Annotated in this window: 46 protein-coding genes and 1 tRNA gene (1 of these 47 running past the window's edge); 22 read left to right on the top strand and 25 right to left on the bottom strand. The window is 43.0% G+C overall.

All coding sequences use genetic code 11. The features are described from left to right. Positions 1–125: 125 nt before the first annotated feature. From C8D97_RS14455 to rnr, 10 genes are all read right to left on the bottom strand, one after another. Complete coding sequence (locus C8D97_RS14455) at positions 126–2,723, bottom strand: TonB-dependent receptor plug domain-containing protein (RefSeq protein WP_109764510.1); 2,598 nt, start codon at positions 2,721–2,723, stop codon at positions 126–128. Between the two features lie 251 nt (positions 2,724–2,974). After that, a complete protein-coding gene (locus tag C8D97_RS14460) occupies positions 2,975–3,382 on the bottom strand; it encodes a secondary thiamine-phosphate synthase enzyme YjbQ (RefSeq protein ID WP_109764511.1) in 408 nt (135 codons plus the stop codon). Positions 3,383–3,460: 78 nt separating this feature from the next. Beyond that, a complete protein-coding gene (alr, locus tag C8D97_RS14465) occupies positions 3,461–4,537 on the bottom strand; it encodes an alanine racemase (RefSeq protein WP_109764512.1) in 1,077 nt (358 codons plus the stop codon). Further along, positions 4,537–5,913, bottom strand: a complete 1,377-nt coding sequence (gene dnaB / locus C8D97_RS14470; RefSeq protein WP_109764513.1) for a replicative DNA helicase — start codon at positions 5,911–5,913, stop codon at positions 4,537–4,539. Before dnaB ends, alr begins: the two co-directional genes overlap by 1 nt. A gap of 237 nt (positions 5,914–6,150) precedes the next feature. Next, positions 6,151–6,603 (bottom strand): 50S ribosomal protein L9, encoded by a 453-nt coding sequence (gene rplI / locus C8D97_RS14475; protein WP_109764514.1) that lies wholly within the window; start codon positions 6,601–6,603, stop codon positions 6,151–6,153. A gap of 44 nt (positions 6,604–6,647) precedes the next feature. Then, on the bottom strand, positions 6,648–6,875 hold the full coding sequence (rpsR, locus tag C8D97_RS14480) for a 30S ribosomal protein S18 (RefSeq protein WP_109764515.1): 228 nt from the start codon (positions 6,873–6,875) through the stop codon (positions 6,648–6,650). 14 nt (positions 6,876–6,889) lie between these two features. Further along, positions 6,890–7,306 (bottom strand): 30S ribosomal protein S6, encoded by a 417-nt coding sequence (gene rpsF / locus C8D97_RS14485; RefSeq protein WP_109764516.1) that lies wholly within the window; start codon positions 7,304–7,306, stop codon positions 6,890–6,892. Positions 7,307–7,600: 294 nt separating this feature from the next. Then, on the bottom strand, positions 7,601–11,713 hold the full coding sequence (locus tag C8D97_RS14490) for a hypothetical protein (RefSeq protein ID WP_109764517.1): 4,113 nt from the start codon (positions 11,711–11,713) through the stop codon (positions 7,601–7,603). A 62-nt stretch (positions 11,714–11,775) separates the two neighbouring features. Continuing rightward, on the bottom strand, positions 11,776–12,519 hold the full coding sequence (rlmB, locus tag C8D97_RS14495; RefSeq protein ID WP_109764518.1) for a 23S rRNA (guanosine(2251)-2'-O)-methyltransferase RlmB: 744 nt from the start codon (positions 12,517–12,519) through the stop codon (positions 11,776–11,778). Positions 12,520–12,639: 120 nt separating this feature from the next. Then, the gene (rnr, locus tag C8D97_RS14500) at positions 12,640–15,114 is read right to left on the bottom strand and encodes a ribonuclease R (RefSeq protein ID WP_109764519.1); all 2,475 of its coding nucleotides are present in this window, start codon (positions 15,112–15,114) and stop codon (positions 12,640–12,642) included. Between the two features lie 101 nt (positions 15,115–15,215). Here rnr and C8D97_RS14505 point away from each other — a divergent pair. From C8D97_RS14505 to C8D97_RS14525, 4 genes are all read left to right on the top strand, one after another. After that, positions 15,216–15,302, top strand: a tRNA-Leu gene (locus C8D97_RS14505). 522 nt (positions 15,303–15,824) lie between these two features. Next, complete coding sequence (locus tag C8D97_RS14510) at positions 15,825–16,334, top strand: outer membrane beta-barrel protein (RefSeq protein WP_109764520.1); 510 nt, start codon at positions 15,825–15,827, stop codon at positions 16,332–16,334. Between the two features lie 742 nt (positions 16,335–17,076). Next, positions 17,077–17,598: a DUF3015 family protein gene (locus C8D97_RS14520; RefSeq protein WP_109764522.1), complete on the top strand. Its 522-nt coding sequence runs from the start codon at positions 17,077–17,079 to the stop codon at positions 17,596–17,598. A gap of 6 nt (positions 17,599–17,604) precedes the next feature. Continuing rightward, entirely contained in the window at positions 17,605–19,539 is a 1,935-nt protein-coding gene (locus C8D97_RS14525) for an Lnb N-terminal periplasmic domain-containing protein (protein ID WP_109764523.1), read from the top strand. Between the two features lie 24 nt (positions 19,540–19,563). Here the strand turns inward: C8D97_RS14525 and C8D97_RS14530 are convergent, their stop codons facing one another. Further along, positions 19,564–20,229: a DUF2799 domain-containing protein gene (locus C8D97_RS14530; protein ID WP_109764524.1), complete on the bottom strand. Its 666-nt coding sequence runs from the start codon at positions 20,227–20,229 to the stop codon at positions 19,564–19,566. A 248-nt stretch (positions 20,230–20,477) separates the two neighbouring features. Here C8D97_RS14530 and C8D97_RS14535 point away from each other — a divergent pair, with 248 nt between their 5' ends. The 3 genes from C8D97_RS14535 (at position 20,478) to C8D97_RS14545 (ending at position 22,461) form a co-directional block, all read left to right on the top strand. Further along, a complete protein-coding gene (locus C8D97_RS14535) occupies positions 20,478–21,419 on the top strand; it encodes a patatin-like phospholipase family protein (RefSeq protein ID WP_245411465.1) in 942 nt (313 codons plus the stop codon). A 261-nt stretch (positions 21,420–21,680) separates the two neighbouring features. Beyond that, a complete protein-coding gene (locus C8D97_RS14540; RefSeq protein WP_146196162.1) occupies positions 21,681–21,974 on the top strand; it encodes a hypothetical protein in 294 nt (97 codons plus the stop codon). A gap of 109 nt (positions 21,975–22,083) precedes the next feature. Continuing rightward, positions 22,084–22,461, top strand: a complete 378-nt coding sequence (locus C8D97_RS14545) for a DUF2750 domain-containing protein (RefSeq protein ID WP_109764527.1) — start codon at positions 22,084–22,086, stop codon at positions 22,459–22,461. A 16-nt stretch (positions 22,462–22,477) separates the two neighbouring features. On the opposite strand, the gene C8D97_RS14550 is transcribed toward C8D97_RS14545, so the two are convergent. From C8D97_RS14550 to C8D97_RS14560, 3 genes are all read right to left on the bottom strand, one after another. Beyond that, a complete protein-coding gene (locus C8D97_RS14550) occupies positions 22,478–23,500 on the bottom strand; it encodes a LacI family DNA-binding transcriptional regulator (RefSeq protein WP_109764528.1) in 1,023 nt (340 codons plus the stop codon). Between the two features lie 211 nt (positions 23,501–23,711). Next, positions 23,712–26,147 (bottom strand): S9 family peptidase, encoded by a 2,436-nt coding sequence (locus C8D97_RS14555; RefSeq protein ID WP_109764529.1) that lies wholly within the window; start codon positions 26,145–26,147, stop codon positions 23,712–23,714. Positions 26,148–26,257: 110 nt separating this feature from the next. Next, on the bottom strand, positions 26,258–27,550 hold the full coding sequence (locus C8D97_RS14560) for a diguanylate cyclase (RefSeq protein ID WP_170115267.1): 1,293 nt from the start codon (positions 27,548–27,550) through the stop codon (positions 26,258–26,260). Between the two features lie 129 nt (positions 27,551–27,679). On the opposite strand from C8D97_RS14560, the gene C8D97_RS14565 reads away from it, so the two are divergent. Next, a complete protein-coding gene (locus C8D97_RS14565; RefSeq protein ID WP_109764531.1) occupies positions 27,680–28,786 on the top strand; it encodes a BPSS1780 family membrane protein in 1,107 nt (368 codons plus the stop codon). Between the two features lie 112 nt (positions 28,787–28,898). Here the strand turns inward: C8D97_RS14565 and C8D97_RS14570 are convergent, their stop codons facing one another. Beyond that, on the bottom strand, positions 28,899–29,588 hold the full coding sequence (locus C8D97_RS14570) for an SDR family oxidoreductase (protein WP_109764532.1): 690 nt from the start codon (positions 29,586–29,588) through the stop codon (positions 28,899–28,901). Positions 29,589–29,914: 326 nt separating this feature from the next. On the opposite strand from C8D97_RS14570, the gene C8D97_RS14575 reads away from it, so the two are divergent. After that, positions 29,915–31,594, top strand: coding sequence for a GGDEF domain-containing protein (locus C8D97_RS14575; protein WP_170115268.1), 1,680 nt, complete (start codon positions 29,915–29,917; stop codon positions 31,592–31,594). Between the two features lie 22 nt (positions 31,595–31,616). Here the strand turns inward: C8D97_RS14575 and C8D97_RS14580 are convergent, their stop codons facing one another. The 4 genes from C8D97_RS14580 to C8D97_RS14595 form a co-directional block, all read right to left on the bottom strand. Then, entirely contained in the window at positions 31,617–32,354 is a 738-nt protein-coding gene (locus C8D97_RS14580) for a hypothetical protein (RefSeq protein ID WP_109764534.1), read from the bottom strand. Positions 32,355–32,567: 213 nt separating this feature from the next. Then, positions 32,568–34,256 (bottom strand): TIGR03545 family protein, encoded by a 1,689-nt coding sequence (locus C8D97_RS14585; protein ID WP_109764535.1) that lies wholly within the window; start codon positions 34,254–34,256, stop codon positions 32,568–32,570. Positions 34,257–34,263: 7 nt separating this feature from the next. Beyond that, positions 34,264–34,767: a TIGR03546 family protein gene (locus C8D97_RS14590; protein ID WP_109764536.1), complete on the bottom strand. Its 504-nt coding sequence runs from the start codon at positions 34,765–34,767 to the stop codon at positions 34,264–34,266. Positions 34,768–35,059: 292 nt separating this feature from the next. Beyond that, complete coding sequence (locus tag C8D97_RS14595) at positions 35,060–35,728, bottom strand: TorF family putative porin (protein ID WP_109764537.1); 669 nt, start codon at positions 35,726–35,728, stop codon at positions 35,060–35,062. A 288-nt stretch (positions 35,729–36,016) separates the two neighbouring features. Between C8D97_RS14595 and egtB the strand changes: the two genes are divergently transcribed. Both egtB and egtD read left to right on the top strand, forming a co-directional pair. Continuing rightward, positions 36,017–37,309 carry an ergothioneine biosynthesis protein EgtB gene (gene egtB, locus C8D97_RS14600; protein ID WP_109764538.1) on the top strand — a complete coding sequence of 431 codons (1,293 nt, stop codon included), beginning with the start codon at positions 36,017–36,019 and terminating at the stop codon, positions 37,307–37,309. Positions 37,310–37,320: 11 nt separating this feature from the next. After that, positions 37,321–38,295, top strand: coding sequence for an L-histidine N(alpha)-methyltransferase (egtD, locus tag C8D97_RS14605; RefSeq protein WP_210204961.1), 975 nt, complete (start codon positions 37,321–37,323; stop codon positions 38,293–38,295). 61 nt (positions 38,296–38,356) lie between these two features. Here the strand turns inward: egtD and C8D97_RS14610 are convergent, their stop codons facing one another. Continuing rightward, entirely contained in the window at positions 38,357–39,265 is a 909-nt protein-coding gene (locus C8D97_RS14610) for a transcriptional regulator GcvA (RefSeq protein WP_109764539.1), read from the bottom strand. 259 nt (positions 39,266–39,524) lie between these two features. On the opposite strand from C8D97_RS14610, the gene C8D97_RS14615 reads away from it, so the two are divergent. From C8D97_RS14615 to C8D97_RS14625, 3 genes are all read left to right on the top strand, one after another. Then, a complete protein-coding gene (locus C8D97_RS14615; RefSeq protein ID WP_109764540.1) occupies positions 39,525–39,806 on the top strand; it encodes a hypothetical protein in 282 nt (93 codons plus the stop codon). Between the two features lie 243 nt (positions 39,807–40,049). Further along, entirely contained in the window at positions 40,050–40,985 is a 936-nt protein-coding gene (locus tag C8D97_RS14620) for an arginine deiminase-related protein (protein WP_109764541.1), read from the top strand. Between the two features lie 105 nt (positions 40,986–41,090). Continuing rightward, on the top strand, positions 41,091–42,863 hold the full coding sequence (locus tag C8D97_RS14625; protein ID WP_109764542.1) for a protein kinase domain-containing protein: 1,773 nt from the start codon (positions 41,091–41,093) through the stop codon (positions 42,861–42,863). Positions 42,864–42,917: 54 nt separating this feature from the next. Here the strand turns inward: C8D97_RS14625 and C8D97_RS14630 are convergent, their stop codons facing one another. The 3 genes from C8D97_RS14630 to C8D97_RS14640 form a co-directional block, all read right to left on the bottom strand. Further along, complete coding sequence (locus C8D97_RS14630; RefSeq protein ID WP_109764543.1) at positions 42,918–44,102, bottom strand: FHA domain-containing protein; 1,185 nt, start codon at positions 44,100–44,102, stop codon at positions 42,918–42,920. 164 nt (positions 44,103–44,266) lie between these two features. Further along, positions 44,267–45,529, bottom strand: coding sequence for a DUF819 family protein (locus tag C8D97_RS14635; RefSeq protein ID WP_109764544.1), 1,263 nt, complete (start codon positions 45,527–45,529; stop codon positions 44,267–44,269). A gap of 151 nt (positions 45,530–45,680) precedes the next feature. Further along, positions 45,681–46,151 (bottom strand): Mpo1 family 2-hydroxy fatty acid dioxygenase, encoded by a 471-nt coding sequence (locus C8D97_RS14640; protein WP_109764545.1) that lies wholly within the window; start codon positions 46,149–46,151, stop codon positions 45,681–45,683. A gap of 78 nt (positions 46,152–46,229) precedes the next feature. On the opposite strand from C8D97_RS14640, the gene C8D97_RS14645 reads away from it, so the two are divergent. The 6 genes from C8D97_RS14645 to C8D97_RS14670 all read left to right on the top strand — a co-directional run bounded on the left by C8D97_RS14645 (position 46,230) and on the right by C8D97_RS14670 (position 50,956). Further along, positions 46,230–47,006, top strand: a complete 777-nt coding sequence (locus C8D97_RS14645) for an SAM hydrolase/SAM-dependent halogenase family protein (protein ID WP_109764546.1) — start codon at positions 46,230–46,232, stop codon at positions 47,004–47,006. Between the two features lie 114 nt (positions 47,007–47,120). Then, positions 47,121–47,678, top strand: coding sequence for an RNA polymerase sigma factor (locus C8D97_RS14650; protein WP_109764547.1), 558 nt, complete (start codon positions 47,121–47,123; stop codon positions 47,676–47,678). Next, positions 47,668–48,330 carry an anti-sigma factor gene (locus tag C8D97_RS14655; RefSeq protein ID WP_109764548.1) on the top strand — a complete coding sequence of 221 codons (663 nt, stop codon included), beginning with the start codon at positions 47,668–47,670 and terminating at the stop codon, positions 48,328–48,330. The genes C8D97_RS14650 and C8D97_RS14655 overlap by 11 nt, the downstream gene beginning before the upstream one ends. Positions 48,331–48,393: 63 nt before the next feature. Then, positions 48,394–49,275, top strand: a complete 882-nt coding sequence (locus tag C8D97_RS14660; protein WP_109764549.1) for a hypothetical protein — start codon at positions 48,394–48,396, stop codon at positions 49,273–49,275. A gap of 247 nt (positions 49,276–49,522) precedes the next feature. After that, entirely contained in the window at positions 49,523–49,996 is a 474-nt protein-coding gene (locus tag C8D97_RS14665) for a peroxiredoxin (RefSeq protein WP_109764550.1), read from the top strand. Between the two features lie 114 nt (positions 49,997–50,110). After that, a complete protein-coding gene (locus tag C8D97_RS14670; protein ID WP_109764551.1) occupies positions 50,111–50,956 on the top strand; it encodes an MBL fold metallo-hydrolase in 846 nt (281 codons plus the stop codon). A gap of 141 nt (positions 50,957–51,097) precedes the next feature. Here the strand turns inward: C8D97_RS14670 and C8D97_RS14675 are convergent, their stop codons facing one another. Beyond that, the gene (locus C8D97_RS14675; protein WP_245411466.1) at positions 51,098–52,390 is read right to left on the bottom strand and encodes a metal-dependent hydrolase family protein; all 1,293 of its coding nucleotides are present in this window, start codon (positions 52,388–52,390) and stop codon (positions 51,098–51,100) included. Between the two features lie 361 nt (positions 52,391–52,751). Between C8D97_RS14675 and thrA the strand changes: the two genes are divergently transcribed. Together thrA and thrB are read left to right on the top strand one after the other, a co-directional pair. After that, a complete protein-coding gene (thrA, locus tag C8D97_RS14680) occupies positions 52,752–55,223 on the top strand; it encodes a bifunctional aspartate kinase/homoserine dehydrogenase I (protein WP_109764552.1) in 2,472 nt (823 codons plus the stop codon). 218 nt (positions 55,224–55,441) lie between these two features. Then, positions 55,442–56,380, top strand: a complete 939-nt coding sequence (gene thrB / locus C8D97_RS14685; RefSeq protein ID WP_109764553.1) for a homoserine kinase — start codon at positions 55,442–55,444, stop codon at positions 56,378–56,380. A 427-nt stretch (positions 56,381–56,807) separates the two neighbouring features. Here the strand turns inward: thrB and C8D97_RS14690 are convergent, their stop codons facing one another. Further along, positions 56,808–57,671 carry the 3' portion of an alpha/beta hydrolase gene (locus C8D97_RS14690; RefSeq protein ID WP_109764554.1) on the bottom strand. It continues 123 nt past the right edge of the window, so only the last 864 of its 987 coding nucleotides appear in the window; its start codon lies off the right edge, out of view; it ends in the stop codon at positions 56,808–56,810.

Below are 57,671 nucleotides of genomic sequence, written 5' to 3' on the forward strand. Positions count from 1 at the left end.
GAAAGGAGCTATCCCAGACTCATTAAAGCTTCTAAAAACCGATATCCTGTTAAGAAAAAAAATGCCGCTCACTCGCTTAAGTGAACGGCATTACGCTTTCGCGGGTTTTTTATAAAGATCTTATCTTAGAAAGAATAAGACGCTTTTAAGTAGTAATAGCCACCGTTGAAACCATAAGGAGACGTTACTGGGTATTTGGCACCCGCCACATCTTCTGCATAGTTACAAGTTTCATTACCACATTGGAAGGTATAATCCGTTAATGGATCAGGGTATTCATCAAAGATGTTCTGAGCACCAAGGACAACGTTAAAGTCATCGGTGATGTCATAACCCACTTCCACATCAACCGTTGCATTACGAGGTGACTCAATTGGTAACGAGCCATCATCCAGATGCGCTTCATAGAAACCGGAATAGTGGTTATAGCGAACGGTAGTTCTCCAGTCACCACGTCGATGGTTCATTGAAAGCGTTGCTCGGACATCAGGTAAATTTTCTTCCAACTGACGGACACGAGTTTCGTTAATATTTGCTGGATTAAAACGATCCACCTGAGTATCGGTCCAGTTATAGACCAAACCAAAGTCAGTATCGCCACCCATAAGCTCCATGTTGTAGTTAGCGACTAAATCAACACCTTGAGTGGTGGTGTCAAAGTCATTGGTGAAGAAACGCAAACTGCTTAAGCTTGACGCACCGTCTACATCGGCATCTTCTAGTTGCTGACGTTCGGCATCGGACAGCGGCTGTGTTGAACTTAAGGTGATTCGGTCATCCATCTTTATATTGTAATAATCAATGGTTACAAATAACCTATCCAACTCTAACACAGCACCAACTGAGAAGTTTTTGGCTTCTTCAGGCTCGAGCGGTTGTGCACCTTTTAACACTGAACCAGGATGGGTTGGTGGTAATGTTGCCTGATCTTGCAGCTCACCATTTTCAAATGCAGTGGTTACATTTCGAACCCGAGATTGACCTACTGTAGGCGCCCGAAAACCTGTGCTGACAGCACTACGTAAAGCAAGAATATCGGTTACCTGCCATCGGCCTGACAGCTTATAGTTTGTAGTTGTGCCAAACGAATCATAATCTTCATGACGAAGAGCACCAGTTAACAGAAAATTATGGGCAATGTCCCATTCTACGTCAACATAGGCGGCCCAGTTACTGCGGTCCCAAGTCCCGGCATCGGATGGCTTAAAACCGGGAAAACCGTTTGAGCCGATACCAAAGCCTTGTTCGGCAAGATTATCTTCAAAATCGTAAGACTCAAGATTCCCTTCATAGATTGTGAATTCTGAAGTTCTGCGTTCAAAACCTGTTGCGACTACACCAGAAGAAAACGGAAATGTGAAGTCGGCATTGAGACCGGTCTCTTCTTGCGCATAACTTCCTGGCTCAAATGAAGTTGGAGAATCTTCTCCCCATGCTGCATTTATTGTATTTTTAATTAAAAAATCGGACTCGCTTTTACCGTAGGTATAACTGAAATCATAAGTCATCCCCATGTCAGTTTCGCCTTTAAAACCAACGGCTAAAGATTGATCACTAACGATTCCACCAAACCTAGGAGTAAAACCACCCGGAAATCTTGAGTAATGTGTAAAACACGTTGGATGAGCTTCAATAGCATCTAACTGTAATTGATTTGGCATACCTGTGTTAGGGTCAATATCTATCCCTTGAAAAGGGCACAATGAATTATCCGAATTGTTGGGGTCGCCTACAAGTAAAGTCCAAGGCGGATTAGGTTCATCTGAATCATTTGAAAATACACCCGGACGTGTAATTGGGTTACGGAAGAAAAATCCACCTTCAATTTCACGCTCAGCCCAGTTACCAAAAGCATAGAGCTGCTTATCATTTGAAATATCGATGCCACTGTTAAAGAAGAATTTAAAGTCTTCTTTAATCTCAGGCGCACCCCAAATTTGTGCAGGGTTGGCAACATTGGTATTACCATTATCAATTAGAAATTGTGCGTCACTGCGTTGAACCGAACGACTAGTAGGATCGGCTTCTTTGTATTCCATACTCAGGTTTAGGAAGCCACGCTCGGTAAATGGAAGCCCCAAGTTACCGGAGATTTGTTGTGACGTACCGTCACCTTCGTAAAACTGACCGGTTTTGTATTCAACAAATCCACCGGAAGCAGCGTCATTGAGCACAAAGTTCATTACACCGGCAACGGCGTCCGAACCATATTGTGCGGCAGCACCGTCACGTAACACTTCGATTTGTTTCAGTGCCACACTGGGTATTACGGAAATATCCGGTCCTTGTGAACCGTCAGAAATACCGCCACCTAGAAAAGCAATAACGGAAGCACGATGGCGTCGTTTGCCGTTGACTAGCACTAATGTACTATCAGGTGATAAGCCTCTTAAATTGGCCGGACGAACTAATGTAGCGGCATCACTGATAGGTTGCTGGTTAACATTGAAAGAAGGAACTGACACACTAAGCATCGAGTTCATGTCAGTTATGCCCTGACTTTCGAACTCATCGCCAGCAATAATGTCTACTGGTACGGCAGATTCCCCTACGGAACGTGGCGCGGCTCTGGAGCCAACAACAACGACTTTAACATCCTTACTTTTGGCATTTTCTTCATCATCATCTTCAGCAGAAAATACAGGAAAGGAGAGGGCTGTTGCTACCGCCAGTGCGGTCGATGTAATCCAGAACGAACGCTTTTCAGGTAGTTCTTTTTTCATACTTACGTACTCCCAAGGATTGAAATTATTATAGTTGGAAGCCGTACTGCTTGATCGGCTTGAACCTAATCTATCAGAATTGAAATGGGAAAACATCACTCGCAAGTAATATTTTTTTACATATTTACTATAAAAATTAGCGCGTTAGATCACTCAGGCCCAATAAAAGAAGTTGCATATCTCGAATACTTATAACAGCCTATTGTTTAATTGCTTAGATGACTCTGCAGTGAAACCGGAATTAGGACTACTTATTGACTTAAATGCAGTATGATTCGACGCATACCAGGTTGATGACGATGCTCCCACAAAAATACCCCTTGCCAGATGCCGAGCATTAACTGTTTGTTGCAAACGGGAATGGCAATAGAGGTCGCCGTAAGAGCGGCCTTGATATGCGCAGGCATATCGTCAGGCCCTTCGTAGGTATGGGTATAAAGCGGATCATTTTCCGGAACCAGACGGTTCATCCATTGTTCAAGATCCCGTTGCGCGGATGGATCCGCGTTTTCCTGTATTACCAGACTGCAGGAAGTGTGCTGAACAAATAAAGTGCATAACCCTTCTTCCTGAGATTGTTCTAACAACCAGTTTTGCACCTGTTGAGTAAACTCGGTCATTCCCTGGCCATCAGTTCTGATGGATAGTTCACCTATCATAATGCACTTCCAATCATAACTCCTAAAATCTTAGCTCCTAAAATCATAACTTCTAAAAGAATAACTCCTGTCATCATATCAGCTCTCCTGCCAGATCAACTTAACTCGCGAAGTCACACCGCACAGTAAAGTATAAGGAATCGTGTTTGCTGATTGTGCCACCACTTCAACCGGCAACTCTTCGCCCCATAAAACAACTCTATCTCCCACTTCATCTTGGCTGTCTAGGCCTATATCAACAGCGATCATATCCATGGACACCCGCCCTGCCAAAGGAACCTCTCGGCCATTAATCCAAACCGGAGTGCCATTTTCAGCGTGCCTTGGATAACCATCGCCATAACCAATGGCCACTACCGCCAAACGGGTATCTTGTGCAGCTACCCAATGGGCGCCATATCCGGCGGTTTCGCCCTTTTTTACCTGCTTGATGGCAATAACCTGTGATTCCAAGGTCATGGCGGGTTTTAACTGGTGCTGAGCACCATGTCTGGTGAGAAGAGGTGAACAACCATAGAGCATGATACCCGGTCTCACCCAGTCGTAGTGTGTTTCTGGCCAGGCTAAAATAGCGGCAGAATTGGCGGCAGTTTTTTCTACAGTCATGTCAGCGGTCAAATCGACAAACTGTTTGTTTTGCTGTTCTGTTTTATAGCTGGCAATATCGTCAGCGCAGGCAAAGTGAGTCATCAGTTTGATTTCGGATACCTGATCAGAGCTTTCAAGTTGCTTAAGTGCAGCAGTAAAGTTCTCTGGATTAAATCCCAGACGATTCATTTGAGAATCAAATTTGAGCCATACGGTTAATGATCCAGACAGTTTTGATGCGAGTAACCAGTCAATTTGATACTGGCTGTGGATCACGGTTTGCAAATCATAGCGATCGATTAACGCCAGCTCCTCGGCTTCAAAATAACCTTCCAGTAATACAATCGGCTGACTGATCCCACCTTCTCTTAACTGAATTGCTTCTTCGATACAGGCGACGGCAAAGCAATCGGCCTGACTTAAATGTTCGGCCACCTGCACAATACCATGACTGTAAGCATCCGCTTTCACGACGGCCATAATCTGGCTGTTCGGCGCCATTTGCCGAATCATAGCAAGATTATGCGTTATCGCATCCAGATGAATGATGGCTCGAGTTGGGCGCATTAAAAACCTTCGTCATACTCATGCGCTAAATTAGCAAAGCGGTTAAAGTGCCCCTGAAACGCCAGCGATACTGTTCCGATTGGGCCGTTACGTTGTTTGCCAATAATAACCTCTGCTTTGCCTTTATTATCTTCCGAGTCTTTGTTGTAAACCTCATCACGATAGACAAACATGATGATATCGGCATCCTGCTCGATGGCACCTGACTCACGTAAATCCGACATTACAGGGCGTCGATCCGATCGTTGTTCGAGCGATCGATTCAACTGCGATAAAGCAATCACGGGCACTTTTAATTCTTTCGCCAATGACTTTAATGAGCGCGAAATTTCGGATATTTCCAACGTTCGATTATCCGACATGCCAGGCACCTGCATCAGCTGTAAATAATCGATAACAATAAGGCCAATATCGCCGTGCTCACGAGCCACCCGGCGTGCTCGAGAGCGCACCTCTGAAGGCGACAAACCGGGAGAGTCATCAATAAACATTTTGCAGTTATTCTTAAGGATGTTGGTGGCCACCATCAGATTATCCCAATCTTTATCATCCAGATGTCCGGTTCTCAGACGGGTTGCATCAACCCCACCGATAGACGCAAATGAACGCATCAACAACTGATTGGCCGGCATCTCCATGCTAAACACCAGCACAGGCTTTCCACCGTGAATGGAAGCGTGCTCAGCCATATTCATGGCAAATGTGGTTTTACCCATGGCCGGACGTCCCGCAACAATCAGCAAGTCGGTCGGCTGAAGGCCATTGGTCTTGCGGTCGAGATCCTTAAAGCCACTGGATAGCCCGGTGATCCCGCCTTTTGAATCAACCGCCTGTTGAATGCGATCCAGAGTTTCATCCAGAAAGCTGGAGGCAATTTTAAGACCGGCGTCTTTATTTTCACGTTTTTCGGCAATTTTAAAAACTTTGGACTCAGCAGTATCCAGTAACTCATCGGATTTACGGCCTTTCGGGAAATAAGCCGTATCTGCAATTTCATTGGAAACCGAAATCAGTTCCCGTAATACCGCTCTTTCACGCACTATAGCCGCATAGGCTTCTATGTTAGCCGCACTGGGCGTATTTTTCGCCAACTCGCCAAGATAGGCAAGACCGCCGACATTATCCGACTCCCCTTCGCGCTCCAGAAACTCGTGCAGCGTAATCACATCCATCGGCTGTGTATTTTCCGCCAGATAATACATTGCACGAAAAATTGCGCGATGTTCACGGGTATAAAAGTCGTCAGCAACCAATTTGTCGCCAACTTTTTCCCAGGCGTCATTGTCGAGCATCAGACCACCAAGAACCGACTGCTCGGCCTCAATTGAATGGGGTGGCACTTTTATTTGTGATGTGACGGGATCTTTTTCAGCCATTGGTGTATTTCACTGTTATTCATTATCTCGGCCAAACGGATTTGTGTTCGGCATTGATTGATTATTGTATCGAAAAAAAGACTTGCCGTAATCGATAACTGACGAGTTTATAAGGGTCACTTTTAAAAGCAATAAAAAAAGGGACTGACCAAAGGCCAGTCCCTTTTTAGAATTGTCCATTAACCATCGACAACTCAATGGGTTAGCGCGTTATGCTAACCCATAGCCTAATCAGGCTTATGCTTCTTCGCCTTCAACAACCACTTTAATGGTTGCAGTAACGTCAGTGTGTAAAGCAATTTCCAGCTCATACTCACCGGTACGACGAATAGCGCCATGTGGCATCAGTACTTCGGCTTTCTCAAGCTCAACACCTTTCTCAGTAACAGCATCAGCAATATCTTTGGTACCAATGGAACCAAACAGTTTGCCTTCATCGCCTGCGTTAGCAGTGATAGTAACGTTTAAATCGTTTAACTTGGCAGCGCGAGCTTCGGCAGCGGCCAATACTTCAGCGGCCTGCTTTTCTAACTCGGCACGACGCGCTTCAAACTCTTCAACATTGGTTTTAGTGGCAGGAACAGCTTTGCCCTGTGGCACTAAAAAATTACGGCCGTAGCCATTCGCTACAGACACCTGATCACCCAGATCACCCAGGTTTCGGACTTTTTCCAACAGAATGACTTGCATCAGTCTTTCCTCTTCTTAATCTGACAAATGAAACTCAACAAGATTTACTTGTGTGAGTCGCTGTAAGGCAATAAAGCCAGGAAACGAGCACGCTTAACGGCACGAGCTAGCTGGCGTTGATATTTAGCGCTGGTTCCAGTGATACGACTTGGAACGATTTTACCGGTTTCGGTAATGTAGCTCTTCAGGGTTGCCAGATCTTTGTAATCAATTTCGGTTACGTTTTCTGCAGTGAAACGGCAGAACTTACGACGACGGAAAAAACGTGACATATTCTATCCTCCTATTATTCAGCCGCCGCTTCAGCGGTAGCTTCTTCTTTCTTGTCGTTAGATGACTCAGCATCGTCTGACTTGTCTTTTGCAGGAGCAGCGCGCTCATTGCTCTCTTCTTTCGCTAATGGCGATGCTTCGGTATCCGCAGATTTGCGACGGATAGTCATATGACGTAAAACCGCATCGTTGAAACGGAAAATGTTTTCAATTTCTTCAATAGCTGAGAATTCACATTCTACGTTCATCAGTACGTAGTGCGCTTTGTGGACGTTTTCGATGGCGTAAGCAAGCTGACGACGGCCCCAATCTTCTAACCGGTGCACAGTGCCTTCAGCGTCTTTAACGATGTTGGTGTATTTTTCGATCATGGCAGGAACTTGATCGCTTTGATCAGGATGCACCATGAATACGATTTCGTAATGATTCATTCATCTCTCCTTTTGGATTCCAGCCATTACGCAAATGCCGTTGCAGCTAAGGTAATGACAAGGAGTTAACCAAATTGTCAGTAAATCACCCGGAACTTCCGAGTAAATCGAGCGCGGGATTATACGCAGTATCCAACCATATAGCAATAAAATGACCGCCGTCGGTGTTGATAGGTAAAATCATTATATTTCACCGACGTCTACTGGTCTGTTTGGTCTGTTTTTCTAGCTTTTAGCTGGATTTTAAATTGCTGCGCCATCTCATCGACTACACAGCCTGCCACGTATCATCTCTCACTCTCGGCCTGCTCTGGTTATTGCTTTGGGCGAATTTCGCCAAAAGCCGTGTTCATTCAAGCATCCCCACCCCCATCGACTCCACTTGACCAGTGCAAATGACAGCCATAAAGCCCAGGCCAGCATAAGCAGCTTATAAACCCACATGGGGAGTGAATAAACCACCACCTCCGGCGTGGTGCTCAAAGCGGCATCTGCGTACCAGTTCAACAGATAATTGTTGGAGCGATTTCCGACAATCCTCATGTCAGGTTGACTCAATAGACTCATGGGTACACTGGCGATTAGACCAATCAACACCAAAACCGAAAACACCGCGAGCATAATTTGCAACACATTAAAGCCGGTATCCGACTGCTTGGTCGCAAGCCGTTTATGCCAATGCAATGCAACAAACCATAATGAGATCATCACCAGCAGGCCCCAGCTTTGTGTGCTCAGGCCGAGCCCCAGTAATAACCAGCTGACTGGCGATATGGGTAACAAATTAAAACGCCACACAGCGGCTGCAATCAACAGAAACGCCAGCAACTCTCCCCAGTAAATAATCGCAGGGCCAATAACCGGTCCCTGGGTCCAGATAAGCCAGCGATCTTGCGGGATCTGCCAGCTGATCAGCATATTACTGATGGGCGCGTGCAGATTAATTTGCGGCAAAACCGATCGAAAGCTCATGTCACTTGGATCTTTCCAGTCAAACACAAGCTGATGCTCACCGGGTAACGTAGTGTAGTTGATGGCGCCATCCTGTATTTGCAGATATTCCTGTTCACCATCTATCATCGCATTTAGCTGCTCTCCCTTGCCCACCTCCATTACGCTTTGGCCACCACGACTACTGCGATAACGGGTGTTCAGTTCAATTCGCCGCTGTTGCTGACCTGGCGTAACACTGAGTTTTAAATTATCAAAGGTTTGGCTGTAGCCTTCTATGGGCGCTGGTTTGCTAATACGAATCGAAAGCTTTTCTTCTGAACGCGGTAAATAACGGAATGTCCAATTGGCGCTCTGTTTATTGACCGGCCAGACTTCTGGTACACCAGAGATACTCACTCGCCACTGATGCGAAGCATTGATTGTCCACTCTTCCAGATAATGCTCAGCATTTGACGCAGCCAGGGTAAGTTCAGGTTGTTTATCGAGGCGCGAACGCCAACTGACTTGTGAGGCTTCAGCCGGCATATGAAATTTCACCGAATTTTCAGCGACGGAAATACCGCCGGTAGTGATGTGTTCAAACGGCAATTTTGGCAACGTCAGATTAATACTGCCTTTGGTTGGTGCGATCCGCTCAACCCGGGTCACCATTCGCCACTCAGTATCAAACCAGAACTGACGTACCAACCGCACCATAGGCGGGATCGATAATGCCTGATGGCCTGACAAAACATTCTCCGTGCTATCAGCCGTTAATGACCGGTTCGCCATGGCTTCGGCCTTTTTGGTTAAGCTGATTTCACCGGATAATAAACTGCCATTCTTTATGCCTTCGATAACCCAGCCATCGGTTAAATTCTGTACATTATGCGGCGGCTCCAGAAACGCCAGATTAATTGAGGTAGCGCCCGACAGCACGCCATTTAAAACAACCTTTGAACGTCCCTTGTTAACCTTTAACCATCGTTTATTCTGATGTTGAAGAAGCCAGTTATAGGGCCGCTCATTGACCTTAATACTGGTGATTGCCCAATTGTCGGACTGTGGCACCGCCACGGCTATATCAACAAAGGCATCCACCTGCATTTCAAGGGTGAGCTGTTCGCGCGAACCTGTTTGCTGATTCAATATACGCACGCCCGATACCGTCACACATTCGGGAGAACATTCTGCAGGAGGATTAACCCATTGTTTTAACTCGGCCAGTGTCGGTTTATCCGGTATCTCAGCAGCAACATCTTGACTGGTCATGGGCAAAACCATAAATGCCAGCAACATAAGACTGGCTGTTTTTAGCGACTGCCAACTAAAACGTTTGCTCAGAGATTGTAACGACTGAATAGCAATATTGATCACCACCATAAACAGGCCAGCTAATATAAGCATCCGCCACAAAATCATAAACCAGGGAGAAGCGATCCATAAATTCACCTGCTGATCGGCGGTCACAGGCGAGCCCCAGTTAATACGATACTCATTCCATTGCCACTCGGGCTTTCCAGATCCTGTCTGGATCACCGTGTCTTTGCTGTATCGATCAAGAGAAGGTTGTTGCAAACGCGAACCTGTCACGACTATCCGCTCAGCTTTCATTGGCGAGGCAACGGCGGCCATCTCTTCGGCCTGCACACTTGAACGGCGCTTAATAGACAGAGAATCACTGTAATGAGTACTGGCAACCGGCGAATAATGCTCAAGTTGTGGATGCACCATAATGCGAACCTGGGCAATAAAAAACAGCCCCAGAAAAATCACAAAGATAACCACTGACAAAATAAAATAACCACTGCGAATCCACTGCATAACTTTGTGTTGAACCGGCAACATTTTATGAATGGCGTAGGCAATAATTAAATTCGACAAGCTCGCTACAGGCGCTCCAGTTTCATGGAACATCAGCGCCAGAGTAATAAAGCTTATGATAGCGAGCAGCGGTGAACCAAATCGATAAGCTATGACCGTCAGTAACATCACCCAGAAAATATCCCACAAATTCCATTGTTCAATCCAGCCATTACTGCTTTCGGCGCCCTGCGCTTTAATCAGCCGGTAAGCGGGTGGCAAATTAAGTGTCCATGAGACCTGTTCAAAACTGTCTTGCCAACCTGCCACAGGCAATTGATAAACGGGGGCAATTTCACCGCCACCCTGAACATTAAGTTGCGGATTTCGCACTTCAACACCGGTTTGATCCGACTCGCTACGGGTGATCAACAGTGGCTCTTGATGTTCTTTGGCATGTTGCAACTGATAAGGCTCTGCCATTGACAGTCGCCACTGATCACGCATGCTACCTTTGATTTCATCTTCAAAGCGCCATTTTTCACCATCAAAATTGAGCCACAGTTTGCGCTGCAAAGTCATTCGGTTACTGGCGTCAGAAGGTATCCCGCGGATCTTTTCATTGATCACAGCGGTTGCCCCCTGCTCATACAAAAAGCTTGGAAATTGCCGCCATTGATGAGGCACACTGGATGTTTCTGGATCAATCACCGGCAGTTGTTCCAGCATGGCAATTCGAATTTCAGGATTGGCGTTAAAACTCCAGATTTCTTGAGTCGGCCAGTGCTCGGTCGTCTTATTAAAAGTTAATCTTGATAAGGCTGGTACAGCAAACGCATCTACATCAATGTCCCATTGACCTGGCCTTGCCTGAATAATTAACTCCTGTTTGGCATTAAAGTACGCCGGTATCTTGCTCTCGATGGCCACCGGTCGAAACTCGTTTACCAGCACCTGCCCTAAATTGATTTCCCGAACTGCACCGGAAACCACTAACTGCAATTTGGTTTGCATTAATATCGGGTGCTCATCCTGTACCAACCGAAAGACTTGCAGCTCAAGACTGTCTGCCTGAGTTTTTGAGGTTTGCCGCTCCGTGAGTAATAAAGAATCCCCTTGAAATTTTGGAAAGTGGACCCGGCTACCATTTAGGGTAAGCGCCACGGTCGCCACTATATTGGGTACAGCCAGTTGCTGTGGTTGCGAATCCCATTTCCAGTAACCGAACACTTTTGCACTGCCCTGCTTCAGGAAAATATAAGGACGCCCGTTGTTGTTTTGAATAATGGCATTGTCGCCATTGACAGTGACTTTTAACGGCCATGCCATATTTTCACCAGGCAATGGTACCCAGCTGTCTTGATACACCCGCCAGTTTTGCTCAAACTGACCGCGGGTTCGGCTTATATCCAGTGTTAATTGACCCGGCCATGCACAGAGGCGATCGTTTTTATTCAGATGTTGACCACCTTCAATGATTGGGCAGTCTAAGAAATCAAGATGACGATTTACCCAGGGGATCCAGGGCTTAAGTGGTTCGGGTACCGATTTAGCTATGGATTTAACTGTGGACTTATCCACTGAGTTTGCGGCAAATCCGCTTGTGGCTAAACCAAGAACCGTCGCTGTCATAAGACAGGCAATCAATACCCTGCTTACTTTCCCGTTCATCGTCAAACTCCTTTCATCAACACTAAAAGTTTCAGCTAGCTGGTTAGATGTATGTGTTAAAATTAACCTTCTCGCTGACGCACCATTTCAAATAAGCACACCCCGGTTGCCACCGAAACATTTAAACTGGATACCGCACCCTGCATGGGTATTTTAATTAGCTCATCACAATTTTCGCGGGTCAATCGACGCATGCCTTTATCTTCGGCGCCCATTACCAGCGCCAGAGAGCCTTTAAAAGTGGTTTGATGCAAGGTTTGTTCGGCTTCACCGGCGGTTCCAATAATCCAGACACCCAGGTCTTGTAACGTTTTAAGTGCGCGAACAAGGTTAGTTACGGCAAAAAAAGGCACCGTTTCGGCAGCACCACAGGCAACTTTACGTACCGTTGTATTGAGTCCCACCGATTTATCTTTTGGCACAATCACCGCATCGACCCCGGCTGCATCGGCAGTTCGAAAACAGGCGCCAAGATTATGCGGATCGGTAACGCCGTCCAGGATTAAAAGTAAAACATTGGATTGTTTGTCTTCAACCAGTTGATATAAATCGTTTTCGCCCTGCACCAGAGCACCCGTATTGGCAAGCTCGGCAATCATGCCCTGATGATTATCATCGGTCATGGCATCCAGCTTGGATTTATCCCAACGCACCACGGGAATTTTATGCTTTGCGGCCAGTGCCACCAACTTTTGTACTTTTCCATCTTGCCGGTTTGCCTGCAAATAAATCTTACTCACCTGATCAACGCTTTTCTTTAACAGCAGTTCAACAGCGTGGATGCCACAAACTATCTTATCGGACATTTTTTGTAGACTCTCATTTATTCTAAATGTTAATGGGTGATTTTTATGATTGGTTTAATCGCTGTTTCAGTGGCACTGTCAGCGTAAAACTATCAACCATCGATTATTTTTTTCGTTTCTTCACCGAGCCCTGTTTTTGCCGCCTTTCGGTGAAGAACTTTTACCTGACTTGTTTTTATTAGAATGTTTTTTACCGGACGGCTTTTTACCCGGCTTCTTCTTCTTACTCGCTTTATTGCTTGTATTTTTATCCGAACCGGAGCCTTTTCCGGATCCGCCCGATTTTGACTTTTTAGTGTTACTGCCTGATTTTTTATTTTTGTCGCCAGACTTTCCGCTCGCTTTACGACGCGCGTTAGCGTACAACTTTTCCCGTTCACTCATGGGTTTGGCTGAGGATTTTTGCTCGACCAGTTCAAAGTCTATTTTGCGATCTTCCAGATCCACTTTTGCCACTTCTATTTTGACTTGATCGCCCAACTTATAAACCACTCCGGAAGACTCTCCCACCAGCCGTTGCTTACCCGCTTCGTGATGAAAGTAATCTTGACCAAGAGCCGTAACATGCACCAATCCGTCTATATGAAACTCACCAATACGAACAAACATACCAAAGTTTGTGACCGCCACCACTTCACCGTCGTATTGATGACCAATACGGCCAGACATAAACTCACACTTTAACCAATCCATTACTTCACGGGTTGCCATATCGGCATTACGTTCAGTGGCCGAACAAATTTCACCAAATTGATTGAGTACTTCCTGACTGTAAGGCACTGCCCCTGAATAGCTCAATTTATTTTGTTTGTCACTAGCTTGTAGTTGCGCCTTAATTGAACGATGAACCAGCAAATCAGGATAGCGTCGAATGGGCGAGGTAAAGTGAGTATAGGCATCAAACGCCAGCCCAAAATGGCCAAGATTATCCGGTGTATAAACCGCCTGACTCATTGAACGCAATAACATGGTCTGGATTTGTTCCGCATCCGGTCTGTCGGATACGCTTTTTAAAAGTTCCGAGTAATCTTTTGGCGCCGGTGAATCGCCACCAAACATAAACACACCCATTTCACCCAGAAAAGCCCGAAGATCCTCCAGTTTCTTTTCAGAAGGCCCTTCGTGTACCCGAAACATGCCCGGAACTTTCTGTTTCTGGAAAAAGCGGGCCGCCGAAATATTCGCTAATATCATGCACTCTTCAATAATACGATGTGCGTCATTTCGAACCACAGGCACTACTTTTTCGATTTTGCGCTCTTCATTAAATACTATTCGCGTTTCAGTGGTTTCAAATTCAATGGCGCCGCGATTACGCCGTTCATTCGCCCGCGCCTGATACAAAGCGTACAGCTCTTCAAGGTGCGGCACCAAACTTTGGTATTCTGACTTAAGCGCCTGATCACCATTTAATATGTCCCAGACCTTATTGTAAGTAAGCCTCGCTTTTGAGTGCATGACCGCCGGATAAAATTTATAGCCACTTAATTTGCCTTTTGCGCTAACGGTAATTTCACAAACCATGCAAAGTCGATCGACATCCGGGTTTAGCGAGCAGAGACCATTAGAAATTTGCTCCGGCAACATGGGCACCACGTATTCCGGAAAATACACCGAGTTACCGCGCTGTTTCGCTTCATCGTCAAGCGCACTGTCTGGCCGCACATAATGAGACACATCCGCAATCGCAACCCACAAACGCCAACCGCCAGACTCTTTCCACTCGCAGTAAACCGCATCGTCAAAATCACGTGCGTCTTCACCGTCAATCGTCACCAGAGGCAAATGCCTAAGATCCACCCGGCCCTGTTTATCTTTTTCAGCCACTTCAGGCGACAAACGTTTCGTTTCATCAACCACACCATCAGGCCAATCGCGACGAATGCCGTAATTGTGAATGGCCACATCGATCTCCATCCCGGGAGCCAGATAATCGCCTAAAATCTGAATTACAGCGCCAACCGGTTGAGATTTTGCTGTCGGCCGGGTCGTAATACGAGCCACCACCACCTGACCTATTTCTGCACCAGACGACTGGCCGGGCGTAATTAATATATCTTGCGAAAACCGCTGATCATTCGGTTTTACAAAACAGATGCCCGCTTCTTCAAAATACCGGCCAACGATTTGCACCGGTTCATCCGACTCCAGCACATCGACAATTTTGGCATCCACACGACCGCGACTGTCGAAGCCTCTTGCCCGGCACACCACTTTCTCGCCATGAAACACTTTGCGCATCTCACGTGGAGAGACAAACCAGTCATCACCGCCCGACTCCGGCACAAAAAATCCAAAACCGTCTTTATGGGCCAGTATTTTGCCTTTGGTTAAATCCAGCTTATCAACCGGTCCGTAAGCACCTTTGCGATTGCGAACCAACTGGCCATCTCGCTCCATCGCTTTTAAACGTCGACTCAGTGCAATTAAGTCTTGCTCATCAGACAGCTTTAACCCGCGCATAATTTCGGGAAATTTAGCGGGGCCAGGGTGTTCAGTTAGAAAGGTCAATATAAATTCGCGACTGGGGATCGGGTTTTGGTATTTATTCGCTTCGCGATTAAAGTGAGGATCTTTGACAGATTTTTTGCTCATAAGGCTTCCATATTTCAAGGTTAGTGCCAGTGTAACGAAAAAGCCGACAAAACAGAATTGACAAGGCAACAATACAGCCGTATATTTCGCCCTCTTTCTGTGCCCAGGTGGTGAAATTGGTAGACACGCTAGCTTCAGGTGCTAGTGCTCTAACGGGCGTGGCGGTTCGAGTCCGCCTCTGGGCACCATTCAAATATCAGTCAGCTCCCTTTTATATTAAGCTTAAATAACACTATTTGCTGTTCAATTTTCAAACAATCTAAATATAAAGTCTTACAATTAATTTTCTATATAAAATCAATTCGTTTAGTAATTCACAATATAGGCGAACTCAAGAGCAGCACGTAAATCCTGTCTCTGACTTTAAACTACTTCGATGATTTGTATGAAACAACTCAAAATGCTGGCAAATCTCACATAATCTAATGTCAAATTTTTATATAGCTGATTGCCTTTATCTGTTATGAGATTAAATTTAACCCTTCTAACTTTATACTTTAAAACTCCAATTCAATAAAACTTAAAGCAAGTTACAACGACTGGTGTTAATTACCTTATCCAAATGAGTAATACTCTCAATAGATAGCTTAAACCCCAAAAGCTTCAGACAAAAAACGTTTTGAATAATTAATTTTTTCTTCCATGAAGCCTTCTAAAATATTAGTATATACAAGCTCAAGTATTGGAGTAACTTTATTTAGAGGATTTTTATGAAACTTAAAACAACAGCTTTATTATTAGCATTTGTACTTTCAACATCAGCCATTGCAAATGACACTTACTTTGGCATAAATTATCTTGCAACCGATGTAGATTTTGGCTTTGTTAGCGTCAACCCTAGTGCTATCGAAACAAAATATGGTGGATTTGTAGGTAATAATGTTGCCATTGAAGGTAGGGCAGGCTTTGGCTTGACTGATGATAGCGTAAACGGTGTTGATGTCGAAGTAGATAGCATTCTAGGAATATATGCAGTGTACAACTTTCAACCAAAAGGTAACTTTAATCCTTATGCTTTAATTGGCTATACCCGTGGCGAATTATCTACATCGAGTTCCTTTGGTAGTGAGTCAGAGTCAGAAAACGATGTATCTTTTGGATTTGGTGCTGATTTCAGCATTAGCGATTCTTCAGCCTTCAATATAGAGTGGATACAATATATTGACAAAAGTGGTGGAGAAGTAACAGGTTTTAGCGCCGGTATGGTTTGGAAGTTTTAATTTCATTCTAGGATCAAAGATAACAGCTTTTCTAACAAGAAGTTGTTATCTTTATTTTAAGTTTAAAATTCGCCTAAAGAAAAATGAACCAGACTTGTTAAACTCAGTAAGGTAAGTCAAATAATTGCTTAAGCTTCGCTCTAGGCTCCTTAAACATCTGTGTATATTTATTCAAAAGTTCTCTAGGTAATTTCTCCGAGGTAGAGTTTGATACGATTTCTGATTCCTTGCTGTTAAATTTCTCTTCTAATTTTTGAATAGCTTGATTTATTGCCTCTACGTCATTCTGAAGATCTTGTGACTTAAGTTCCAATTAATAAACTTGCTACCCCTCTTTACAATGCGCAGCCAAAGTATCAAACTCTACGCGAGAAGGACAAATCCTATTATATACCCTACTTTGCAGCCGAAATTAAAACCTTGTCCAGCAACACTATAACTTCCTTTCTGACGACCGCATCGATAAGCATCAAAATCAGGCAAAATGACTAACAAAACAGCCCTTACTTTGCTCAATGCTGACTTGGCAAATAGAATTACTACCACCTGCTTAACTGTACATTTTTCATACAACCAAACCTATAAAACATCACAAAATCTACTTAAGAAATTTATTTTAATAAAATACGTTATCTTATGAAAAAATAAGATTGATTCAAAAAACTCTATTGTAACTATGCAAGAAATATCATATATTCCCACCTCGTATTATAAGTTGAGATAAATCTAATAAGGAATAAATATGAAAAACTCTCTTAAAATAACTGCCTCTTCACTTTTACTTTCCGCATCAGTTTTCAGTTTTGCCGCTGACGAGCAAGCAAACTCTGAGCAAGCAAATTTAAATTTGTTTTCTGATTGTGGTATTGGTGCAGCTTTATTTCCAGACAGTCGCGTTGGGGCTGTTAGCTCAAATATTATTTGGGATGCAGGAACTACAGCAACATCAACTTTCATATCTACTCCAGAGTCATGTGTAAACCGATCTGCAAAAGTAGCTGTTTTAGTTAATGACACATATGACAATATTGTTGAAGAAACAGCTTATGGCTCAGGCAAACATTTGACTGCCATGATGGATATAATGGAGTGTGATAGTGATATTCGTGATAACTTAGTATCTAAAGTCCGGAATGACCTATCAATACAAATCACAAACTCCAATTATGATATAAAATCAAAGTCAGAGCAGGCAGAAGACTTATATAAGTCTATTATTGTAAACGTCAATAACAACTTTAGTAATCAGTGTAATCTTAGCTAATTCGTTATGGACAGTAGAAAGGAGCATGTCACTAAAAAGCTCCTTTCTATTTATATCTTACTTATTTTCCCAATGCGATCTCATACTCACTCTCTTATTATATCTATTTTAGTTATATTTTTAACAGCTGGTAATGTAACAGCCCAGCAAATACCAACAGATAATCAAGTTAAAACCATTTCATCATCGGAAAAATGGCTTAAACTTATACACTTCAACAAAGTAAAAAAAAATAGTGATATAAAAGATAAAAACTTTTTCCTAGCGACTTCAACTACCGAAGAAATCAACCCTTTAAAAGAGCTCAAAGCTACCATTGAAGCGTTAAGAGCTCCCGTTAAAATTCCAGACGAACATGCACAATGTAAATTTCCAGCTAGATATTTATTTATAAAAGAACAATTACCTTTAATGCTACATAATTCACCTAAGGTAACATGTAAAAAATTTAACTCTTGGTTTAAGAATAGTGATGTATCATCTTTAAGCCTGATATTTGCAACAGGCTACTTAGACAATCCGGCGTCATATTACGGCCATCTATTACTTAAATTTAACAACGAATCGTCCGCAAAAGAACTAAACTTATTAGATCAAAGCTTAAACTTTGGTGCCAATGTACCAGAAAACGAAAATCCGATTCGCTATATAATGTATGGCTTAACAGGGGGTTATGAAGCAGTTTTCTCAGATGAACACTTTTATCGTCACAATCATAGTTATGGTGAAGTCGACTTACGAGATATGTGGGAATATGAGTTGTCTCTAGATAAAAAAGATGTCGACTTAGTTATTGCCCATAGTTGGGAGTTAATTCAAACTCAATTTACTTACTATTTTTTAAAAGAAAACTGCGCTTATCGACTGGCCGAACTATTAGAGTTAGTATTAGAAGAACCATTATTCAGCAAGTCAAAATCTCTTATTTTTCCTTATACGATCATAAATAGCTTGAGTAACCATTCATATAAAAAAAAACCTATTGTTAATAGTATACGAAGAATTCCATCTAGACATAGTAAGTTTGTTGAAAAATTTTCTGCTCTAAAAGAAGAGCTGCAACAAGCGGTTTACAAAGTAGTTACTGGTAATTATACGTTTGATAATGATAGATATCGTTCACTAAGTAATACTGAAAAGTCTAAAGTACTTGAAGTACTTATTGACTATACAGAATTTCAATCAGCTACAGACAAACCCAATACCATCCATAAAAATAATAAAACAAAAATATTGATAGAAAGGATTTCTCTTCCACCTTCTAAATCAAATATCACCTATGATATAAGCTCTCCCCCTCACCTTGGTCAAAAACCATCAATGGTTCGGCTTGGACTTTCCAACAACAGTTCCAATACGATTATTTCTTATCGTCCCGCATACTATGATCTGCTCACCATAAATCATGGAAGAATAAATAATTCAAAACTAATAAATTTACAAGTCGATCTTTCTGTTGATGAAAATAGAGTTCAATTGAAAGAAGCGCGCTTACTCGATATTTTTACTTTAAACTTGTCAAAAACTGGGCTGCCATCAGATGGAGGTTTCGGCTGGCGAGTATTCTTAGGGTATAAATCACTGAGTAACAGCTGTAGTAACTGTAAAGTTACCCTGATAGAAACCGGGTTAGGGAAAGGAGTTCAATTTACTCCTAAAATTACTGGATATTTATTTGGCAACTTAATTGCTGTTTCAAATAACCATTTTACGGAAAGAACTACAATAAACGCTTCCTTAGGATTGTTGGTTGACATCAGTGAAAGCATAAAATCACATATTAATTATAAAAAATTCAATAGCGATTTTTCTCCAAATATAAAAGATGAATCGTTCTCTTTAGAGACAAGATTCGGAAGCAGTAAAAGTTGGGATATTCGGGTTAAAGCCACAAAACAAGACTCATGGCAAAACTCCATTTCTTATGGGTACTACTTTTAATACTTATTAACCATGAGTCCCTATTTACTGATGTTTAAGACGATGGCGTGTTTCCAGTCGATCCAGTTGACGCTTTAACCGTCGTAGCTGTCGATCATTTTGATGCAATCGATGCTCTTTTTCTTCCACTAATGTCGCCAGCCGTTTGTTTTGCTCAATTAATTCCCTGCGCAGTTTTTCTGATGTAGAGCTGGCAACAATCACCTGCTCATTACTTTCGATTTCACCGCTCAGCTCGTCGCGTTCCTGCCATAAAAGAGAGCGTTCATTCTCAAGATCCGTCACCTGTTTTGCCAGATGATACACTCGTTTGCCTTCCCGGTAGGCAACTAAAAACTCAGCTTCAAACTCTGATGGGCATACACCATTGTAGCTGGCGCCACGACGTCCAACCGAATACCCAACATTTGCATTACAGTAACGGGAAACCCCTTCCTGATGCCCCTGCCGATACGCGTCAAAATCAGGTGCAATGCCGTATTCCGCACAGGATTCCCGATGCTCCCCTATGCGTTGCAGTAGACGTCCTTTGGCCCCATCTTCAAATCCAATAGTACGCCAGTCGGCAGCCATGCACTCCTCTTTGGACAGGCTGGCACAGCCGGTCAAAAAAAGACCGGATACACACCAGACAATACTTTTAATCGCCATTGAACGCATACTCTCACTCATAGATTTATTTCCTGACATTACTTTCTCACCTGATACTAGCTCTTACCTGTTATTAGTTCTTAACTAATACGGGTTTTCACTCAATACTCGTCCAGGTATTACCCAACAATAGTTTTTATAACCCCTGATATTCATTTGGGGCTAAATAGCCTAAATTGAAGCTTAGCAGCTCAGCATGAACAACAGCTGAAAGCGGATACAAAGCCAACGGCCGTCACACCCATAACAATAGCAGCTTTTCCCCGTTTCAGCCGGATGATAAAGTATTGTCAGGTAGAAAAAATGAAAATAAACGCATGAAGAAAAAAATAGGATTGGCACTTGGCAGCGGTGCTGCCAGAGGAATTTGTCACTTTGGTGTGATTCGAGCCCTGGAAGAACAAAATATTCGCCCGGATGTTATTTGTGGTACATCGGTGGGAGCTTTAGTGGGTGCAGCCTATGTGACCGGGCATTTGTCGGCGCTTGAAGACTGGTTTTGCGAACAGACCTCTCGCAAAATGCTCAGTCATCTGGATATCAATTTATTTGCGACGGGTGGCATTGCCGATGGCGAAAAATTTATTCACTTTTTAAAAACAAAATACGGCGACTACAAAATTGAAGACTTACCCATTCCATTTGCGGCAATCACCTGTGACATGAGCTCTGGAAAAGAAGTTTGGCTTACCGAAGGCTCCATATGGGATGCCGTTCGTGCATCAGGCGCCTACCCAGGTTTGCTAAGCCCGGTGAGACGTGAAAACCAATGGCTGCTCGATGGCGGAATTGTCAATCCGGTACCGGTTTCTGTCTGCCGTGCGCTAGGGGCAACTCATGTGATCGGTGTAAACTTAAATCACGACATACTCTCGCCCAAAGAGCAGAAAGATAAAGAAAAGTCCGGATTGCTTAATCTGGATAATACGGTGCTGGGCAAAGTACGCGACAGATTAAAGCAGTCTTTAACGGATCGTTTTTCGTTTAATCCAAAACCAAAAGAATACGCCCCCGGAATTCTTGATGTTATTTCCTGCACCGTCAATATTATGCAAGATAGAATTACTCGCAGCCGACTGGCCGGCGACCCGGCGGATGTTATTTTTAATCCCAGACTATCCCACATTGGTTTTCTTGAAACAGAAAAAGCCATCGACATCATTGAAGAAGGCAAAAAGTGCGTTTTACGAAATGCCGAACAACTTGCCCACTTGCATGATGACGATTAACCGGAAGCTTACGCAATGATGTCAATTAATCCTTCTATAGATTCTCTAACATTAAAATCTAAAATGTTATCCCCCCAAGCTTCAAACACAAACTTCAAAAGCCGCCCCAATCTTTATTCCCAGCGGTATTTTTTTATAGTGTTCGTTCTAAGTTTGCTAACACTTGTGCCCAGTTATACTTTGGCAAGTACTTATGAAGTCAATGCTAACGAAGTAAAGCCAACCCAAAATAAAACTAATCAAAACAACAAAGATATCAGCATGATCGGAACATGGTGTGGTCAATGGGATGGGATTTATAAGACTTGTTTGACCATCGAAGCAACTAACCATGGATTTAAAGCGCACTATCAGTGGCAAGAACATAAAAATGGCGGCTTTCATAAAAAACAATTAAAAGGAAAACAGCTGAACATAAACACCATCAACTTTGAAGGAAAGTTATTCGCCATCAACTTACAAGATCACAATAAAGCCACCGCTTTTGGTATTTTTCAACAACACACCCGCGTGGCCCAGCTCAGTCGACAAATGGAAGACTCGCCTTCAAACTAGGTCTTGCGGTTATTTCATGTTTAGCAATCGTTGTGCATTCAATACATTGCTTTATAATTCCTGTAACGAACGGAAAATTAAGCAATATAATAAAGTGTGAGCCAATACTATGACCCAACTGACAAGTGACATTGACCATAACTATCAGGTGTTTCTACAACAGGCGATCGATCAAGGTGTGGTTTGGGCTTTGATCACCGGCGATCTGGATAAGGGAACGGCTGAATTTGCACTGACAGGCTCTGCAGACAATGACAATATCGATGTTATGCCGTTTTTTTCCCATGAAGATTTTGCTCAGGCTCTTTGCAGTGATGAATGGTCGATTTATCAACCTCACCCTATCGATCTGGATGACTTTATCGATAACTGGTTGCCCGGAATGCAAAAAGATAGCTTGCTGGTAGGCGTTAACTGGAACTCGGAACTGGAAGGTCTAGAATCGGAACCTTTGGAATTGTCACTAGAGCTTCTGGAAACCGATTAAAGTTTGTTAAGCAGTATTAATTCGTCGAAGACTGTCGAACAATCAACTTGGCCGGTAATAACTGACTTGAAACCGGCTTGTTATTAATCAGTGCCACCAACGCTTCTACCAGCATACTACCGGCAAGTTTGGTGTCCTGTTGCACGGTTGTTAATGCTGGCCGGGTAAATTCCGACAGTGGAATATTATCGTAACCCACCACGGCAACCTGCTCCGGTATTTTAACGCCTTTATCCCGCAATGCTTTCATGGCACCAACCGCAATTAAATCACTGGCACAGAAAATGGCATCAAAAGACTGCTGCATAGCCATTAATTGCAGCGCACCAGCATATCCTGATTGCTCGGTGGTTATCGCATCAACCTGTAATGATTGTTTTACCTCTATTCCGGCATCTTGCTGCGCCTGACAACAGCCTTTGTATCGGTCAAAAAACTCAGGACAACGATCAGAAGCGCCACCAATAAAAGCAATATTTTTGCGCCCTTGCTGAATCAAATGTTTGGCAACATCGTAACCACCGGTAAAGTTATCACAGGCAATGGTAATGCCTGGCTGTGCATCGCTGGATGCGCCCCACAGTACAAAACGGGTTTCATTTTCCTGCAGTTGGTCCAGCTTGCCTTTGTAGTCGGTATAGTCGCCATAACCCAGCAAAATAATGCCATCAGCTTTATGAGTGTCTTCGTACTCGGCGTGCCAGTCCTCTTCCAGTCTTTGAAACGACACCAGCAAATCGTAACCATTGTCTTTACAGGCTCGAGTAATGCTGCCAAGCATCGATAAAAAGAATGGGTTAATCTGAGATTCATCACTGGTGGGATCTTCAAACAATAACAAAGCCAGGGTATCGGAATGTTGCGAACGCAGATTGCTGGCGTTTTTATCGACCTTGTAATTCAGCTGCTTCGCTATTTGTTTGATGCGCTCACGGGTTTCCGGGTTAACCAGCGGGCTGTCTCTAAGCGCCCGAGACACGGTAGACTGAGAGACTCCGGCCTGATGGGCGATATCGAATGATGTGGCTTTACTTTTCATAACAACAGAAACCTGCGGGCAACCAGAAGCCATTAATGGCGATCAGAAGTATTAGAGCATGTTGTGCTTAATATACCGGAAGCTTGCAATTGAGAAAAGCCAGCATTCTGCTGTATAGAAATGATCACCTTTATGAACACACCAATAAAAAAGCCGGTAACTTTGGATGTTACCGGCTTTAAATGAATTTTAAACCAATTCGCTTAGGCTTCTATTTAAGATTGTCTTCAAACAACATTAAAATACGAGTGTATTCATCAAGCCAACTGCTGGGCTCACGAAAACCATGAGGCTCAACGGGATAAATCGCCGTTTCAAACAAAGGTGTCTTTTCGAGTTCTATCAAGCGCTGCACCAGCCGTACCGAATCTTTAAAGAACACATTGTCATCAACCATTCCGTGTGCAATTAATAAAGGATCGCTTAATCCTTCTGCATACTCGATAGGCGAACTGATATTATAGGCTTCCGGATCCACCTCAGGCGTGTTCAAAATATTGGAAGTGTAACCATGATTGTAACTGGACCAGTCGGTTACCGGTCTTAAAGATGCCCCAGCGGCAAATTCGCCCGGCGCATTAAACAGTGCCATAAAGGTCATAAAACCGCCGTAAGAACCGCCGTAGATCCCCACCTTATCGGCTTCGACGTTTGCATTTTTTAACAGCCACTGTTTACCATCAAGTAAATCTTCAAGTTCCGGCGTACCCATTTGACGATAAATAGCCGTTCGCCAGTCTCTGCCATAACCTTTGGAAGCTCGGTAATCCATATCCAGCACCACATAGCCCATGCGAGTCAGCAAACTGTGAAACATAAACTCTCTAAAATAACCCGACCATCCCTGATGCGCATTTTGTAAATAGCCAGCACCGTGCACAAACATGACTGCGGGGTATTTATCCGCTCGTTGCTTATCAAAATTTTCTGGCAGATAAAGCCTTGAGTAAATCGGCTCATCAGTATGGGAAGAAGGCACTTCAATAATATCAGGCTTTGTCCACTGAATGGACTTAAATGCATTACTCACTGTATTGGTCAATTGCCGTGCATCATCAACAGTTACAGATTTAACATACAGTTCTTGTGGCTTAGTGACTGTAGAATGAGTGATCAATAGCTGGGACTCATCGGGCGACAAAACGTAGTCATTATTACCACCCAAGTCCGTAACTGCCTCGTTTTTGCCTGATGCTAGCTCCACCCGATAAACTTCATGTATGCCAGGGTGTTTTTTATTCGCACGATAATAAATATAAGCATCGTCGTGTGTCAGGGTTAAATCACTGACTTCAAATTTGCCTTTTGTTAGGGCTTTAATGCGTTTGTTTTTCTTTTTCAGATAAAGATGAGAGTAGCCTGAATGTTCGGAAAGAAAATAAAAGTCATTATGATTATTGAGCCAACCCATCTGATTAAATGTCCAGTCGTTTACCCAGGCGTTATCGGTTAAACGATGCAGTGTTTCGAGTGTTTTATTGTTGAAGTTAACGCGGGCTAACCAACGATCTTTATTGTCATAGGCATAGAGTTTTAATGCTAGCTCTTTACCGTCCTGGCTCCACTCAACACCATTACCGCCCCAGCCGTGTATATAAATGGCTCTTGGTGATGAGTCTTTTTTGAAAGCTTCATTATTACGCTCGGCGGCTTTCTTTTTTAGTGCTGCCAGCGGATCGCGATCAATACCTTCAAACTTTTCTTTATTTAATTCAAATTTCTTTTCAGACTTTAAATCTAATAAGTAAAAGCGCTGGTTAACCGGTTTACGCTGACCGACCAACGTTCTGACTGTTTCATTTTCAACGTAACCATCGTCGGTGACAAAGCGGGGCATATTATCTTGCTCGCCTTCGCCCGACTGTTCATCACTCACGGCAGCAAAAATATATTCACCAGAAGGTGACAAAGATAAATTATCCAGATCGATTTTTTTACCCAGATAAAAGGTTTTTGCTTTGATAAACTGGTTGGCTTTTTCTTGCTGCTCACGTTGCTGCTTTTTGAACTGCCGTTCATCCTGCTGAGTTTTAATGTAATCAAACAAACGTCGTTGTTGAGCGCCTAAAAAATCACTCGGCTCTTTCCAGTCTTCGGGCTCTTCCGCCAGCTTTACCTCAGCCAGTTGAGCCAAACGGCCGGTCATCATATCGTAGGCAAAAAAACTATTGTCGCGACGGAAACTGATGCGTCCATCACTCATAAAGTTCACCTGTGATTCACGGGTTAAGGTTTGCGTAACGGGATAAATATCGCCGGTCTGCAAGTTTTTCACAAACACATCACCACGGAACAGATAGGCTTTTAATGTTCGATTGGCGTTTAAATCTCCATTATCACGATCTATCGTATCAAGTTCTTCATTAGCAACAACTTGAGGCTTACCACCCGATAAAGCAACACTCATTAACTGTTGCGATTGATGCCCTTTAATTTTCTGCTGAAACAGCACTGTTTTACCATCGTCCGACCAGTAAGGCGATTGCGGAGAACGCCCCATCCAGTCCGGATCCGACATTACCTGTTTGAGAGTCAATTCGGTTTTAGCTTCTGAAGCCTGCAGACCGGTTGCGGCAAAGGTAGCGGCTATAGCGCCAAGCAATAATCGACACACCCCGGATTGAAGCAAATGAGAGTTATGAATCATAATCGAACACCCTGTTTATTTTCACATTATTTTGCAAGCTATATTAACAGCCAACACATTAGGGTCAAAAGTGGAGTTTGTAACAAGAATTCAAATTATTGCGGTTTAACTCATTCAGGTGAGGCCACGGCACGAAAAATCACTTTATTTCGTCCGGTGTCTTTGGCTTCGTACACAGCTTCATCGGCAGCGGTAAATAAATCGGAAAAGTCTGCCTGGTTACCACCTTCAAGACAGGTAATCCCAAAACTACCAGTGACATCAAGTCGAGCAGGTCGGGTTTTTAATAACAGCAAACGTAATTCTTCAGCTTTTTTAATCACACCCTCGGCGCTGCAATGAGGCAAAATTAATAAGAATTCTTCACCACCCAGCCGAATCGCCATATCTTCCTTACGACAGACAGACTTAAGTATATCGGCCACTTCACGCAACACCTGATCCCCTCGATCATGGCCATGGGTATCATTGATCGCTTTAAAATGATCCAGATCAACCACCATCAAACTAAGATCCGTTTTGTGCCGCATCGCTTCGGCAAGACGCTTTGGTGCAAACTCAACCAAAAAATGACGGTTATACAAAGCAGTCAATTGATCGGTCATAGCCATATTGCGCAATTGCTCACGTTGCTCTTCCACTCTATCGAACAATTTTTTTTGCGTAATCAGGTTATTGGCTCGTACAACGAGCTCTTCTTCAACCACTGGCTTCGCCACATAATCATTGGCGCCTTTTTTTAAAATTTCGATACGGCGTTCAACATCAGTTTGTGCCGATATCACCATTACCGGCGTGCGCGCCCGTTTCCCCCCCATCTGACGAATCGCCAGTAACGTATCGAGGCCGGTTAATTTTCCGTCAAGAAAATAGTCCGCGATAACCAGATCAAAATGGTTATCTGCAATCAACGCCATAGCCTCTTCACCATTTGTACAAGAAATGCATTCTGAACCAGAAGCCTCAATCATGCTGCAAATTATCGCTGTCATTGTCCTGTCATCATCAATGAATAGAACCTTGCCAGACATTTGTTGATAATCCACATCAGAGTCTGCCAACTCACGGATAAAAGTTTCCAGCTCAACTGTATTTGCACGAGGAATAATTCGGGTGATACCTGCGGACAAGGCATCGTTTAGTATGGTGCGTCTGTCTTCTGTGGTCAGTAAAATAACACTGGTTTTGGTGTTATTCGTACGTTTAAGATGCCGGGCAATATCAACACCACTGCCTTCCTTTAAAGAATAACTGGTGAATACGCAGTCATATTCCGCTTTATCCACTTCAGACATGGCGCTGGCTAAGGAGGCTACAAACTCTGGATAAAGATCACAGGCTCGAAACATAGCATTTAAAATAATCTGCTGTACTCGGGATGGCTCTAATACCAAAATCTTCATGCAAACCCTACTAATAACAAAATACGATCTAGCTCTATTATAGACAGTGCAAAGCACAAGTAAATAAATGCCCATTGCACTTATTGATTGCATTTCATAGACTAACTGCAAACAACAAGGACACTTATTATGCCATCAACCAGCCCTTATCAGTCACCGCAATCAACTCTTAATCAAAATATCTCAATATCCGACTCGAATGTTGTGATCAAACGTTTACCGGCTATGCGAGGCATTCACTGGTTTTTTGATGGCTTCCGTCGGGTGTTTAAATCACCTTTTCGCTGGTCTGCCATTGGCTTTATTAATTTTCTAATGTTGGTTGTTTTTGCAATATTTTCATTGATTCCTTTGTTAGGCACATTCATCCCCTATTTATTTTATCCGGTTATTGTCGCAGGATTTATGTACGCCGCGTTTAAACAAGATAGCAACGAGCTTAGTGTCACCCAGTTATTTGCAGGCTTTTCCCAACAGACCGGTCAGCTATTTTTAAGTGGCGCACTTTACCTCGCTATGATGGTCGGCGTATTTATCGTCGTGTTTGGTTTAATGTTTGTGGTTGGCTTTACTCTGTTCTCTGGTGGCAACACTTCGGATTTTGGCTCTGCCATGCTAATGGCTCTATTGGCAGGGTTATTATTTCTGGGATTAATGTTGCCCGCTATTATGGCAATCTGGTTTGTCCCTGCTCTGATCATATTATTAAAAGTCGATGCCATCGAATCCATCAAACTCAGCTTTAAGGGCTGTTTAAGAAATTTTTTACCTTACTTACTGTACAGTCTTGTTGCGCTCGTTTTAATTATGATCTTTGTGGCGTTAATCGTCGGTCTGTTTACCAGCTTTAACTTACAAGGTACTCAACCACAAAACTATCCAATGGAGCTCTGGTTTATCATAGGTGGACTTTACTTTTTAATGGCGGTATACGGCGCGCCAATTGTATTTTGCAGCATCTACAGCTCGTTTGATGATATTTACCATCTACAACAAGATGCGATTGATAACGAAGCAGTAAATGAAAGAGGGGTTGCAACTGAAAGCGCTAAAACAGAGACGGATAGTTCAGAGGTTGTTAATTCAGAGGTTGTTAATTCAGAAGTTGTCAATCCAGAAACTGATAATCAAGAAACAGCAAATACGAAAAGCCATCAATCCGAAAGCTCGCAAAACGATAACGATAACGATAACGATAACGATAACAACGATGACTCACCGATTGAGCGTAAATAATTAAGAGTAAAAAAATACCGGAAAGCCGTAAGTGCAGCTTTCCGGTATTTCAATTACTTAGATTCAATAAATACACTGTTGTTTAGCATGCTGTTATTTACCAAACTGTTGTTTACCAAGCTATCGATTTGCCCTGATAATCCTTAAAGCTACCACTGCTATTACTGTCGAGTTCAGCAATAACACTTCTTAACCCCGTTATACTCTCTTCAGGCTCAATAAGACCATTTGGTCCGCCCATATCAGTCCGCACCCAACCAGGATGCAGGGCTATCACGGACAAGCCCTCATCTGCATAATCAATGGCTAAAGACTTTATAGCGGCATTCAGAGCAGCCTTGGATGAACGATAAATATAACTGCGTCCAGAACCATTATCACCAATGCTGCCCATTTTACTGGTAAAAAAAGCAACTTTTGCTGACGTCGCTTTTTTCAACGAGGGCAAAAACGCTCGAGTAAGTAATATTGGCGCAATGGCATTCACCTGTACTGTATTGAGCCAGTCCTGCTGCTCACAGTTTTCCAATGACTGAGGTGTTTGCCCATAATAACCAGCATTATTGATTAAACAATCCAATGCTAGGTCATGGTATTTTTCTGAAAGCTGTTGCACTTCACTCTCATTGACTATGTCGAGTTGCTCAATAACCAGCGCCGGAAACTGCTTTTGCAAAGCCAATAACTGTGTCGCCTGCCCGGGTGCCCGACAGCAGGCAATCACCCGATCCCCCTGCGTCAGATATTGACGGCAAAATTCCAGCCCTAATCCTCGGTTTGCACCGGTAATTAAAATATTCAACCTATTAGACTCCTGTTTATTCAACGACTAATGCATCCTGTTATTTTACGCATAACTCTCTACTTTGATGCATTTCCAGAAAACGAACAGCGCCGGACAACTTGATTTAAACCTGATACTATAATTGAAGTAACACTAATTAAAGTAACACTGTTTGATTGACATTATAAAAGTGCGCAAAATTTAATTCAGAGCGCCATGGAACAAGACTTTTTTCGGGTATTTTTACTATGCTACGCACCCCATTACTAAAACAAGATAGACCAATTGAGTCAAGCCTTGGGCCGGCTCGAGTAATACTTATAAGTCTTTTCGTATGGCTTTGCATGATTGTTAGCAGCATGAGCTTTGCCAGTGCTCCCATTGCACTTGAAGGCGATGCCATATTAATTGATCAATTGCCAAGTGATGTAACAGGTTACTGGCAAGAATGTCAGCATGCCAGCACCACACCCATGCAGGACTCGTTATCCTGTGACAGATCGGCTCAACCACAAACGGATGTAAACTCCACTAATGCCTATCGTCTGCAATCACTGCAACTGCGTTTTATTCTCGACGAATCAATTAAATCTTTGTATCCGGGGATTATCATAGAAGAAATACAGGGCGCTGATGAACTTTATTTGAATGGCGAACTGATTAATTCAACGGGTAGTTTTCCACCTCGCTACGAAAACGCATCCTATTACAGCCGATTTTATTTTTTACCTCCGGAAAAGCTATTATTTAACAAACCCAATACCTTAAGGCTATTAACCTACTCATCCGAAAATGACAATCAGCATCAGTACCTGACCATGACATTTCGATCCTTTGAAGACATATTAGCCAGATCGTTTAAAAAAGATTTAATGCTGAGCTTTGTTGCCGCATTACTGTTTATGATATGTATCTTGCAGCTTTACTACTTCCTCCGTATTCCGGGCAGTTATGATGCATTAGGATTAGCAGGTTTTAGTTTTTTGTCGGCAATGTTTATATTTTTAAACCATCATTTTGTGATCAAAATGGGCTTTGATACTAATAGCTTATTGCGCTGGAAATGCGTCGCCTTTATTTTTGCTCAACTGGCACTAAATTTTTACTTGTTCCATACCTATGAACTGAAAAAACATATACTTAATCGTTCCATTTTTGCGTTTTACTTAATCTTTGGTATCAGTGTTTTAATCTGGCCTTCAATATACCATTTACCGGAGTTTTATCACTGGTCAAAACTAACGGCTTTTATTCCACCTTTAGTGATTATTGGTTTAACCTTGTTTGTAAAACGCAGTGTTGTATCAAAGCCGCAAATATTTTTATTGGTATCACTGAGTATTTATCTAATATTTTTGTCACTGGACGTCACCCGTTACTCATGGATTGGTTTATTAGAATACCGCGAAAACACGACATTAATTATTGCATTAGTGGGCCTATCCGTAACCGCCGCTCTGGTATCCACAGAAAAGTATTGGGAATATTTTAAAGGCGCCACCTACGATCACCTTACCGGAACCTTGTTAAAAACCTCGTTTATTCGACGCCTATCAGAAGAAATGCAGCGGTGCCGACGAAGCGACTTTTGCTTGTTAGTTGCCGTTATTGATGTCGATCAATTTAAAGTGATTAACCAGAACTATGGTCACGATGTGGGTGATAAAGCACTGGTTATTTTATCAGCAACCCTGACCAGAGCATTACGTCAGTTTGATTTAATTTGTCGACTGAAAGATGATGAGTTTTGTGTTGCCGCTACCCTGCCCAATGGTGAAAACAATCAGGCCTTTTTATTACGACTGCATGAAGAAATCAACGCTGCGGCAATCACGCTGGAAAATAATGAAAAACTTAGCTTAAAAGCGACCACCGGTGCGGTAATTTATGACGCTAAACGACATGAAGCGCCAGAGATGTTGTTATTGGATGCAGAACATTCGGTAACGGAGGCAAAGATGAAGCAGCGCGGCAGCATTCACTGGTTCGACACCGAGAATCCACCGCTGCAGTTTATTTTTTAAAATAACTTTGCTTCACAATCAATTAAGAATCTCTCTGGCAAAGAGGATGCGCTTGTTCAGAATCTTCTATCATGTCGATGTTTTCATCATCCAGTAACTTTAATACCAGCGGATTAGAAACATCGGATACAAATCGAAACCCCAAAATCGCATTGGCCTGTTGCATTTCCATACTGCTGATACGCCCATCTATATCTCTTACCACAACCATAGACGGGTATATTTTTTTCAACTCTGTTTTTAGGTTTTCAAATAAAATGGCATCATTTGGTCGCAAATGAGGCGCCATCACATTAAATTGTTTTTCAATTTGAACTACACGTAAAGTGCCACGCCCCTTATTACTTGGCACGGCTCGAAAAGTAACAAACAGCCGACTTTTTGAGTTATTTTCAACTTCGCCAGTTAACGTCAATGATGTACAGATGGCTCGTACTTTATTTAACTCCGCCAAAACTTTATTATCGAACCGTTGATTACGAATTACGTAAGGCAAAATTTCCAGAAGCACATTACGATCAGCAATCAGCTTCTCGTTATAGTCGTAATAAACATCTTGCACACTTCGATCTTGCAGTTCTGTTTCAACAAATTTTTCATCGTAATAGTTAAGGTTAACATCTCGCCATTTTACCGACAAAGATTCGATCTCATCACCAATACAAACGTTTTCCATACAGCGAGCTCTGGCATCCATTGCCGCTGTCATAATGATAATAAATATACTTAACCAAATAAATGGTTTAGAAATCGGCCACATTGTTTCACTCCCGTTCCTACAAAATACGGTCTTTGATTAAAATACTCACTGCCCATGGTTTACGACGAATTGTCGCTCTAAATAACAAAAGCTCTCGCTGACAGTAACTCTTTTTGACATCAACTTTCATTGAAAGCGTCACTCAGCAATATAATCTTTCATTAAAATGAACAACTATGATCTGGGGCTAATGGTTAAACTCAACAATCATGATTATCCCATATCCAGTTCTGACAATTGCTTCTTCAATTGTTCATCAAACTGCAGTAAGCCAGATAACTTGTCTTCAATGGCAGCCTTTTGTTCGGCAACCTTTTGTTCAACCGACGCACGAACTTTCTGTTTCACAGCGTCTGCTTTCTGTTGAAGTTCCTGTTTTACCTTATTAAATAATAGCTTATCGAGATTGCTAGATAGATTAATTGTAGTCTGAGAATCGGTTTTTGTAACCTTTATATTCAAATCAATACGTTCTGCTTCATTTAATACATCGGTAAGCTGCCGTAAGGTATTATCGGCATTGGACAGGTCACTTTTTAATTTAAAATCAGTCAGTTGCGCATTAAAATCGAGGGTTACTGATGATTCTGAAGTGGCAATATCCAAATTCGCATTCATTAATGCTTCAGACAGGTTAATTTGCCCTTCAGATACACTCCAGTTCTCTATAGGCCATTGATTTAAATCAAATTTACCTGATACAGGATTATTGCTGTCCTGTTTATGCCGAACCTTTAACGATAAATTTCCAGACGCTTTTTGATGATCCGGTAACAACATTGCCATATTCAGTGACATGGGCAACCCGGGCAATAACTCACTGGCAATATTACTGGCTTCACCAGACAGCTGACCTTGTTGACCCGCCATTTGTAACAATCCAGAAATAGCCGTCTGCTTAATCCAGAGCGATGGTTTCACAGGCTCAGGGCCAAAAGCAATATCGACGCCTTCTCGAGGTTCAGCTGCTTTTTTGTCGGGATTCTTGTTGGATGATAAGGCTTTTAATCGGTCAACATTATCCAGCGCCAGATGCAACCAGTGAGCGGTGCTTTCACCCAAAAAACTGGAGGCTAAATGCTTGATACCCTCTGGCGATAAACTGGCAATCGACATCGCCAAATCCGTGTCTTTTCCTACTTGCTTTTGCAACGACTGCCAGTCATTTTTGATGCCTCCAATTCCGTCCGAAACCGACTGTTTAAACTCGGCGATCTTTTTACGATCGGCATCCACTTCTTTAAGCAGTTGCTTAATGTCTTTGGCAACCTTTAACTTTTCTAACGTATTGGCGTCTTTCAGTTTTGCCTGCAGCTTTTTGTACTCTGCTTGATGTTGTTCAATTCGCGCTTTATCAGGCAAAGATTCACGTTGTTGTTGCCATTGTTGCTTTTGCGTGGTTAATCGCTCAGAAAATTCACGGTACATTTCTGGCGATTGAATATTCACTTTTTGTAATAGCGCCTGAACATCTACCGACTTAGCTTTTGCAACCGCCCGTTTTGGCCAGTTAAAACCACTTTCTGTATCACTTGACTGAAACTTTTCTGCCGCCTGTTGTCGTGGCTGATTTAATTTAATGTTTAAAACGTCAAGTTTATCAACATGCAAATCACCTTTCAGTAATGATTGAATCGACAAATCAAACTGAAGTCGATCCAGCTCTATACGATTGCTCATAAGATCATCGGGATTGGCAATCGATAGACCTTCAAACAACAATCCGCCGGATAACCATCCAATACTTGAATCATTAAGCGCAACTGTTGCACCGTTGGCTTTACTTCCTTGTGACTCAACGATATTTTTTAGCCAATAATTAACCACCACGGTTGCCAACAACCAAACAACAACAGCAAAAACCGCAGCAATGATAATTCCAGATAATCGAAATATTTTCATAACACTCTCACGAAATTGACTGATAGTACTGGTAAAACTTGGAGGTTTTAACAACCTGAACAATATGCCAACGTTCCACACGATGCTTCAGATTTTCTCGATAAAACAACACCAGTTTTTTTGCTAAAACGACCAATGGAAACAACAACACAAGTGATAGCAGCAAACTGGAAATGGCCAGAGTATTATTAAGCGCTAACGATTGCCCAAAAGACGACTGCATAACCGAATGCCAAAGCGAATTAAGATCCGGATGAGTTAACAACCAAAAACCTAGCTGATTAAACAAAGGATCCAGCAGCCAGAACAGTGCTGGGAATATTGCACTAAAGACTAAAAAAGAAGTGAGATTGACACGAAAAAATGCAACAACTAATAATACTATCCATTTTGCCAAACTGAACACGGGCAACATGGAAAAACAAAAAGCCAGTGCTATCGCCCAGCCGATGGCTTGCGGTGATTCTTCCGAATTTAGTACCTTGAAGAGTTTGGCAAACACATTCCACATATCAAAACCTCCTTATTGGCTATCCTGATTGACTAATTGTAACAAAAACCAGATGAATTGCTTAATCGTTAACCGCTAATTTTAACATTGTAAGTTCATACGCACCGTGCAAGCTTCTGGATAGAAATTTTGTAATAAGTCCAGATAAAGCAAAAGGAGCGACATGGCTCCTTTTGCTTTATATAACTAAAATTGTATGAACCTGAAGCACAATGCACTCAACATCACAGCTCCAGATTACAATTGCCTGCATAAACCAGATAAGTATTTAACCAATCTGAGTATAGCAGAATTAAAACTGGTAACTGGCGTTTACAAATATGCGGCTATCCGCAATATCCGTTCCTTCTAAGTCGGTATCTGAGAAAGATAGCTTAAACTTGATCTCGCCAATGTGTGTCCAGGCATCAATACCAAAAACCGAATAACTTTCCCCGGCACTGTCATCAAGCGAGTAATTTCCTGCGTAAACGTCGGTTTTTATTACATCATGTAAGGGCAAGTGGAATCGGCCTTCGAGATAAGTCCCCGCATCACTGGTGCCATAATAATCATTAGTATGGCCAATTAACGCAGTAAAGAATTTTTTATAGCTTAATGAAAAATTGGCTTCCACATAATCGGAATCGCCATTTTCTTCGTCGGTAAACACCGAGTAAGCCAATTCACCTTTGTAACTAAAGTCTTTATTGATTTTGCCCTGATAGCCACCGGCAAACTCAAGTTCCATATTTCCGCCAAACCGAGACTCGACTTCGGAAGCAAAACCACGAACAAACCAACCCTTTGCAGGATGAAACTGCATACTGGCCTGAACAGCCGGATCTTCTCCCGACTGACTGATCCCACGATAAACATAATCGCTGGCAACACCCACTTTAAAGTCAAAAGGGGCGGCAAAAGCAGATTGAGATAGAAGACCTAACCCGAGTGCTGACAATATTAATGGTGTTTTTTTCATTGGAATTTGCTCCTGATATTTTTCACTTCATTATTAAGGCTTTATTTTATCGCAAGAATTGCTCTAATGAATAAAATTATGTCTCAAAATTTGTAATAATATTTTCACTGGCGACTCTATGCTGTTTCAGGGCACACTGTCTATGTTATTAAAGTTTATATTTAACTCAGGCTGTCAGTTATTATGATTACAAACAGCAGAATCCCTATTAGATTAACACTTTAACTATCAGGATTCTGTTGCATTTATTTGCACACACGATATGCTAACGATTGATTGGAATGCTCAATGACCAACACCATAGCTGCCAAATTTAAACAGCAACTCATGCAACGCTTTCAACAGTCTCGCCAACTCAGTGAAGACTTGTGTCAGCCACTTGAGACGGAAGACTATGGCTTACAGGCCGTTGCAGAAACCAGCCCTGCTAAATGGCATATTGCACACACCAGCTGGTTTTACGAAACCTTTTTACTAAAACCATTCCTGAATAACTTCAAACCTTTTCACGATCAATACGAGCACTTATTTAACTCTTACTATAACGCAATCGGTCAGCCGTTTTTACGGCCAAAACGCGGATTATTATCAAGACCAACGGTTAAACAGGTTTATCAATATCGCCAAACGGTTTCCCAGCAGGTGTTAACTTTACTGGATCAATCATCGTTTGAACAACGAGAACCCGATGAGCAAAAAACCATCATTGACCGTATTGAGCTGGGTATCCAGCACGAAAAGCAACATCAGGAATTATTTTTAACCGATCTCAAATATAATTTTTTTCAAAATCCTCTTTACCCGGCTTATCGCCAACCCTCAGCAACAGAACGCTTTTCACCTCAGTCCGTGATTAAACCTGACGCCATTAAATGGCAATCCATTGAGGCTGGCGTTTATCAATGCGGTCAATCATCCGAAGGCTTTGGTTTTGATAATGAACGCCCTGCGCACAACCAGTATCTTGAGACATCGCAACTGGCTTCTCGCCCCATCACCAATGGTGAATACCTTCAGTTTATTGCCGATAAAGGATACACCAACTCAATACTCTGGTTGTCCGATGGCTGGAGCTGGCTGCAACAAAACAACGTCTCTCACCCACTCTACTGGGTAGAATTAAAAGATGGCTGGTATGAATTTACCTTATTCGGCTTACAGCCATTACTGGAGCACGCTCCGGTATGTCATATTAATTATTATGAGGCCGATGCTTTTGCACGCTGGGCTGGCAACCGACTCGCCACCGAATTTGAGTGGGAAGTTTACGCTAGCCAGCGTATCAATGAACTCAACACTGACTTTGCTGAGCCTCCGCTTCACCCTTCAATCAATGCCCCGGACGATAGCGGAATATTCCATCAAACATGGCAATGGACACAGTCTAGTTACGCCCAATACCCTGGCTTTCAACCCAACGAAGGCGCTGTGGGCGAATACAATGGCAAATTTATGTGCAATCAGATGGTACTGCGCGGCGGCAGCTGTCTGTCACCTTCGCAGCATATACGACACACCTATCGTAATTTTTTCTACCCAACGGATCGTTGGCAAATGAGTGGACTTCGACTGGCAAAATAATAAGGTTAATTATGAATCAGGCCGTTAAAAAAGAACGTATTTATTACTATGAGCAACATAAAGTCATCGACACAATGCTCGACGATCTTCATCAGGGCTTATCAAAGCCTCAAAAGGCGTTATCGCCCAAATATTTTTATGATCAAACTGGCTCACAGTTGTTTGATCAAATTACCGAGTTGCCCGAGTACTACCCCACCCGTACCGAAATTGCCATATTAAAACAGCACGCATCGGAATTTGTCGACCTGCTGGGTAAAGACAGTATTTTACTGGAGCTCGGCAGTGGCAGTAGTTTAAAAATACGTATTTTGCTCGAAGCACTAAAACCAAAAATTTATGTGCCGATGGATATTTCAAAAGAGCATTTGATTGCTTCTGCGCAACAGCTGGCTGAAGACTACCCCTGGCTCGAAGTGCATGCTAACCGTGTCGATTACAGCCAAAGCTGGGAGATCCCTGACTTTGGTCCGGGTCGCTACAACGCCTTTTTCCCGGGTTCAAGCATTGGTAACTTCGATCCCGAAGATGCCTGCAAATTACTGTCACAAGTGGCAAAACTGGTGGGTAATAATGGCGGCTTACTGATTGGGGTAGATATGAAAAAAGACAGCCAAATTCTGGAGCAGGCCTACAATGACTCCGCTGGCGTCACTGCACAGTTTAACCTGAATGTACTAAATCACCTGAAGCAGCGCTTAAACGTAAAGGTTGAGCCGGAAAATTTTCAGCATAAAGCAATTTATAACCCAGAGCTGGGTCGCATCGAAATGCACTTGATCAGCCAGCAGGATCAAACCATCACCGTGGACGATCAGAGCTATACGCTCAAAAAAGGCGAAACCATACACACCGAAAGCTCTTACAAGTACTCAGTGGACGATTTCCATCAGCTGGTGGCTCGTGCCGGATTTAAACCGGAAAAAGTCTGGGTTGACGACGATCAGCTGTTCAGTATTCATTATCTTAAGGTTTCTAGATCTTAAGGTAACCAGATAACCTTAAGATAATAATTCCAACAAACCTTTAACTTTAACAAACAGGCTGCTAGAACAAAGACTCCATGGCCTGTTCCTGTGCGACTGTTTCCATGATCCAGTCGCGGAATGCCTTTATCTTGGGCCGTTCGGCCCATTCTTCCGGACAAACCAGATCGTACTTGTAATCACTCGGTAACACGATATCGAACGGACACATGAGACGCCCCGCTTCAATTTCCGGCTGTGCAAGCACATTATGACCTAAAGCAACCCCCTGACCATGAATAGCAGCCTGCATTACCATGCTGGAATGGGAAAATACCGGCCCTTTACGCAAATCAATCCCTTTTACACCAGCAAGCTTTAACCATTCACGCCATTCATAGGTAGTCGCGTCATGGAGCAACATATGATGACGAAGGTCATCGGGCTCCGTCAGAGGCTTTTCACCGTCAAGCAGTGCTGGTGAGCACATGGGTGTCAAAAACTCATTCAGCAGGGTTTCTGAGTACATTCCTGCGTAATCACCCTTTTCATAGTAAATAGCAACATCGATATCGTCCTGAAAAAAGTCCACTTCGCGATCAGTTGCCTTCAGTCGTACCTCAATATCTGGATAAAGTGCATTAAAACGAGTAAGCCTTGGCACTAACCAAACAATGGCAAATGTTGGTACCACACTGATGTTTAATGCGCCCGATGCACCCTGTGCTTTTAACTGCTCTGTTGCGGCAGCCAGTTTCTCAAATATATCGCGAATTTTAGGCCAATACTCCTGACCTTGGTCAGTTAGTAATAACTTACGGTTCTTCCTAATGAATAACTGGACTCCAAGAAAATCTTCAAGCCCTTTTATTTGATGTGAAACTGCGGCTTGTGTCACAAAAAGTTCATCCGCAGCTCGAGTAAATGATAAGTGCCTCGCAGCGGCTTCAAAAGCCCTTAAACTGTTCAGTGGGGGGAGTCTTCTTGCCATGGTTAATCAACCAGTCCATTCATTAGTTTATCTAATGCGAAACATTATAAATGATCGTTTGAATCTATGCACCCAAATCCATAATATACTTTCCGAACCCGAGAGATACGTTGAAGAGTTCATAAATCATGAAGTCATCGACAGGAAGTTATCTGCCGTACGGTGTTCGGAGTAACGGTTTCGTTGCTTTGAGAGGGTAAAGGTTTTGAATATTTGTTAGCGCATTTATCGAGACAATCGATGGAGTGAGGTAAGCACCATGACACAGTTTGCAAGAGTATTCGCCGCAGTTTTGATTTTCTCAGTCATGAGCATCAATACCCAGGCACAGGATTTTCAGCCAACAAGCTTTAAATCCAACATTGAGTTGCAGTTAACTCGTATTAAGGCAGAAGCTTTAGTCAGCGTTATATACGAATTGAAACAGCAGCTTAAAGAAACCAAACCCTTTTATATGGGTTTAACTGCCGAGTCAGAGGCAGCTTCAAAAAAACTGGCTCAACGTAACACGTTGAACAATTTGGAAGATTTAGCAGATTAATCCTCTGTGGAAAGAATTTGGGGATGGCGATTTCGGTCGACGTTCCTGAGTGAGTAGCTCAAATTTATCTGTCCCAACAGTGATTGATTAGCGCAGTCAGAGCACCTCCTACCCCTTTGGTCCTATCTGGCTCGACTTTTTGCTAATGCAAGGCCTGCTCTGCAGGCCTTTTTTTTGCCCGATGATCCACCGCGGTCAGAATGCTAATATAATGCCATAGCAATTATTCAACAGGCATTTACCATGTCACAGCAAACTCATACCACCAACAGCGCCGTCATGTGTCGTCCCTTTCATTTTGGGTTTAATGAACAAACCCACCAGGACAATGCGTTTCAACACAAGCCGGAAGGCACGGCATTAAAAGTTCAAAGTCAGGCATTTGATGAATTTGAATCGGCAGCCAAGCAATTATCCCAGGCTGGTATCAATATACTCATATTAGAGCACGAGCCTACACTAAAGGTACCCGACGCTGTTTTTCCGAATAACTGGTTTACTACCCACGCCGATGGTTCGGTGAAGCTGTACCCGATGAAAACAGAAAATAGGCGGCAGGAAGTAACACCCAAGCGGCTGAAAGATTTATTACTTGGCGCTGGTTACCGGGTGGACCAGATCGATCTCATTAATGACAGTGTTGGTTGCGAAGGCATTCTTGAAGGCACCGGCGCACTTGTTTTTGATCACCTTGCCAATAAAGCCTATGCCGCGATATCGGAACGCTGTGAAGAATCCTTGTTTATGGAATATTGTCGGCACTACAACTGGAGCCCTTTTACTTTTCAAGCCAAAGGTTCTACCGGCCAGCCCATTTACCACACCAATGTAATGCTAAGTGTGGGCCGTGAATTTGCGGTCGTGTGTGGCGCCAGTATTGCTGAGTCTCAGCGGAGTCAGGTATTGACTCAGTTACAGCAAAACCATTCCCACGTTATCGATATCTCGTTACAACAGGCCGAGTCCATGTTTTGTGCCAATATTCTGGAACTGCAAAATCAACAGGGTGATCCCATCATAACCATGTCCGAGACCGCCTTTAATGGTTTTACTTCCGAACAAAAAAACATACTGTCCTCTTGTGGCGACATAGTGGCCTGTAAAATTCCGACCATTGAACACATTGGCGGTGGCAGTATGCGCTGCATGTTAGCGGAAAACTTTTTACCAAAGATCTAGAGCGTGTTTATCTTTCGTTCTAAAGCCAGCTGATAAAATATGGCTCTGGCTGCAATTTTAAAAACACCTGCTAAACTTATCTAAAACCAATGAAAACAATAGATTATGGAAATAGCAGGTTATCGGCTGGAAGAAAAAATTGGCGAAGGAGGCATGTCGGAAGTTTACCGTGCCGAACAATTGTCACTTAAACGTACCGTTGCCATCAAATTCTTATCGGAACAGTTACTCAATCACTCCACTGCACAAGCTTTATTTGAAAACGAACCTTTAATAGTAGCAAGGCTGAATCATCCAAAGATCATTCATGTAATTGATAAAGGGATCACCCAGTCTGGTAAACCTTTTTTCGTAATGGAGTTTGTTGAAGGCGTCACACTGCATGATCTGGTGCAAGATAAAAAGATTCCTAACAGTCAAAAAGTGCAATACGCCATTCAAATATGCCGCGGTTTATCGTTTGCCCATAGAAATGGCATTGTTCATCGTGATATTAAACCCGCCAATATCATTATTGACAGTGAGAACAATGCCCGCATCCTTGATTTTGGCATCGCCAGTTTTTATACCGATGAACGCTTTGTGCAAAAAAGTGCAGCGCAAGTGATTGGAACAGAACGATATATGGCGCCAGAAGTAAAAGTCTCATCGAGTAACGCTAACTTACTAAGCGATCTCTATTCATTAGGCGTGTTAATGTTTGAAACCTTTTCTGAAAACTTTATTGATAACGCCACGCCGCAAAATATTGAACAATCGAGCATACCTAAGCCGATAAAGAAAATTATCTTAAGCTGCATTTCCGCCGATCCTGCTCAGCGACCAACATCCGCCTCGGTGATTGAAAATCAACTGCTGCACATTATCAAAGGTGCGCACTTAGCCCTCAGTCAAAAGGCCGCCGCCGAAAAAGAAGTGGCTTCCATCAGCAAAAACTTCACCTTGCTCGATGTTATTAGCGAAAATGAATTCAGTAAGGTCTATTTATATGAAAAGCAAAAATCCAGCGATTTACTGGCCATTAAAAAACGAAATCACGACACCAGTGGATTAAAAGAAGCAAAGTTGTTATCCAGCCTGAAGCATCAAAACATCATTAATATTTACGGCACCTCCAGCAATCGACGGGCATTTATTACCGTTATGGAGTATATGAACGCCGGTTCACTGGCTGAGCGGTTACTGCAACCCTTTTCATTTGATGAGTTTTTTAATGTGGCAGAAGGATTATTGGCGGGATTAAATTTTGCTCATCAAAATAGAATTTTACATGGCAACATACGACCATCAAATATATTGTTTTCACAGTCGGGAGAGGTAAAGCTTACCGACTTTGGTCTATCGGAACATTACCATCAACACGATAACTTTAATCTGGAGCACCTTGATCAAAAAAACTGGTATGTTCCAGAAAAAATGGAGCCCGTTTCGAATGCGTTTGATATTTTTTCACTGGGTGCCGTGTTTTATCACATGCTAACGGGAGAACCTATACAATGGAAAAATCGTCAGATTGCCTGGACTGAGCCCTACGGTAAACTGCCAAAAAAGATGCAGGAAATGCTGATTAAAATGATGGCACTGGCTCCCGAATTTCGCTACACAAGTATCAGTGAGGTGCAACACCGCTTAAGCCAACTTAAAAGCCTGTACGGCACTAAACAGCAAAAACGCTCAACCGGAATAAGCACCACCAACATCAAACAAAAAGCAAAAGCCTCGTTATCATTTATGCGCTGGTTTAAAAACCTGCTTTGGATAGTCGTGTTGGCGCTGGCCATTTTTTATGTTCAGGTTTACTTTTTTATGCCCGATATCAAGCAGTTTATCCATCAGACGCTTCGAGAATTTTTACTTTGGTGGGCCAGTCAGCTTTAGATCATTTAACTTTATAGTTGATAGAATAACAACTGCGAATTATTCGTACGTCTGTTATTGATTAAAAAACGCCAACAATAAAATTAGCGCAGCACCAAATACCGCAACAGCTACAGCAACTTTTGCCAAATCGAAAGTGCCTTCTGTGTCTTCCAGATAAATACTACGGGGCGACTTTCCTTCGCATTGAAACAGCAAATTCATACCACCAATGGTCACTTCATCACCATCCACCAAGGTTGAGCGGGTTGTCATGCGACCATTCACCAATAAGCCATTCGCCGCACCGTTGTTTTTTATACTCCAGAATCGACCTTTCTTATAGATTTCGATATGCCGCGCTGACACGCTGGTTTCTTCACGAGATAGGTGATGGCCAAGCATACGACCAATCGGCGAACCGCTGGAAATTACCTCGTATACTTTGCCTTTGATGGACGACGACTTGCCGTGAAAAAAAGCACGTTCTAACGCCTGTCGCTCATCAATCATTTCAATACTGGCCGGGGTTGGGTATTTAGCTGTAGACTTTTTACTGCTTAACATTTCCTGCTGAGTATTACGGATTGAGGTATGAAAATTCTGTTGCTCGTTATCCGTTGCTTCACCAGCAAATATCACTTTGAAACAAAACTCATCCACCCTGACTTCGTCGCCATTATTTAATTCGGTTTCTGCCAGCTTGTCGCCATTTATATAAGTGCCGTTCGATGATCCCAAATCTTTTATCAACAATCGATTCCCTTCCTGACGTACCTGTGCGTGCTTACGTGAGATATGGGGCATGGGAATGGCAATGTCGCAAGTGGTATCACGGCCTATGGTCAACGTTTTATTAACCGGAAATAACTGGCCGGAAAAAGGAGCCGTTTGTGCCTGAATTAACCAGTCGCTTAACACTTCTCGAACTTGAGTTGCGTGAGACGCGGTGGATTTACGAGGACTTCGATTCAGTAGTGGATCAATCAGCTCCATTTCCATTTCGCCAATTTTAATAATATCCCAGGCTTTAAGTTCGATATTAATGGCGATCAGCTGACCGTTTACAAAGGAGCTTTTAGAGGATGCTTTATGAACAAACTCAATGAGGTTGTCTCGAATCAGTAGCTCCGCATGGTGAGGCGCTACCTGACTCGAGTTAATCACGATATCGCAAGAGGGATCACTGCCAATGGTGATCAAAGAATCTACCAGCCAGCGATCAGGTCGCGACTTATCTTTGAACTGCAGTTTCAACATCCGATTGTTTCCTCTTTATTTATTTCAGGTAATCGTCCTATTCCATACCTGAAATAGCTCAAAATGTTTCTGTTTATCAAGAAGCCATCTCAAAAATAGCGAACCAATGTAAGACAAGGCAAATTTTCAGATAGCTTCTAGTTAATTATAACGGTAATAAAAAATTAGCCAACTGGTGCGGCCATTTGCATTAAAACACCACAGAGCCAGGCTGCGTAAGTTCCCAAAGCATAACCGAGAACCGCCAGTAATACACCTACCGGTGCTAAAGCTGGGTGAAATGCCGAAGCCACTACTGGCGCAGAGGCCGCCCCACCCACATTAGCCTGACTGCCAACCGCAATAAAGAAGGTAGGCGCTTTAATTAATTTTGCCACTAACAGCAACAGACCAGCGTGAATACTGATCCATATCAGGCCAACGATAAAGATTTGCCAATGATTGACAACTGCGGTGATATCCATTTTCATGCCAATGGACGCCACCAATATATAAATAAATACAGACCCCATTTTTGACGCGCCTGCCGCTTCCAGAGATTTCACCCGGGTAAAGGACAGCACCAGTCCGGTCGTCGTAGCCACCACCATAAGCCAGAAGAACTGACTAGTGAGACTGAATTTATCAAGCTGTGGGAAATTGGTAGCCACCCAGGGTGCAATAGCGTCAGCCAATAAATGAGCCAGACCGGTTGCCCCCAGTGCCACTGCAAGCATCAACATAAAATCTGGCAGCAAGGGCATTCTGGCATGTTCACGTTGAAATTTTTCCACCTGCTTTTTAACGTCTTCGATGGCCGATGCGTCAGCGCCCCGCTTTTCATCCAACTCTTTAGATTTGCCCGCCATCACCAACAAAATGGCCATCCAGATATTCGCAACAATGATATCCACCGCAATCATGGATGGAAAAATATCATCCGATACTTCCCACATTTCGTACATGGCCGCCTGATTGGCTCCACCACCAATCCAACTACCGGCAATGGTGGTCATTCCGCGCCAAATTTCATTGGGGTGTGCGCCGCCAACAGTTTCAGGGCTCACCACTGACACCAGTAAAATCGCAATTGGCCCACCAATAACAATGCCAAGAGTACCGGTTAAAAACATAATGATGGCCTTGGGCCCAAGCTTTTTAATTTTGTTGAGATCGATACTAAGTGTTAGCAACACCAGGCTGGCAGGTAATAAAAATCGTGAAACCACATAATAGATTTGCGAATGTTCGCCAGAAATCACACCAAATGAATTGAATATTGATGGGATCAGATAACACATCAACAGCGCTGGAACGTATTTATAAAACTTACTCCAGGCACCTGTTTTCAAATTAGAGGTATAAAAAACAAACCCAAGGCTCAGAGCCAGAATTCCAAGAGTGACACCTTCGCTGGTGACTAACGCGCTAGATTGTTCTAATGACATAGTCTTCTTTTACACTTTTATTGGTTTTATTCGAACTGACACGCCTGATTGATTCAGTGGCGATTATTGTTATTAATGAGCTTGTATGACCTTAGAGTTTTTGGATGACAGAGTTTATATGTCACAGATTTACGCTTAACTTTACGTAGCATCAAGCAAACCGGATCCCCAGTTTTTTGTAAATAAACCCCATCAGCCATGCCGGGCCAACCAGTAAAAACAACATATCTTTAAAAAACGACGGCTTTTTACCTTCAATTTTATGGCCAATAAACTGCAACACCCAGGCGACTATAAAAATAGCCAGACCTAAAATCCACGGCTCCAACGGAACATATCGCTCAACCGCATAAGTGGCCATTAATACCAAAACCGAAAAGATCAGCATCCCAACACTGAGAGATAATGACGTTGCCACATAAAACACCATGACCAATATCAACGCCAAAGTTGCCCAGTTATAAGCAACTCCTGCTGGAAACCATTCTGGCACCGGGATCGACCAGAGTAACAATGCCACACTCCAGAATATGGCAGGTACACACCACCAGTGGATCAATTTGTTGGTCGGATTTTGATGGCTTTCACCGTATTCGGCCAGCCATTCAGATGCTGTCTTCATCAACCACCTCTTATCAAAGGATTGATTCTACTATACCACCGAGCTATAACATAAAAAAGCGACTAAAATGAGTGACCTATGACAAATATCATTACCCTGCTCAGCGATTTTGGCAGCCAGGATGGCTACACGGCAGCCATGCTTGGTTACCTGCATACCCACGCACCAACTCATAAACTGCAGGAGGTGTCGCACAATATAGAACCTCAGAACATCTGGCAGGCAGCTATGGCGCTTAAGCGCTATTCGCGGCATTTTCCGGCCAATACCATTCATCTGGTGGTGGTGGATCCGGGAGTCGGATCGGAGCGTCAGGCGATAGCCTTAAAATGTGACGACCATTGGTTGGTAGGCCCTAATAATGGTGTTTTGTCCCTCGCCAGCCAACAATACCGCTCGGTCACTGCCTATGCGTTAAAAAATAATACCCCATGGTGGCAAAAACATCACAGCTTCGATGGGCTGGCGCTATTTGCTCCAGCCAGTGCCAGGCTTGCGACACATCCAGAACAATTGCTGGAATTTGCCGGTGCTATCGAAAACTATCATCAACTGACGTTTCCCACACCGGAACTGATTGGCGATCATCTGGTTGGGCAAATCATTACTTTCGATCGCTTTGGAAATGCCATTACCAACATCGAAAAAGCCGACATTCCCCATCAATCGGATCTAATCGCACAATGCCAGCAACAGCAATTTCCACTGCGGCCATTTTATTGCGATGCATCAGCCGATGGGCGATTATCTCTGATAAACGCTGACAATCTACTGGAACTGGCGCTGTATCAAAGTTCGTTGCAACAGAATATGTCCCTTGAAGTAGGCGACAGTGTCAGTGTTCGCATAAAATAGAGCAATCCTTATCATCCACATTGTTTCCATGGAAAATAAACCGCAGGTAAAGCAAACTATTTGCCAACCCTCACCGACTAAGGCTGTAACAGAAATAAACAATGATGCTTTGCCATGTTATTTAATGACACCGATCAACAATTAATCGATAAGGCTCTCGACGGTTCAGAGCGAGCCTGGGTTAAGTTGGTTCGTCGATACGAGAAAAAAGTCTACAACTATTGTTTACGATTGAGTGGTTCCAACAATGAAGCCATGGATCTGATGCAAGAAGTGTTTCTGGCGGTATATCGAAACTTGCCCAACTTTCGTGGTCAGAGCAAATTTTTGACCTGGTTGTTTCGAATCGCTTCTAACAAGTCTACCGACTGGTTACGAAGCCGTCACAGGATCCCGACCCATCAGGCATCGGAATATGAGCCGGAACATGGCAGCACTCAACAGTCACCGATGCACCATGTGCAACAAGCGCAATCCAATTCAAGCATTATGCAGTCGTTATCACAGTTAAGTGATGAACAACGTCTGGTGGTGGAACTGAAGTTTTTTCAACACTTCACCTTTGATGAAATTGCCATGCAAACTGGCATTTCATCCAACACGGCAAAAACACGATTATACGCAGCCCTTAAAAAACTCAAAGGGCAACTGGAGGTACAAAATGTCATGTAATCATTCACTGGTTGATCAATATTTATTTGAATACATGGACAACACATTAGAACCATCTCTTTGCCGGGCGTTTGAGCAAAGTATTGATACTTGCGATCACTGTCGCGATTTATATTACAGCGCACTTAATACGCAAAAGATGCAACAAAATTGGCAGGAACAAACACCACCCGACTGGCACCGAACACGATTTGCCGCAGCCGGTAGAAAACCCGCCAGATTCAACTGGTTTAATGGATTGTCACTGGCATCCTCTACCCTGGCCATTTTACTGGTGTTGTTTCGTGTTGAATTTATTTCCACCGGCAGTGGCTTCACCGTCAGCTTTGGCGGCTCGGGCACTCAGCAGGAAGTTGCGCAACTGGTGGATGAAAAATTTAATCAGCTGGCCCAGCGACAAATCAGCTACATCGACAACCGCTTCGAAGAACAGAAACTGCAACAAGTGAGTGATAATCAGCAGATGCTCAATACCTTAATGTTGCATAACCGCCAGGAGCGTCGGCAAGACTTAAACTCGCTTATGGCCAGTTGGTTACAGCAACGGGACATCGATCAGAATAATTTGAACCAACGGGTTGATTATATCGTCGACAATCAAATCGAAAATAATCAATACCTTAATCAGGTTTTAAAAGTTTCAAATGAGTAGAGGTTTAACTCATATAAATCAGATTTTAATTTTAAACAGTAAAGGTTTTTTGGAGAAGTTATTATGAAGATTAAATCATTATTCGCAGGACTGCTTGTTAGCGCAGCAACCTTTAGTTATGCCGCAAATTATGACGATATAAATAAAGACATGCGCATCATGAAAAAAATTATTGAAACCTCCATTAGTGGCAACAACCACTACAGCACTCGAGTCGAAGCTATGTACCTCGCAAAACAAGGTATGGTATTCACCATTCATTCCAGCGGCGCTTTTCATATACCGGCACCCGACGGTGACTGGGAAGCCTGGGGACAAGCCATCGGCGCTAATACACTGTCCATAGTGCAAGAAGCCATTCCTGCCATGGCACCTATTTTACCCCCCGAAGCCATGGCAGAAATGGAAGCTGAAATTGCCCAGGGCATGGCGGATCTTGACGGTGAGCGCTCTGAAGTAGCCGCTGAAATTGCCGAAGAGCTTCGCTACATGCGTGAGCAAATGAGAGATAATAAAGAAGAGTACCGGGACAACTTACGAGAAATCCGTGAGCTGGAACGAGAAAAATACCGCGCCGAAAAAGATCGCCGTGAAGCCATTGAACAAAAACGCAAAGAGCTGGAAAAACGTATCGAAAAGAACAAAGCAAAAATGGATACATACAACGAAAAAATGCAAGAGTATCGTAACGCTCGTCAAAAACGCAGCAAAGAAAAGCGTATGGCCATTATCAACGAAACCATAGGCGCCATTTGTGATTACAATGCTTCATTAAAATCACTTGACAGTAATGAACATGTTACGGTTATTTTTAATAAATTCAGCGAGTCCAATAAAAAAGATGACCGTGTTTATGTGTTTGACAAGTCTGACTTAAGCGACTGTGATTCCGATGACGACGGCATTAAAGACTTACTAAAACAGGCCATCAGTTACGACTTATAACCCATACAATATTTAAGTAACTCTCTTCCCTGGAAACACACTTTCACCTGCTCTTAACCGGAGCAGGTGTTTTTAATTTCAGGATAATATAAATAGCTATTATTATGAGAGTATTTATTCAAATAAATTCCGCTGATATACACTTGCATCAATCTTCGCCAACAAAGCACTATCCAATACAAACTCTCTGCCTTACAATAAAGTAGAACTTCACGATTGACTAAAATCTCAAACATAAGGAATCATTATGATTAATGTTGGCGATAAACTCCCTTCTGTCAGTTTCCAACTGCTCACCAGCGATGGTGCCAGCAACCCAACCACCGACGATTTGTTCGCAGGTAAAAAAGTTGTCTTATTTGCCGTACCGGGTGCTTTCACCCCAACTTGCTCCGAATCACACTTACCGGGCTTTGTGGTAAATGCCGATAAAATTAAGGCAAAAGGCGTCGATAGTATTATCTGTTTATCGGTGAATGACTCTTTTGTTATGAATGCCTGGGGCAAAAATAGTAACGCAGAAGACATTATTATGCTCGCCGATGGCGGTGCTGCTTTTACCAAAGCCATTGGACTAGAAATGGATACCGGTGATTTTGGTGGTGTTCGTTCACAACGATACGCCATGATTGTTGAAGATGGCGTTGTCAAACAACTAAATGTTGAAAAGCCAAAGCAGTTTGAAGCCAGTACTGCAGAAGCGATTTTGCAGCAGTTATAAGCGAAAATTTCGTTTAAGTAAAAAATGTTATCAAGCTTTATGCCTATCACATAAAACAGTTCTTTTTATGTGATAGGTAATTTCATTTCAACTCTTATCTGAAGGAAACGGTTAATGAATAAATGGCTTATCATTATTGCTAGTTTCTACATCTCTACACTTTTTTCTCATGAACGTAAATCAGGACTGCATCCCTCTGCCCAATACCTCGGCAATGAAGCGGTAATGATTACAACCGATCAACACAAGCTGTTATTCGATCCTTTCTTTCATAAAACCTTTGGTATTTATCAGGCGGTTCCCGACTCAATACGGCAATCGATGATGGATGGTAAAGCGCCTTATAACAATGTTGACTTTATGTTTATCAGCCATGCTCATGATGATCATTTTTCGGCGCAGGATGTATTAACCTATTTAACGCAACATAAACACGTAAAGCTGTTTGCCCCCCGTCAGGCCGTTAATCAGTTGACTTCACTTAAACCCGATAAGACCATTAAGGATCGGTTGTTTTCCATTTCACTTCTGCCGGAAACCATTGCCTGGAAAAAAACGATTGATAACACACTGATAGAAGCGGTTCGCATACCCCATGCAGGATGGCCAGCCAGAGCAGATGTGGAAAATCTGGTGTTTCGTGTAACTGATAATAGTAGTGACAATAAAAAGGTAACCGTAATGCACATGGGTGATGCCGATCCTAACCCGAAGCATTTTTTAACTCATAAAAATCACTGGCAAAAAAGAAAAACCAGCACTGCCTTTCCTCCCTACTGGTTTATGCTGTCCAGAGAAGGTCTACACATCTTAAATAATATCATTAACAGTCATCATAATGTTGGTATTCATGTTCCGGTAAAGGTGCCCGAAAATCTTAAACAAAGCGGTTATGATTATTTTTCAAAACCGGGAGAACAGCAGGAAATTCATTTTGATAGTCCGGAACAACCTGAGTGACTTTCTAAGTCAAACTATGACAAACTAAGTCAAATAACGTTTATAAAATCATAATATTAAATCAACTATCCATTTACTCTAGCCAATAAAAAAGGGCGCTAACTCCATCATTAGCGCTCTTTCCAGCAGTTTTAACAATGATTATTCTTTGTGTACTTTGCCGTCTTTCATAACAAAGGAGACATTTTCCATCACTTTTATATTGCTCAGTGGATCACCTTTTACTGCAATAATATCCGCAACCTTTCCTTTCGCAATACTGCCCAGTTTATTATCAATTCTTAATAACTTGGCGCTTTCCATGGTGGCCGACTGAATCGCTTCCATCGCTGGCATACCCGCTTCCACCATATAAGCAAACTCGCGACCGTTTAAACCGTGCGGAAACACACCGGCATCGGTTCCGTAAGCAATCTTGACGCCTTTTTTATAAGCCTTGGCAAAGGTCTTTTGTATTTGAGGGCCAACAGCGCGTGCTTTTGGTTGCACAACCGCTGGATAACCGTCCGCTTTTTCCGCCACCCATTTTCCTGCGGTAATGGTAGGTACATAATAGGTGCCATGTTTTTTCATTAGCCTCATGGCTTCGTCATCCATATAGGTGCCATGTTCGACAGAATGCACTCCGGCTTTAATAGCACGCTTCATTCCTTCGGCGCCATGGGCATGAACCGCCACCACAAAATCATAATCTTTCGCAGCCTCCATCACGGCTTCAAGTTCACCATTGGTAAACTGCGGGTTTTCACCACTTTTCGCCAAACTGAGTACACCACCAGTCACCGTCAGCTTGATCACATCAGCGCCCTCTTTATAACGCTGACGAACGGCTTTAAGAGCATCGGCTCGACCATTGATGACGCCTTCTTTCGGCCCCGGATCTTTCATTAGTTTATAATTTAATCCATTGGTTGGGTCCGCATGGCCGCCAGTGGTGGCAATACTTTTTCCGGCGTTAAACATACGTGGGCCCGGGATCATACCGCTGTTAATGGCCTTCGACAGCTCTCGCGTCACACGGGGATCACTGCCCAAATCTCTGACGGTGGTAAAGCCTGCCTGTAATGTTTTTTGTGCATTGACGGTGGCTTTAATGGCAAAGTAAGACTCATCGTGAAAAAACTCTTCGGTATAAGACTCGGGAGTCACATCCGTCATCAGGTGAGTGTGCATATCCATTAATCCGGGCATCACTACCGAATCTTTTAAATCAATAATATTATCGCCGGAAACATAGCCCGGCTTTACATCAACGATTTGCTTGCCTTCGATTATAATCGACTGCTTTTCGAGCACTTTACCCCGTTCCGTATCAATCAACTTACCAGCATGAATGACTTTTTTTGCCATCTCTTGTGTAATCTCTGCTGCAACCTCTTGTGCAAAGACAGGTAAACAGCTGATCATTAGCAAGCCTGTTAAAATATGTTTCACAACTCCGCCCTCTATTTTCTATGACATTTAAATCTTGGTTAAAACTGATTCTTTATTAACGCTTAATTATTCAATTTAAGCTCGCTTTTTATACTTGTATAACCGCCAAAGTTAACAGCTTCTCGACCCGCACTATAACCAACCTGAAAAATATATGCCATTGAGCTATAAAACTTAATTGAAATCATTTGTTAACCAATGCACTCTAGACTTATTAGTACTCTAATTAACCCCTTTGCCACAGCAATAATTTCGAAACGTACCCGGTTAACTTTGTATAAATCGAATACCGATAGAAATCCAGTGGCGATATACCCTTCCCAAACAATGGGACAGCTCGACATTAAGGAGACAATCGTTCATGAAAGTGCTGAAATTTGGCGGCTCTTCACTCAAACCTTTGCAGGCATTTATTGAGTGCTGCAATATTACCCGACAGCAGTGCGCGGATGAAACCTCCGTCACCGTTGTATCGGCACTGGGTGGTGTCACCAATCGTTTACAAACAGCACTGAACAACGCTTTGACAGGCGAGAATACAATTGTCGAACTGGAATCGATAACAGAGCAGCATCAACAACGGCTGGAACAATTACACAAAACGCTGGATAACTTTGAGCATCAAGCTTGTCAGCAAACGCTTGTTGAGCAATTGAATCGACTGGAGCAATTATTAACCGGTGTGCAACTTGTAAAAGATGCCAGCTTGTCGACCCGATGCCGGATTCTGGCAATGGGTGAGCGTTTATCATCGATTCTGTTTTACTACGCGGCCAAGGCAATCGACAGCCGCGACATAACATTACTCGACAGTGCCAATCTGATAAAAACCATCAGTGGTGTACAGCCCTCCGACTATCTTGAGGCCAGTTTTGATGAAGACGCCTGTCACCGGTTGATAAAGCCACTTAGCAAAACTGAGCAGCCCACTCATTACATTGCCGCGGGATTTGTCTCCTCCAATGAAGAAGGTGAAATTACTCTGCTTGGCAGAAATGGCTCTGATTTATCCGCCGCAATTTATGCCGCCGCCTTATCGGCTGATGAACTGCAAATATGGAGCGACGTTGAAGGTATTTATAATGCCGATCCAAATCGTGTTTCTCGGGCACAGGTGATTGAGCAACTGAGTTATCAGGAGGCCATGGAACTGTCATTTTTTGGTGCCAAGGTATTGCATCCCAAAACCATTGCGCCGATTGCCAGCTACCGAATTCCAACGCGGATCAAAAATACCTTTAAGCCGGATGATGCCGGCACCTTGATCACAAGCAGCAGTAACCCGCGAGAATTTCCATTGGCAGGCATTACCATGCTTGATGATCTCGCCATGCTGACGTTATCAGGCGTTGACTTAAAAGGACACGCGGGGCTCGCCGAACGTGTGTTTCAATGCATTTCGCGAGAAGGTGTGTCGATCATTTTGATCTCACAATCTTCATCGGAATACGCCATTTCATTTTGTGTTAATCAGTCTGATGTGTCACGGGCAAAGCGTGCGCTTAATCGTGAGTTTGCTCTGGAAATGAAACATCATCAGGTTGATCCGGTGGATGTGCGAGAGTCCTTATCCTCCATTACCGTGGTTGGCGATCATATGAAACAAACCCACGGCATAGCCGCAAAACTTTTTTCAGCGTTAGCCGCCGCCAATGTCAATATTGTGGCGATTGCTCAGGACTCATCGGAGCGATCCATTTCGGCAGTGATCCGCCAGGCAAAATCAAAAGTGGCGCTGAATAAAACCTATGAATACTTTTTTCAATGCCCACGAGTTATTTCTGCGGTGCTTTATGGTGTGGGCACCATTGGCGACGAACTTTTGTCGCAAATTAAACAACAGCAAAACTGGCTATTACAACAACGTATTGATTTACGGGTGATTGCCATCGCCAACTCGAAACAATTGCTCTGGCACAGCGATGGCATTTCGCTCGATAACTGGCGGCTTGAACTCGATAACGCATCGACACCCTCCAGCATTGAACAGCTGCAATCTTTAATCACTCAGGAACGCCCACTGAATCCTGTGTTTATTGACTGCACCAGTAATGATCAACTGGCCGAATGTTACCCGGCGTTATTTGAACAGGGTTTGCATATTGTTGCGGCCAACAAAAAAGCCAATACGCTTTCTCATAATTATTATTTAACATTACGAGAAAAAGCACAGCAGTCATTAAAACAATTCGCTTACGAAACCAATGTGGGTGCCGGCCTGCCGGTCATTGCCAATATTCAGAATCAGGTGAGAAGTGGTGACTCGCTGTTGTCCTTCGATGGTATTTTATCGGGATCACTGTCTTATATTATGGGCAAGCTCGACGATGGTTTAAGTTTTTCTCAAGCGGTGTTAGAAGCCAAACAGAAAGGCTTTACCGAACCGGATCCAAGAGATGATCTTTCCGGCATGGACGTAGCTCGTAAACTGCTGATTATTGCCCGTGAATTTGGTGCCACTCAGGAACTGACTGATATTGAAATTGAACCATTAATCAGTGATGAGCTAAATGATGCAAAAACAATTGATGACTTTTTGCAAAGGCTGCCAGAAATGGACACTGTCTTTGAAGAAAAAATCAAACAGGCAAAACAGCAACAAAAAGTATTGCGACTGGCGGGCGTTATTAATGATCAAGGGAAAATGGCGGTGCAGTTGCTCGCCGTAGACGCAAGCCACCCCCTTTACTCCATTCGCGATGGTGAGAATGCGTTTTCCTTTACCACTGCACGATACCATCCTGTACCGCTGGTGATCCGTGGCTATGGTGCCGGTGCCGATGTTACCGCAGCCGGTGTATTTGGTGATATTTTAAAAACCGTCGTCGCATAACGCTTATTGTTTGAAAGTTTATTTAATAGTTTTAGATAATAGTATTCCAATAATGCAGTGATTGATTTAAAGAATACCCATTATCATCTATGCTTACGATTAATAGTAAGCATAGACTGATCTTTTATATCCTGTCTTTATGAAGCTGATGCTAAACTCAATAAACTCTCAGCAACAATTGTAATAGACTCGGTACACTTAAATATGGCTTTGCACCTATGAAACAAATAAAAGTATTTGCACCCGCTTCCATCGGCAACTTTATCGTTGGCTTTGATGTATTGGGCGCTTGCCTGCATACTTCTGATCGAGTACTGGGCGATGAGCTAACCATAAGCGACAAATCACCAGCCGGATATACTGCGGTTGGAGAGTTCGCTTACAAGTTGCCAGAAGACAAAGAAAATCTGGTTATAAAAACCGCCGCATTTTTTAATCAAAAACTGACCGTCAAACCACAAAAGCTAACCTTTGAATTATCCAAAAACTTACCCATTGGTAGTGGGCTCGGCTCCAGCTCATCGTCCATAGTGGCCACTTTATTTGGTTTAAATGAATGGTATAAAAAACCCTTTACACAGCAACAACTGCTGGAATGGTCGGCGATTATTGAAGGCAGCAATTCCGGAAGCGTGCATTACGATAATGTCGCACCCAGTCTGTTGGGTGGTTTGCAATTAATTTGCGAGCAACTGCCGTCACCCTCTTCATCCATTCCATTTTTTGACTCACTGCATTTTGCACTGTGTTTCCCGGATATAGAAATCACCACAAAAAGCGCACGAGAAATATTACCCAAGTCATTGCCTTTAAAAAATGCCATTAATCTACAAGCGCAACTGGCAGCCTTTATTGCCAGCTGTTATCAAAATGATTTACCAACAGCGCTGGCACTACTGCACGACAATGAATTAACCTCATCACGCCAGGGTTTAATAAAAAATTATCATAGGGCACAAAAAAACGCCCTTGAAATGGGCGCGTTTACCTTTTCAATATCCGGTTCAGGGCCTACCTGCTTTGCAATTTGTGATACTCAAGCAAAAGCCGAACAGGTATCCCAACAAATGCTGGAAGATTTAAAACAAGGTGAACATGCATTTGCCTGCACAGCACAACTGGATAAAGAGGGAGCGAAAGTGGTTGCCTCAGATTAGTAGCTTTGATACTGACCGTCGTTTAATTAGATACCGTTTAGTTTTTTTAACAAAAAACTCGCATCTATTAACACATCCACTTGTAGGGTTTGCACGTGTTTTTGTGCGAACCAATAATACACATAATAAAACCAACTAGCTCACACTAATAATTACAACCGGTGCGCAAAATGCGCACCCTACTGATGTCCTCGATCACGGTTATCACATGCTAAAAAGCGTTTTCGTACTGGATACCTGTGGGTCTGGGCATTAGGTGAGTATAGAACGAATTTTAATTCGCCACATTCAACACTAAACTACACCACAAAACTCTCTGAATACTTCATATAGTATAAGGCCTTTTTCGCATAGAAACTCCAGAGTAAAAAAACTACGGTGCAACTGTTCAATAACAAGTTCAAACCTTAGTTTTAAACATCTATACTCACTTGCCTGTTGCTTTGCGTGTTGGCCAAGATGAAGGCAACTGAGAAATTTCCTCACGCCATAAGAAACTGATTCCACTGATGATAACATCTGGTAATACAGTGTAATGATCTTTACCAGCAAAAATTCTGGTATTGAGATCTAACGAAGGATAGTGACGCGCAGTAAGAGTACGTGAGAGCCGAGCGGTGGATTCTAGATTGCCAGAAATGGCGACAAAATATTCCTCAGCCTCTTTTTCGCCTACGCCCAGAAAAACCTTTGCCTTAAGATCGTCGTGAGACTCCGCGTATTTAGCTTCGGCCACAAACACCGCGCCTTTAACACCCTCAAGATAAGGACTTCCAATGATCATCTTCTGAAATGCTTCCGCCCGTGTGAATAGGCTGTACGCCGCAAACATTCCCCCTGCAGAATGACCAAATAAAGCATGCTCTCCAGAGAAACGATACTCGCTTGCTAATTTAGGACGGAGTTCTTCTACAAGCAAATTAAGAAAAGCCTCTGCTTTGTGAGGAAACTCAGGGATCGGTGCCAAAGAAGACCAACGCTCTCCTGCTAACCCCGGTGGAGCATAGCCTTTTCCGGGGGGAGAAAAATCAATCACACGTCTGCCTACACCTGCCAGCCCTTCCTCTGGCGGACTTCCAATGCCTACCACAATCATCTCGGGAGCCAGATTACCCAACACCAACACATCAAGTAATCCGACGATTGAACGCATAATCAGTGGCGAGTCCGGTACCCACAACACAGGATAAGTTCGTTCAGGCTGAACTCTATAGCTAGCTGGTAAAGCAACCGTCACTTGATGCTCATAGGAAAATGCTTTCGATTGAAAACTGTTCGATGGAAGGATTTC

It is taken from the genome of Pleionea mediterranea, assembly GCF_003148745.1.
Taxonomy (GTDB): domain Bacteria; phylum Pseudomonadota; class Gammaproteobacteria; order Enterobacterales; family Kangiellaceae; genus Pleionea; species Pleionea mediterranea.

Excerpts from the sequence above, each read along its gene's own strand:
- C8D97_RS14530 (WP_109764524.1), bottom strand. The coding sequence starts at position 20,229 with ATGTCAGGAAATAAATCTATGAGTGAGAGTATGCGTTCAATGGCGATT.
- alr (WP_109764512.1), bottom strand. The coding sequence starts at position 4,537 with ATGCGCCCAACTCGAGCCATCATTCATCTGGATGCGATAACGCATAAT.
- C8D97_RS14510 (WP_109764520.1), top strand. The coding sequence starts at position 15,825 with ATGAAACTTAAAACAACAGCTTTATTATTAGCATTTGTACTTTCAACA.
- C8D97_RS14650 (WP_109764547.1), top strand. The coding sequence starts at position 47,121 with ATGTTATTTAATGACACCGATCAACAATTAATCGATAAGGCTCTCGAC.
- C8D97_RS14595 (WP_109764537.1), bottom strand. The coding sequence starts at position 35,728 with ATGAAAAAAACACCATTAATATTGTCAGCACTCGGGTTAGGTCTTCTA.
- C8D97_RS14645 (WP_109764546.1), top strand. The coding sequence starts at position 46,230 with ATGACAAATATCATTACCCTGCTCAGCGATTTTGGCAGCCAGGATGGC.
- C8D97_RS14555 (WP_109764529.1), bottom strand. The coding sequence starts at position 26,147 with ATGATTCATAACTCTCATTTGCTTCAATCCGGGGTGTGTCGATTATTG.
- C8D97_RS14565 (WP_109764531.1), top strand. The coding sequence starts at position 27,680 with ATGCCATCAACCAGCCCTTATCAGTCACCGCAATCAACTCTTAATCAA.
- C8D97_RS14635 (WP_109764544.1), bottom strand. The coding sequence starts at position 45,529 with ATGTCATTAGAACAATCTAGCGCGTTAGTCACCAGCGAAGGTGTCACT.
- C8D97_RS14560 (WP_170115267.1), bottom strand. The coding sequence starts at position 27,550 with ATGAAGATTTTGGTATTAGAGCCATCCCGAGTACAGCAGATTATTTTA.
- C8D97_RS14520 (WP_109764522.1), top strand. The coding sequence starts at position 17,077 with ATGAAAAACTCTCTTAAAATAACTGCCTCTTCACTTTTACTTTCCGCA.
- C8D97_RS14550 (WP_109764528.1), bottom strand. The coding sequence starts at position 23,500 with ATGAAAAGTAAAGCCACATCATTCGATATCGCCCATCAGGCCGGAGTC.
- C8D97_RS14490 (WP_109764517.1), bottom strand. The coding sequence starts at position 11,713 with ATGAACGGGAAAGTAAGCAGGGTATTGATTGCCTGTCTTATGACAGCG.
- rplI (WP_109764514.1), bottom strand. The coding sequence starts at position 6,603 with ATGCAAGTCATTCTGTTGGAAAAAGTCCGAAACCTGGGTGATCTGGGT.
- C8D97_RS14580 (WP_109764534.1), bottom strand. The coding sequence starts at position 32,354 with ATGTGGCCGATTTCTAAACCATTTATTTGGTTAAGTATATTTATTATC.
- rpsF (WP_109764516.1), bottom strand. The coding sequence starts at position 7,306 with ATGAATCATTACGAAATCGTATTCATGGTGCATCCTGATCAAAGCGAT.
- C8D97_RS14460 (WP_109764511.1), bottom strand. The coding sequence starts at position 3,382 with ATGATAGGTGAACTATCCATCAGAACTGATGGCCAGGGAATGACCGAG.
- C8D97_RS14540 (WP_146196162.1), top strand. The coding sequence starts at position 21,681 with ATGATCGGAACATGGTGTGGTCAATGGGATGGGATTTATAAGACTTGT.
- egtB (WP_109764538.1), top strand. The coding sequence starts at position 36,017 with ATGACCAACACCATAGCTGCCAAATTTAAACAGCAACTCATGCAACGC.
- C8D97_RS14670 (WP_109764551.1), top strand. The coding sequence starts at position 50,111 with ATGAATAAATGGCTTATCATTATTGCTAGTTTCTACATCTCTACACTT.
- thrB (WP_109764553.1), top strand. The coding sequence starts at position 55,442 with ATGAAACAAATAAAAGTATTTGCACCCGCTTCCATCGGCAACTTTATC.
- C8D97_RS14575 (WP_170115268.1), top strand. The coding sequence starts at position 29,915 with ATGATTGTTAGCAGCATGAGCTTTGCCAGTGCTCCCATTGCACTTGAA.
- C8D97_RS14625 (WP_109764542.1), top strand. The coding sequence starts at position 41,091 with ATGGAAATAGCAGGTTATCGGCTGGAAGAAAAAATTGGCGAAGGAGGC.
- thrA (WP_109764552.1), top strand. The coding sequence starts at position 52,752 with ATGAAAGTGCTGAAATTTGGCGGCTCTTCACTCAAACCTTTGCAGGCA.
- C8D97_RS14660 (WP_109764549.1), top strand. The coding sequence starts at position 48,394 with ATGAAGATTAAATCATTATTCGCAGGACTGCTTGTTAGCGCAGCAACC.
- dnaB (WP_109764513.1), bottom strand. The coding sequence starts at position 5,913 with ATGGCTGAAAAAGATCCCGTCACATCACAAATAAAAGTGCCACCCCAT.
- C8D97_RS14545 (WP_109764527.1), top strand. The coding sequence starts at position 22,084 with ATGACCCAACTGACAAGTGACATTGACCATAACTATCAGGTGTTTCTA.
- C8D97_RS14620 (WP_109764541.1), top strand. The coding sequence starts at position 40,050 with ATGTCACAGCAAACTCATACCACCAACAGCGCCGTCATGTGTCGTCCC.
- C8D97_RS14665 (WP_109764550.1), top strand. The coding sequence starts at position 49,523 with ATGATTAATGTTGGCGATAAACTCCCTTCTGTCAGTTTCCAACTGCTC.
- C8D97_RS14585 (WP_109764535.1), bottom strand. The coding sequence starts at position 34,256 with ATGAAAATATTTCGATTATCTGGAATTATCATTGCTGCGGTTTTTGCT.
- C8D97_RS14655 (WP_109764548.1), top strand. The coding sequence starts at position 47,668 with ATGTCATGTAATCATTCACTGGTTGATCAATATTTATTTGAATACATG.
- rpsR (WP_109764515.1), bottom strand. The coding sequence starts at position 6,875 with ATGTCACGTTTTTTCCGTCGTCGTAAGTTCTGCCGTTTCACTGCAGAA.
- egtD (WP_210204961.1), top strand. The coding sequence starts at position 37,321 with ATGAATCAGGCCGTTAAAAAAGAACGTATTTATTACTATGAGCAACAT.
- rlmB (WP_109764518.1), bottom strand. The coding sequence starts at position 12,519 with ATGTCCGATAAGATAGTTTGTGGCATCCACGCTGTTGAACTGCTGTTA.
- C8D97_RS14590 (WP_109764536.1), bottom strand. The coding sequence starts at position 34,767 with ATGTGGAATGTGTTTGCCAAACTCTTCAAGGTACTAAATTCGGAAGAA.
- C8D97_RS14640 (WP_109764545.1), bottom strand. The coding sequence starts at position 46,151 with ATGAAGACAGCATCTGAATGGCTGGCCGAATACGGTGAAAGCCATCAA.
- C8D97_RS14525 (WP_109764523.1), top strand. The coding sequence starts at position 17,605 with ATGGACAGTAGAAAGGAGCATGTCACTAAAAAGCTCCTTTCTATTTAT.
- C8D97_RS14455 (WP_109764510.1), bottom strand. The coding sequence starts at position 2,723 with ATGAAAAAAGAACTACCTGAAAAGCGTTCGTTCTGGATTACATCGACC.
- C8D97_RS14610 (WP_109764539.1), bottom strand. The coding sequence starts at position 39,265 with ATGGCAAGAAGACTCCCCCCACTGAACAGTTTAAGGGCTTTTGAAGCC.
- C8D97_RS14630 (WP_109764543.1), bottom strand. The coding sequence starts at position 44,102 with ATGTTGAAACTGCAGTTCAAAGATAAGTCGCGACCTGATCGCTGGCTG.
- C8D97_RS14615 (WP_109764540.1), top strand. The coding sequence starts at position 39,525 with ATGACACAGTTTGCAAGAGTATTCGCCGCAGTTTTGATTTTCTCAGTC.
- rnr (WP_109764519.1), bottom strand. The coding sequence starts at position 15,114 with ATGAGCAAAAAATCTGTCAAAGATCCTCACTTTAATCGCGAAGCGAAT.